Genomic DNA, 54875 nt, shown 5'->3' with positions numbered 1-54875 from the left:
GGCCGTAGGCCAGGAGATTGCCGGGGATCTGGAGCCCGTAGCGGGTGAGGTCGGCGGCGATCCGGGCCGGCGTCATCAGGGCGCGGGCGCCCTCGTATAGCGAGTAGGCCAGGAGCATCGTCACCTCACGGATCCCCATCCGGCCGCCGACGCTCCAGCGTCTGCCGGCATGGAACTCTCAACGCATCGCGTTGCCAGGATAATGGTCTACCCTGAACGATAATGGAACATCCCCCATTCAGGCGGACTTGCCTGTGACCACATCGCCCGCGACGATTCGGCCCGGACCGCTTGCCGGCCCCCCTGCCTCCGCGCCATCGCCGGGGCTCCGCGAACAGCCGCCCGGGCCGATCTCTCCGGCGGCCCAATGAAGCAGCGCATGCCCGATACCGACCTCAGCGGCCTCGGCCGCGACGCCCGACACCTGCGGCTCGACACCTTCGTGCGCCTGCGCTGGCTCGCGATCACCGGCCAGAGCGCCGCCGTGGTCGGGGCGCAGTTCGGCCTCGGCCTGCCCCTGCCCTTCGGCTGGTGCTTCCTGGTGATCGCCACCTCGTCCTGGCTGAACCTGGCGCTGCGCATCCGCTTCCCGGCGAGCTACCGGCTGAGCGACGATTCTGCCGCCCTGCTGCTCGCCTTCGACATCGTGCAGCTCGCCGCCCTGCTGTTCCTCACCGGCGGCCTCCAGAACCCGTTCTCGCTGCTGTTCCTCGCCCCCGTGCTGATCTCGGCCACCGCGCTGCCGCCCGAGCGGACGCTGGCGCTCGGGCTGCTGGCGGTGGGGCTCGCGACCCTGCTGGCCCTGGTCCACCGCCCCCTGCCCTGGTTCGCCGACGGGCGGATCGAACTGCCGTTCCTGTACGTCTCGGGGGTCTGGACCGCGATCCTGCTCGGCACCGCCTTCACGGGCGTCTACGCGTGGCGGGTGGCGGAGGAGACCCGGCTGCTCGCCCAGGCGCTCGCCGCCACCGAGCTGGTGCTCGCCCGGGAGCAGCACCTGTCGCAGCTCGACGGGCTCGCGGCCGCGGCGGCCCACGAATTGGGCACGCCCCTCGGCACCATCATGGTCGTCACCAAGGAGCTGATCCGCCAGCTCGGGCCCACCGCCTCCCCCGCCGTGGCGGAGGATCTCACCCTGCTGCGCGAGCAGGTCGACCGCTGCCGCGGCATCCTCGGCAAGCTCACCTCGCTGGACGGGGACGGCGCGGGCTTCCTGGAGACAGTGACGTTCAGCCACCTCGTCGAGGAGCTGGTGGCGCCGCAGCGGGCGCTGGGCACCGCCCTCGACATCAGCAGCCTCGGGGACGGCCCCGAACCGGCCTGCCGCCGCAACCCGGGGGTGATGTTCGGGCTCGCCAACATCCTCGACAACGCCGTCGACTTCGCCGAGGCGCGGGTCTCGATCGAGGGGCGCTGGAACCCGGAGCGGGTCTGGATCGAGATCCGCGACGACGGCCCGGGCTTTTCCAGCGAGGTGCTGCTGCGGGCCGGCGAGCCCTACGTGACCACCCGCAGCCAGGATCGGCCGCAATCGGGCGGGACCGTGGGGGCCGGGCTCGGCCTCGGCCTGTTCATCGCCAAGACCCTGATCGAGCGCTCGGGCGCCCAGCTCGTCCTGATGAACGTGCCCATCCCGGACTCCCACGGGGCGGTCGTGCGCGTCTCCTGGGCCCGGCACATCTTCGAACGGGGGGCGGTGCCGCGCCATTCGCCGGAATTCAATATCCGCCACCCCCTGCCGCCGCGCGATGTCGTCCCTATATGAAAGACAGATTAAGAACCCGACCCCGAAAACTCGAAAGGAAAGCCGGATGCTGACGCAGCCCGGGACCACGCCGGCGACCGACGCTGCCGTGATCAACGACGCCGATCCGCTCGCCGCCTTCTCCGACCGCAGCCTGCTGATCGTGGACGACGACAAGCCCTTCCAGACGCGCCTCGCCCGCGCCATGGAGAGCCGCGGCTACCACGTGCAGGTCGCAGACAGCGTCGCGGACGGTGTCTCCGCCGTCGAAGCGCGGGCTCCCGCCTTCGCGGTGATCGACATGCGCCTCGGCGATGGTAACGGCCTCGACGTGATCGCCCGCCTCAAGGAGCGCCGCCCCGAGGCCCGGGGCGTGATCCTGACCGGCTATGGCAACATTGCCACCGCGGTCACCGCGGTGAAGCTCGGCGCCTTCGACTACCTCGCCAAGCCCGCCGACGCCGACGAGATCCACGGCACGCTGATGGCCCAGCCCGGCGAGCGGGCCGACCCGCCGGAGAACCCGATGTCGGCGGACCGGGTCCGCTGGGAGCATATCCAGCGGGTCTACGAACTGTGCAGCCGCAACGTCAGCGAGACCGCCCGGCGCCTGAACATGCACCGGCGCACGCTGCAGCGGATCCTGGCCAAGCGCGCGCCGCGCTGAACCGTTTCCATGCGGTCGGTTGCCTAGGCCGGCCCCGGTGGGCTAGCAGCACGGGTCTCGGACGGTTCCGTCCGGGACCCGAATCGTTTCGAGGGTGGATCTCGTGAGCGGGCGCAACGCCATCACCATCGTGAGCATGATGGTCCTCGTCGGCACCGAGGTGTTCGCCGTGGCCATCGCGGCCGGCTGGGCCCTGGCGGGCCTGTTCGATCTCGGGGATCGGGTCGGCCACGTCCTGATGGGCCTCTTCAGCCTGTTCGCGGCCTGGATCATGCTCCAGTTGTGGCGCCGGGCGACCAGCATCGAGCCCCTGCGCGCCGGGTCCCCCGCCGCCCATCGGTGAACGGCGCGGCCTCCGCGCTTGCGCTCCGCGCGGGTCGGCCCGTACTCCGGGTTCCGGCGTTAGACAGGCCGGTTCCCCGCCTGCTAACAACGACCCGCGGCGTGCGTGACGACGCCGCAGGCGATATCCCCGATCCGGCCGCGCACGAGACCTGAAGATCCATGAAAGCCCGTATCATCGTCACCCTGAAACCCGGCGTGCTGGACCCGCAGGGCAAGGCGATCGAAGCCGCGCTCAAGTCGCTCGCCGTCGACGGGGTCGAGGGTGTCCGGCAGGGCAAGGTCTTCGACATCGAGATGGCGACCACCGACGGCGCCGTCGCCGAGGTGACGTTGCGCACGGCCTGCGAGAAGCTCCTGGCCAACACGGTGGTCGAGAACTACGCGATCGAGATCCTCTGATGCACGCCGCGGTCGTCGTCTTCCCCGGCTCCAACCGCGAGACCGACGTGGTGCGGGCCCTGCGCCGGTCCGGGGCGCGGGTCAGCCTCGTCTGGCACGCGGACCACGACCTCCCGGCCGGGACCGACCTCGCCGTCCTCCCGGGGGGCTTCTCCTACGGCGACTACCTCCGCTGCGGCGCGATCGCCGGGCGGGCGGCCGCCATGGACGCGGTGCGGGCCCATGCGGCGCGGGGCGGCCTCGTGCTCGGCATCTGCAACGGCTTCCAGATCCTGTGCGAATCCGGCCTGCTGCCCGGCGTGCTGATGCGCAACGTCGACCGGCGCTTCCTCTGCCACCGGCAGACGCTCCGGGTCGAGCGCACCGACACCCGCTTCACCAGCGCCTACAGGCCGGGTCAGGTCATCGACGTCTGCATCGCCCACGGGGAGGGCAACTACTTCGCCGATCCCGAGACCCTGGCGCGGATCGAGGCCGAGGGCCGGGTGGCCTTCCGCTACTGCGACGCGGACGGCGCCGTGACCGTGGAGGCCAACCGCAACGGCTCCCTCAACGCGATCGCGGGCATCCTGTCGGAGACCCGCACCGTGCTCGGCATGATGCCGCACCCGGAGAACTTCGTCGAGGATCTGATCGGCGGGACCGACGGGCGCGGGCTGTTCGACAGCCTGGCGGCGTGATCTTTTGCGAAGACTGTATTTACCGACCGTTAAGGTTCTTAAGTCACAAAGAGGCATCCAGAGATCTGGATGTGGAGTTGGATCTTCTCGTCCGCTCTGTTTGATGCCTCCCTGAAGACTCCTCGAAGCCGCTCCCTCCGGGGCGGCTTTTTTCTGTCGCGGCGCTGGGAAACGGATCCGCGCCCTCCCCCATAGAGGGGGGAGGGCGCGGATCCTTCTCTGTCTTGTGGGAGAAGCCGAAGCGCCCCTCAGTACAGCCCGCCGGCCTGCGCGGCCCGGTCGGCATCGGGCGGCACGGCCGCCGCCGCGGGGGCCGGCGCCTGGCCGCCGCCGGACGGCGCCACGTAGGAATCCGGCGGCGCGGTGCCGGGCTTGAACGCCTCCAGGATCGTTCCGGCGCCCTCCCCCGAACCGGCGCGGGTGCCGCTGGCCAGGTTGATGCGGATCAGCTTGATCCCCGGCGGCACCCGGAACGGGGTCGGCGGCTTGTCCTTGAGGGCGGTCTTCAGGAACTCCAGGGCGATCGGCGCCGCCAGCCCGCCGCCGGTGGCCCGGTCGCCGAGCGAGCGCGGCTTGTCGAAGCCCATATAGATCCCGACCGCCAGATCCGGCGAGAAGCCCACGAACCACGCGTCCTTGGCGTCGTTGGTCGTGCCGGTCTTGCCGGCCAGCGGCTTGCCGATCTGCTTGAGCAGGGTCGCGGTGCCGCGCTGGACCACGCCCTCCATGATCGAGACCATCTGGTAGGCGGTGAGCGGATCGAGCACCTGCTCGGAATCGTCCACCAGCTTCGGCTCGTCCTGGCCCGACCACTTCTCGGCGTCGCAGCCGATGCACTTGCGGTTGTCGTGGCGGTAGATCGTCTCGCCGGTGCGGTCCTGGATCCGGTCGATCAGGGTCGGCCGGATGCGCCGGCCGCCATTGGCCAGCATCGAGTAGGCGGTGACCATGCGCATCACCGTGGTCTCGCCGGCGCCGAGCGACATCGGCAGCACCGGCAGCATGTCGTCGTAGACGCCGAAGCGGCGGGCGTACTCGGCGATGAGCGGCATGCCGACATCCTTGGCGAGCCGGACCGTCATCAGGTTCTTCGAGTGCTCGATCCCGTAGCGCAGGGTGTGCGGGCCGCCGGACTTGCCGTCGTAGTTCGAGGGCGTCCAGGCCTCCTGGCCGGGGCCGGCCTCGATGGTGATCGGGGTATCCTGGATGATCGAGGCCGGGGTGTAGCCGTTGTCCAGCGCCGCCGAGTAGACGATCGGCTTGAACGACGAGCCGGGCTGGCGCATCGCCTGGGTGGCGCGGTTGAACTCGGATTCGTCGTAGGAGAAGCCGCCGACCATGGCGTGGACCCGGCCCGTATTCGGGTCCATGGCCACGATGGCGCCCGAGACCTCGGGCTTCTGGCGCAGGCGGAACTGACCCTTCCCGCCCTCGCTCGCCTCGACATAGACCATGTCGCCCGCCTGGAGGTTCGGGCGTCCGGCCCAGCGCATCCCGTCCGGGGTGATCACGCCGGTCTCGCGGTCCTTGCCCACCTGGCCCGAGGCCTCGCGCCTCGGCTGGAGGCCGACCTGCACGCCGCCGGCGCCGTTGCCCAGCACCACGGCGAGCCGCCAGGGCGCCACGTCGCCGAGCGCCGGAACCTCGGAGGCCGCCATGCCCCAGTCGCGGCCGGTCAGGTCGACCTTGGTGACGGGCCCGCGCCAGCCATGGGCCTGGTCGTAGCGCACGAGGCCGTCGACCAGCGCCTTGCGGGCCCAGCCCTGCATCTTCGGATCGAGGGTGGCGCGCACCGAGAGGCCGCCCTCGTAGAGCTTCTTCTCGCCGTAGCGCTCGGAGATCTCGCGCCGGACCTCCTCGGTGAAGTAGTTGGCGTTGGCGGCGTTCGGGAAGGCGACCCGCGGGTTGACCCCGAGCGGCATCTTCTTGGCGGCCTCCGCCTCCTCCTTGGTGATGTAGCCGTTCTCCGCCATCAGGCGGATGATCTCGTTGCGGCGGTCCAAAGCCGCCTGGGTCTTGCGGTAGGGGTGGTAGTTGTTCGGCCCCTTCGGCAGGGCGGCGAGATAGGCCGCCTCGTTGATGGTCAGTTCGTGGACCGACTTGCCGAAATAATCGAGCGCAGCCGCCGCGACCCCGTGCAGGTTGCGCCCGGGGACGATCGTGCCCAAGAAGATCTCGTTGAGATAGAGTTCGAGGATCTTGTCCTTGGAGTAGGCCGCCTCGATGCGCAGCGCCAGCAGCGCCTCCTTGATCTTGCGGTCATAGGTCTGCTCGGACGACAGCAGGAAGTTCTTGGCGACCTGCTGGGTGATGGTCGAGGCGCCCTGCCGCTTGCCCGACTTGGCGTTGGTCAGGAAGGCGCGCACGATCCCCTCGGGGTCGATGCCGCCGTGCTTGTAGAAGTTCTTGTCCTCGGCCGACAGGAAGGCCGCGACCACGATCTTGGGCATCGCCTGGATCGGCAGGTACAGCCGGCGCTCGCGGGCATATTCGGCGAGCAGCGAGCCGTCGGCCGCGTGGACGCGGGTCATCACCGGCGGCTCGTAGGTGGCGAGCGCCGCGTGGTCGGGCAGGTCCTGGCTGTACTTCCAGTAGAAGTAGCCGCCCGCCGCCGCCCCGATCACGAACAGCACCGCGGCGGCGCTGAACAGGATCCCGAAGAAACGAAGGATCAGACGCATCCGGTGTTCCGCTCGTCGCTGGCCCGGCCGATGCCGGAATCGGCTCACCCGGCGCGTGGGTCCGCTCTCGATGCGGTCGGCCCCCGGATGTTCCCGTGAGGCCCCCTCGGATTGCCGGTTTCGACGGCGGTGCGACGGGGCGTTCGGATGCCCCGTATCGACACGTACTCTATGGTAAAACTGGGGCGACGGCGGCCGAACGGCGCGTCGGGGCCGGTCGGCTCAGGGTCGCACGATTGGTAAAGAACAGATCGATGGCCTTGGCCATGGATCCGGTGACGCCGGCGCGCCACTCCGGCGATTGCAGCATCTCCAGGTCGTGCTTGCTCGACAGGTAACCCAGCTCGACCAGCACGCTCGGCACGTCGGGGGAGCGCAGCACCACGAAGCGGGCCTCGCGGTGCGGCTTCCCGCTCATCTCCATCACGGGGCTAAGCTGGCCCATCAGGGTCCGGGCGAAGCCCGAGGAGAAGCCGCGCGTCTCCCGCAGGGTCAGCTCCTGCAGGATGTCGGCGATGTCCGGGGGCGCCTCGGCGGCGTCGACCCCGGCGGCGGCATCGGCCCGGTTCTCGCGCTCGGCGAGCTTGGCAGATTCGACGTCGGTGGCCTTCTCGGAATTGGTGTAGATCGTGGCGCCGCGCACCTGGGGGGCGGCCGAGATCGAATCCGCGTGGATCGATACGAACAGGTCGGCCCTGGCCTCGCGGGCGAGGCGCACGCGGTCGGCCAGCGGCACGAACACGTCCCGGTCGCGGGTCATCCGGACCCGGTAGCGGCCGCCCGCTTCGAGCTTCTCCACCAGGGCCTGGGCGAAGCCGAACACGATGTCCTTCTCGAACACGCCGCCCACCGCGATGGCGCCGGGATCGGTCCCGCCATGGCCGGCATCGACCATGATCAGCGGGCGCTGGTCGGCGGGTTCGGGCGGGGTGCTGCGGGCCTGGGCCGGAGCGGGGTCCGCGGTGGCGGCGGCCTTGCGGAACGCCTCGCGGTCGGCGCGCTGGAGCGGGACCGTGAGCAGCACGGCACCGTCGCGGGGCCGCGTCACCGTCTCGATCCGCCCGATGGTCGCCGGCGCCCCGAGATCGATGACGATGCGGGAGCGGCCGGGGGCGAACAGGCCGTAGCGGAAGGATTGCACGAGGCCGTCCCGGCGGCTGCCGGTCCCGGATTCGAGCTGGAAGTTGACCTCGGGCAGGTCGATCACCGCCCGGTCGGGCCGCTCCATCACGAAGCCGCGGGCCTCCACCGGCCGGGACAGGGTCAGGGTGAGGCGGGTGGTGCCGCCCTGGCTGGCGAGGTCCGCCCCGATGGCGACAGCGGGCCCGACGGCGGGCTTGTCGCCGGTCTGCGCGGGCGCGGGCAGACCCGCCAGCGCCGGGACGAGCGCCACGGCGAGGCGAAGACAGGCGGAACGGATCAGGCGCGCACAGCTCGGCATCGGTCCGGTGTCGTTTCCCGTCCCCTCCGTCATGGGATGCCGCCGGCATGGTTAACGGAGCGTTGTCGCCGGTTCGTTCCGGCCGCCCGTCTTGTCAAGGGGCGACACCGGGTGCCCGGTGCCCCGCCGTCAGCGGAACGCGACGAGGCGGCTCGCCTTGCCGAGCACCGTGACCCAGCAGGAGAGGGAGGCGTCGGCGGCGCGCTGGACCTCGCCGACCTGCAGGCGGATCAGATCGGCCGGCGTGCGCGCATCCGTCAGGGCCCGGACATGGGCCAGGGCGGCCTCGCCCTCGCCGCGCATGTAGCGGGCGATGGTCGAGCCGATCTCGACCATGTCGAAGCGGTCGGGCGCGGACGCGACGGGATCCTGCATCGGCGCAGGGACGGCCTGGCGATCCGGCGCGACCGTCGCCGCCGGTGCGTGGATCTCGGCCGGCGCAGGGGCCGGATCGTCCGACGGCGCGGCGACGGACGCGTGCGATATGATGTCCGAGGCGATGGCTTCGACCCCCGCCGGCGCCGGGACGACGTCCGGCATTTCGGCCGGCACCTGGGCCGGAAGCGCGTTCGGGGTCTCGACCGACGGCGTCACGAGGGCGTCCGACAGGGCGGTCCCCTCCGGATCCAGCGGCGGTCTCGCTTCCCAGGCCGGGCGATCCCCGCGCGGTCGACGCTGCTTTCCCATGGCGCGCTCTCCTCCTGTCCGCGTCCACCGATCCCGGCGCGGTTCGCCCGCTTGCCGTATCGGGATCGGACCTGTGCGACGCCCGGGCGTCGGATCGTGGGGACCGGCCCGCCTGGTGCGGCCGGATCCCGGGGGCAGCGTCCCGCGATCCGCGCGGATCGGGGGACGGGCGGTCGACCTCAGCGGGCGACGGTCTGGGCGAAGGCGCCGTAATCCTTGGCCTGGGCCTGGAGCGCGGCGAACTGGCTGCGGACGAACTCGGACTGGAGCTCGAACGCCTCGCGCAGGTCCTTCGTGCGCACCAGCTTCTGGGCGAAGTCGAAGGTCGCGTTGGCGTTGGCCTGGGCGTGGTCGAACCCCTTCGCGATCACCGCGCTGAAGGTCGACTGGAAGGTCTGGCCGGAAGCCTGGGCCTGCTCGGCGGCCTTGACGGCGTTCGTCATCATGGTGCCGACGGCGGTCCGGGCCTGGTCGACGCTCTTCTCGGCGAAATCGCGCATCTCGGTCGGCATCTCGAAATTCGGGTTCTGCATGGCTGTCTCCAGGATGATCCTTCGCGCGGGACGCCGGCTGCGTCCGCCGTGACGCGGCTCTATATGTTGCACTGCAACAAGAAGTCAAGTGCAGAATCCGGTGCGAGGCCGGACCGGAAATCCTCGATAAAATGCCGATTCCATGATCTCGGACAGTCACCGCTCAGGGGCTATCGGATTCGGCAGGCTCGTTACCAAGCTAAGCCGTTTATCCAGGTCGCTTCGACCGCTACAGGCGATGGCCGGGGAGGTGACAAAATTTCTTTCCGTTGTCCAGGGGGCCCCGCGCGACGGATAAAATCTATTTTGCATCCTCAGGACGGCTCCAGCCCCGATCCGTGCGCCCCGCCCCTCGGATATTGCAACGCAACAGAGCCGGATCCGAGCAGCCCGGCATAGAGTGCCCGAAGCGCGGCCGCGTGGGCCGCAAGGCTCATGGGCCGGGCGTGGAACTCGGCCCGGGCCCGGGCCCCGAGCTGTCCGGCCACGGCGTCGTCCCGCAGGGCCGTGAAGGCCGCCGCCAGCGGCCCGACCTCCGGGGCGACCACGAAGCCGGTCTGCCCGTGGCGGACCTTCTCGGCGGCCCCGGACCGTTCGGAGGCCACCACCGGGATCCCGGCCGCCAGCGCCTCGTAGACGGTGAGCGGACCGGTCTCGTACCAGCGCGACGGCGCGGCCAGCGCCCGGGCCCGGGTCCGCAGCAGCGCCCAGACGGCCTCGGGCGCCTGCCAGCCGATCACCGTGACGCCGTCCCGGGCGCGCAGTTCCGCTTCCAGGGGGCCGGCGCCGATGAACAGGGCGGGCAGGCCGGCGGCGCGGGCGGCCTCGGCCACGAGGTCGGCGCCCTTCTCCCGGGTCAGGCGCCCGACATAGGCGATCGCGTCGCCGCGGGCGGGCTCCGCCGCGGGCCCGTCCGCCACCCGGACGGGGTTGTCGATCCGGTGGTGCTTGACGCCGGGGCCGCCGAGCCGGTCGCCCAGGCGCCGCCGGCTGGCGTCGCAGACGTGGACGAGGTGGAGCGGCCGCCCCCGCAGCGCCTGCCGCAGGGACAGGCTGCGGGCGACGCGCACGAGCTTGTGCGCACGGCTGCGGGGATCGCAGGGCGCCGCGATGCAGGCCGCCGACAGGGGCGCGAGCCCGCAGGGCTCGGCCCGGTCGAAGCGGTAGTAGACGCCGTTCGGGCAGGCCAGGGCGTAGTCGTGCAGGGTCACGACCAGGGGCACGCCGACCCTCGACAGGACCGGGAAGACCGAAGGCGACAGGGCGCGGGTCCATTGGTGCAGATGGAGGCAGTCCGGCGGCTCCGGGAGGGCGGCCAAGGCCGCCGCGAGCCGGCGCGCCGCGGCGGCGTGCCAGATCCCCGCCGCCGCCGCCCTGGCGCCCCCCAGGGTCCAGATGTCGGGCAGGCCGAGCACGACCCGCCGGATCCGGTCATGGTCGAGCAACGGATCGACCGGGCCCGGGACCGCCTGGATGTAGGTGACGGCGAGGCCGGCCTCGGCGAGGCCGCGGGCCGATTCCAGCGCGACCTTCTCGGCCCCGCCGCTGGCGGCCGCGAACTCGGCCAGGATAACGACATGCATGGACGGGATCTCGGGGCGCGCCTCACCCCGACGAGGATGACGGAAACCGGTTTACGCGGGATCAACCGGGGACGGGTACAGATCGCCGTCCCGGATCGGAGCGGCGGAGTTCCTGACGTGCACGTCGTCCTCGTCGCAGACCACGCCGCGATCAACGGCGGCCAGGCCAAGGTGGCGATCGAATCCGCCCTGGGCCTCGCCGCCCGCGGATTCCGCGTGAGCCTGTTCGCCGCCGTCGGCCCGGTGGATCCGCGGCTGGAGGCCGCCGGCATCCGCGTCGTCTGCCTGGGGCAGGACGACGTCTCCACGGCGCGCAGCAAGCTGGCCTTCGCCGCCCAGGCGATCTGGAACCGGACGGCGGCCCGGGCGCTCGCCCGGGAACTCGCCGCCTGCGATCCCCACGACACCCTGGTCCACGTCCACGCCTTCGCCAAGGCACTGTCGCCTTCGATCGGCCCGGCGCTCCGGGCCTCGGGCCTGCCCTGCCTCTACACGATGCACGAGTTCTTCCTGGTCTGCCCGACCGGCGGCTTCTACGCCTACCCGGAGCAGGCAATCTGCCACCGCACGCCGATGTCGGCCGCCTGCATCGTGGCGAACTGCGACGCGCGCAGCTACCCGCGCAAGGTCGCCCGGATGGTCCGCCATGTCGGGCTCGCGCAGGTGGCCCGGCTGCCGGACCTGTTCGCCCACGTCGTCACGATCAGCGACCTCCAGGAGGGCGTCGTGCGGCCGCTGATGCCCCAGGGAACCGTCTTTCACCGGGTCGACAACCCGATCGCGGTGGCGCAGGCGCCGCTGCACGACGGCGCGCCGGGCGACTTCCTGTTCGTCGGACGGATCTCCACCGAGAAGGGCGCGCCGATCTTCGCCGAGGCGGCCCGGCGGGCGGGGGCGCGGGCGGTCTTCGTCGGCGACGGGCCCGAGCGGGCCGAACTCGCGGCGCGCTACCCGGAGGCCGTCATGCTCGGCTGGCGCGAGGCCGCCGCCGTGCAGGCGCTGATGCGGCAGGCGCGCGCGCTGGTCTTCCCGAGCGTCTGGTACGAGGGCCAGCCGCTCACCGTCTACGAGGCGCTCGCCTGCGGCACCCCGGTGATCGTCAGCGACGCCTGCGCGGGGCGCGAGGCGGTGGTGGACGGCGCGACCGGGTTCTGGTTCCGCTCCGGCGATCCGGAGGCGCTCGCCGCGCATCTGCGCCGCCTGTCCGACGACGGGCTCGCCGCCCGGATGGGCCAGGCCGCCTACGACCGCTACTGGGCGGCACCGCTGAGCCTGGACGCGCATCTCGACCGCCTCGGAGGGGTCTACGAGACGGTCATGCGCGGGGCCGATGCCCGCGGGCTGGTCGCCGCGGCGGCCGGGCACCCGGTCGCGACCGCCGGGTGACGCGGGGGCCGCGCGCGGAAAGATCGGAAACACCCGCCCTCCCTCGCGTTGATCCGCATCGGCACCTTCAGCGTGCCTCCGTCACGGACGAGCGAGCGACATGGCCGACGAGCAGAAGCAGAACGCGACCAAGCCGGGCTTCCAGCAGGGCAGCGCCAAGCCAGGCGATGACAAGCACCCCGAGAACAAGCAGGAAAAGCTCAGCGAGCGCCTGGACGACGCCCTGGAGGAGACTTTTCCGTCGAGCGATCCGGTCTCGGTGAAGATCACCAAGTAGATATCCGGTCGGGAAAACCCGCGGGGCGGTGTCCGTGCTTAGGAACCGCGCCCTCCCTCCCCCCTCTGCGGGGGAGGGAGGGCGTGTGGGAGTTCTGGACTGCTAAACCGATCGACCGGACAACGATCCCGAACCCGATTGTCAACCCGCAAGCCTCTGCAGGCGGCCTTCAGCCGCCCAACCGATCACGCGGCTTCGAGCAGCCGCCGGGCGATCACCTGGGCCTGGATCTCGGCCGCGCCCTCGAAGATCGACAGGATGCGGGCGTCGCACAGGATCCGGCTCACCGGGTATTCCAGCGCGAAGCCGTTGCCGCCGTGGATCTGGAGGGCGTTGTCGGCGGCCGACCAGGCGACGCGGGCGCCCAGCAGCTTGGCCATCCCGGCCTCCAAATCGCAGCGCTTGCCGGCATCCTTCTCGCGGGCCGAGAAGTAGGTGAGCTGGCGGGCGATGTTGATCTCCACCGCCATCATGGCGAGCTTGTCGGCGACCCGGGGGAAGCTGACCAGCGGCTTGCCGAACTGGACCCGCTCCTCGGCGTAGCGCAGGCCGACATCGAGGGCCGACTGGGTGACACCGATGGCCCGCGCGGCGGTCTGAATGCGGGCCGATTCGAAGGTCTGCATGAGCTGGGCGAAGCCTTTGCCCTCGACTTCACCGAGGAGGTTCGCGGCCGGCACCTCGAACCCCTCGAAGGCGAGCTCGTATTCCTTCATGCCCCGGTAGCCGAGCACCTCGATCTCGCCGCCCGACAGGCCCTGGACCGGGAACGGCTCTTCATCGGTGCCGCGGGGCTTCTCGGCGATCAGCATCGAGAGGCCGCGATGGCCCTTCTCCTCGGGCTTGGTCCGGACCAGCACGGTCATGATGTCGGCCCGGACCGGATGGGTGATCCAGGTCTTGTTGCCGGTTATTTTCCACACATCGCCGTCCTTGACGGCCTTTGTGCGCAGGCTCGCGAGGTCGGACCCGGTGTTCGGCTCGGTGAAGACGGCGGTCGGCAAAATGTCGCCGCTGGCGATCTTGGGCAGGAAGCGGTGCTTCTGCTCCTCGGTGCCGCCGCACAGGATCAGCTCCGCGGCGATCTCCGAGCGGGTGCCGAGCGAGCCGACGCCGATATAGGCCCGGGACAATTCCTCCGAGACCACGCACATGGCGGTCTTGGGCAGGCCCATGCCGCCGTATTCCTCGGGGATCGTCAGGCCGAAGACGCCGAGCTCGGCCATCTTGGTGACGATCTCCATCGGGATGTAGGCGTTCTGCAGGTGCCATTCGTGCGCCTGCTCGACCACCTCGGCCTTGCCGAAGCGGCGCATCTCGGAGCGGATCGCCTCCATGTCCTCGTCGAGGCCCGAGGCGCCGACCGTGGCCGAGCCGCCGCCGTCGCGCATCAGCGCCACCAGGGCGGCGCGGTTCTCGGGGGTGTTGCCCTCGGCGATCAGGGTCTCGACCGCATCGGTGCGGTATTGTGCCACCTCCTTGGCGGTGAGGCCGAGGGAGCCGGTGAGGCGGACCATCTCGCCCTGGCTCATCGGGATGCCGGAGAACAGCTGGTCGAGATACTCGCCGGCGCCGATCCGGACGAGGAGCGCCTCGGTCTCGCCGAACCGGCCCTCGGCCTGGAGGCGCTCGGCATAGCCGCCGAGTTCGCTGACCGCCTCGGCGTAGGTGGCGAGCCAGGCAAGCCCGTGGGCGGCGTGCTGCTGGCGTTCGAGCTTGGCCGCATCGATCCGCCCGTCCGTCCCAAGGATCCGTGTGCGGACCCGGCGCGTGGCCTCGGCGACCAGCGCCTTGGCGCTCTCACCGGCGCTCTTAGTCAGGGACACGAGGTCCTGCGGCTCGGTCTGGATGGCGGGGGATGCGGACATGGCTTTTGGCTCGCCTGGCGTTTTATTGGATCGTGTCTTTTAACCTGTCCGGGGCGCAAGCCGAAGCAGATTTCGTTTGGCCCGTCTTGAACTGAAGTTGAAGGCCGGGGATGCGGCAGACATCCGCTCGACTTGGAATGCCGGATCACATCTGGATTCCGGCTTCCGTTCTCGGGCAACGACATCTGCCAGACCCGCGCGTATCCCTCCCCCCTCTGCGGGGGAGGGTGGCCCCTGCGTCAGCAGGGGTCGGGAGAGGGGAGCGACGGTGCCGAACAGGGCGTAGGCCTTCATGGAGCCTGAGACCAATCCGGAAGCCGGGTTCCCCTCTCCCGACCCCCTTCGGGGGCCACCCTCCCCCGCAGAGGGGGGAGGGAGAGAAGCGGCGCCGTTTGCGACGGTTGCTTACGACCTCAGTGCTTCTGCTCGCAGCGGGTCTTCACGTAGGCGCCGTCCTCGCCCCGGAAGCCGGAATTGGCCGCGAGGACCGGCCCCTGGATCAGGCATTCCTGCAAGGTGTGGGCGGGGCCGGTGACCACGTCGATGGCGGTGTCGCGGGAGCAGTCCGGGGCCTGGACCGAGGCGGCGCAGATGAGGGCGACGACGAGGATCTGGTTCATGGGGCCTCCCGGAGCGGCCCGGCTTCTCGGAGGGCGGGCACCAGCAAGCGAAAGGCGCCGGTGCCTGTCAGGGTTCCATCACGCCAGTGCGGCAAGGTCGGCACCGCCCTCGATCGCCTCCGGGCTCGGCACCCGGCCCTCGCCGAGGAGGTGCAGGAACGCCGTGAACGGCGCGTTGCGGCCGATGCTGCAGGCCGCCACGGCGCGGCCCTCCCGGACGTAATAGGCGATGAAGTCCAGCGCCTCCGGATCGCCCTGCAGGATGATCCGCTCGAAATCTGGGGCGTAGCCGCCGTAGTCGAGGCGCTTGTCGCCCTGGTTGCTCCAGAAGAACGGCGCGCCCGAGAAATCGCCCGGTGCCCCCAGGATCGCCCGGGCCGCGTGGGTGCCGTGCTGCTGGGCGAGCCGCCAGTGCTCGATCCGGGCGGTGACCCCGCTGCCGTGCTCCGGGAAGGCCGCGATGTCGCCGGCGATCCAGACGCGGTCGGCGAGCCGCAGGTCGGCCCCCACGGGGATCCCGCCGGTCTCGTCCGGCTCCACGCCGGCGACGATCCCGGTCTCCGGCGCAGCCCCGGCGCCGATCAGGACGAGATCGGCCGGCAGGCTCCCGCCCGCCTCGGTCTCGACGGCGGCGACCCGGCCGGTCCCGGCGATCCGGGCGACGCTCCCGGTCACGAAGGTCACGCCGTTGCCGGCATGGTAGCGCTTCAGGGCCGCCCCCACGGCCTCGCCGAAGCGCTTGGCGAAGGGGATGTCCTCCCGGGACAGGACCGTCACGGCGAGGCCGCGCTTGGTCAGGAAGGCCGCGGCCTCCAGGCCGATGAAACCCGCCCCGATCACCACCACGCGCTTGGCGGACTCGGCGACCGCGCTGAGCCGCACGGCGTCGTCGAGGCTGCGGAGGGTCATCACGCCGTCGAGGTCCTTGCCCTCGAAATCCGGCACCACGGCGCGGCTGCCGGTGGCGATCAGCAGGGCATCGCCCGTGATCGTGCGCCCGTCCGCCAGGGTGACGCGGCGGGCGTCCGGCTCGATCCGGGTGGCCTCGGCCTCGATCCGCTCCACCCCGTGGGCCGCGGAAAAGTCCGGCTCCAGCAGGGTCTTCTCCGCCGGGGTGGGCTTGGCCAGGAACTGCTTGGACAGCTTGGTCCGGTCGTAGGGCGGGTGGGCCTCGCGGCCGACCATGGTGATCGCCCCGGAAAACCCCTCGCGCCGCAGCGTGGTGACGCAGGCGACCGCGGCCGCGCCGGTGCCGACGATGAGGACGCGGGCGACGGGCGTCTCGGCGCGCTTGGCCGGCGCGGGCTCCGGGGTCAGGGTCGCCACGGCCTCGCCGCCCTCGATCCGGACGGGATAGCGCGTGAGCCCGTCCAGCGCCGGCGGCTCCTCCAGGCTGCCGTCGGCGACCGCGAAGGCCGCCTTGTGCCAGGGGCAGTAGAGCCGGCCGCCGCAGATCTCGCCCTTGGCAAGCGGCGCCCCCAGATGCGGGCACTTGGCCTGGAAGGCGCGCACGCCGTCGGCGTCGCGCACGAACAGGACCGCGTCCTCGCCCGCCTTGCCCTCGGCCTTGCCGCCGAGGGGGATGGCATCGAGGGCGATCCGGATCTCGCGGGGCTTGTCCTGGTCCATGCTCGCCTCGCTCGATGCCCGCCCGGGCCGCCGCGGCCCCGCGCACCAAACCGCGAGGCCGCCCGGGGTTTCCGGGGCGCGGGGTCGCAGGCCGGCGCGGGCTCAGCCCTGGTTGGCCACCGCGACCCCGAGGGCGGCCAGCGCCATCCCGGCGCCCTGGAGCGGCGTCAGCACCTCGCCGAACAGCAGGTAGCCGAGCACGGCCGCCACCGGCGGCACCAGGAAGAACAGGGCCGCCACCCCCGCCACCGCGCCCCGCCGGATCAGCGCCAGCAGCAGCAGGATGCCGGCCACCGAATTGACCAGGACCGCCCAGGCGAGCCCCAGCCACAGGGGCGCCACCGGCTCGAACGACGCGCGGCCGAAGGCAAGCGCCAGGGGAATCGCGCAGGCCATGCCGCCGACGAACTGGAGCGTCGCCCCGGCGAGCAGATCGATCCGGCCGCCGGTACGCTTCTGCCAGAGGGTGCCGAGCGTCAGCGCCAGGACCGCCAGGAGGCTGACGGCGAGGGCCCAGGGCGGGATCCCGGACGGGTCGGTGGCGCCGAGTTTCGGGGCGAGCACCAGCCCGGCCCCGGCGAAGCCCATCAGGATGCCGAGGGCCCGCCGGCCGCTGACCCGCTCGCCGAGCAGCGGCCGCGCCAGCAGCGCGGTCAGGAGCGGCTGGAGGCTGCCGACCAGCGCGGCGATCCCGGCGGGCAGCCCGTGGCTCACCGCCCAGAACACCCCCGATAGGTAGATCCCCTGCATCAGGAAGCCCGCCACGACGGGATCGCGCCAGCCGGCCCAATCCCCCGGCCAGCGCACCCGGGACGCCGCGGCGATCCCGGCCAGCACCAGGGCGACGGCGGTGAACCGGAATGCCGTGAAGGCCAGCGGATCAGCGTGCGGCACCACCGCCCGGGCGGAGACGAAACCCGTCGCCCAGATCGGCACGAACAGGGCCGGGAGGGCGCCGGCGGCGCGCGTCGAGGGTCGCGGAGCGTTAAGCATGGCCGTATCTTAAGGCGCCTCCGGGCCGCGAGTCGCAACGGCGATCCGATGCGCCGGTCCGGCGTGGCGCGGGCGCGTCACCGCTTCGTGTTCGGGACCGGATCGCGTCGTCCGCGTTGACGGGCCGGCCCCGGCGCCGTTCATCGGCGTGCCGCGCCGTTCCCGAGGATCGTTGGACACCCGTGAAACCTCTCCGCAGCGGATTACAGGTCATGGGCGTCGCCGCGCAGCGCTTCGTCTCCCATGACGGCTGGGCGATCGCCAGCCACATCGCGCTCTCGACCCTGACCTCCCTGTTCCCGTTCCTGATCCTGCTCGCGGCGCTCGCCGGCCTGTTCGGCACGCAGTCGCTCGCCGACGAGGCCGGGGTGCTGATCTTCGACGCCTGGCCCCGGGAGATCGCCAAGCCGATCGTCGGCGAGGTCCACCGGGTGCTCACCGAGCAGCGCAGCGGCGTGCTGACGCTGGGCGCCCTGTTCGCCCTGTACTTCTCGTCCTCGGGGGTCGAGAGCCTGCGGGTCGGGCTGAACCGGGCCTACGGGCTGCGCGAGAGCCGGCCCTGGTGGCTGACCCGGCTCGAATCGATCGGCTACGTGGTCTGCGGCGCCTTCGCCATGCTGGCCTTCGCGCTGCTCGTGGTGCTGGGCCCGCTGATCTGGCGCAACGTCGTGCTGGTGGCGCCGGGGCTGGAACCCCTGAGCCTGACGGTGGCGATCGGGCGGATCGCCGTCACGGCCCTGCTGCTGAGCGTGATCCTGGTCATCGCCCACAAGTTCGTGGCCGCCGGGCGCCGCTCGATCCTGTCGGTGCTGCCGGGGATCGGGGTGACGCTGGTCCTGTGGTTCTTCGCGGGCCTCGGCTTCGGCTTCTACCTCGACCGGTTCTCGAACGCCTACGCGTCGACCTACGGGGGCTTGGCCACCGCGATGGTGTTCCTGGTGTTCCTGTACTGGCTCGCCGCCATGTTCCTGTTCGGCGGCGAGATCAACGGCACGGTGATCGCCGCCCGCCGCAGCCGTCTTCAGGCGAAGATGCTGGCGCGGCGCGCCGAGATGGAGGGACGATGGACGGGATCGAGCACCTGAGGATCCGCGCGAACGGCGCGGACCTGCACGTCGCGCGCTGCGGCACGGGGGCGCCGCTGCTGCTGCTCCACGGCTGGCCGGAATTCTGGCTGACCTGGGAGCCCGTGATGGAACGGCTCGCGGCCCGACACACCCTGATCGCCCCGGACCTGCGCGGCTTCGGCGACAGCGACAAGCCCGAAGGCCCGTTCGGGGCGGCCGATCAGGCCGCCGACATGGTCGCCCTGCTCGACGCCCTCGGGATCGCGCGCGCCGGCATCGTCGGCCACGATGTCGGCGGGGCGGTGATCCAGGCGCTCGCCCGGGCGCACCCGGAGCGCTGCGCCGGCCTGGTCCTGTTCGACTTCGTCTATCCGGGCATCGGCCCCCGCCTCGGGGCACCCGACCGCCTGAACGAGATCTGGTACCAGTCCTTCAACCAGATGGACCTGGCGGTGCAGCTGGTCGACGCCAGCCGGGCGAGTTGCGCCGCCTATATCGGCCATTTCCTGCGGCATTGGTCGCACCACAAGGATGCGTTCGACGGGGTGCTCGACGCCTTCGTGGACAATTTCCGGAAGCCCGGAAACCTCGCGGGCGGCTTCGCGCATTACCGGGCGGCCCATGCCGGGCGGGTGGCGATGCTCAAGGGCGAGGCCCCGCCCCTGCCGCCGATCGCGGTGCCGACCTGCGTGCGCTGGGCCGAGCACGACCCGATCTTCCCCTCCGCCTGGACCGACCGGCTGGGCGAGACCTTCTCGGATCTCGACCTGGCGCTGTTCCCCGGCGTCGGCCACTTCCCCCACCGGGAGGATCCCGACCGGGCGGCGGAGGCGATCGCGGGGTTCTTCGCGCGGATCGGGTGGGTGTGAGGCATCGCCCGTCCCGGCCGCGCCCCGACGACCCCAAAACATTTCCGATCGCCGCGGAACCCGGCCGCGATCGGGACGTTACGCGCGGGCGAGGCCCGGAAACGGGCTCGCGGGAGGGCGCCGGGCACGGTGTCCGGCGTCGCTTGTAGTCACGTTGCTCATCGGAGGATGTGGTTATGAGGACTTACGACGTTTCGCCCCTGTTCCGGTCGTCCGTCGGGTTCGACCGGCTGTTCGAGTTGCTCAACCAGGCCGAGCGGGTCGAGCCTTCGGCCGCCTGGCCGCCCTACAACATCGAGAAGGTCGCCGAGGACCAGTACCGCATCACCATGGCGGTGGCGGGCTTCACCCCCGACGAGATCGAGCTGACGCAGCAGGACACCACGCTCCTGGTTACCGGCCAGAAGGCGGCCCCGGAGGGCGAGAAGCACTATCTCCACCGCGGGATCGCGGCGCGCGGCTTCCGGCAAACGTTCAACCTGGCCGAGCACGTGAAGGTCGTGGGCGCGACCCTGGAGAACGGGCTGCTCACCGTCGCGCTGCGGCGCGCGGTGCCGGAGGCCCTGAAGCCCCGGCGCATCGCCATCGGCGGCGTCTCGACGCCCTCCGGGCAGGACAATGCCCCGGCGCAGATCGCACCCGAGCGGCCGGTTCACGGCGAAACCCGGCGCGACGCCAAGGCGGCCTGATCCCGGTCACCTCCTGGACCGGGAGACGACACCTCCGCGCGGGTCCCCGGACCCCGGGGCCCGCTTCCGCAACGGCACCCCTTGCGATGGCGTGACAACCATGAGCGTGAGAGATCTGATTCCCTGGACCCGCAGCACCGGCGCCCCGGCAGCGGGCGGGTTGGCAGCGGGCGGCTTGGCAGCGGGCGGGTTGGCGACCGAGCCGGCGAGCCCGTTCCTGACGCTGCACCGCGAGATGAACCGCCTGTTCGACGACGTGTTCGGCGGGTTCGGCGGCACCCCGAGCCTGCCCGGCCGGAGCTTCGGCTGGCCGAATCTGACGGAGGCGGAGGGCGCGCTGCGCGTCTCCGCCGAGCGCCGGGCCTCGACGAGGCCGACGTCGAGCTCCTCATTGCGGACGGCGTGCTCACCCTGAGGGGCGAGAAGCGCGCCGAGACCACCGACACGGCGCGCGGCTGCTCGGAGCGCAGCGACGGCCGCTTCGAGCGGTCGATCGCCCTGCCCGTCGCGGTGCAGGAGGACAAAGCCGAGGCGACCTTCCGCGACGGCGTCCTCACCGTGACGCTGCCCCGCGCGGCCGCGGCGCCGGAGCGCCGGCGCCGCATCCCGATCAACGGCACCGGCGGCGCGACGGCGACGCACTGAGCGCCACCGCTCCGGCCGGCTTCGGGCCGAACGCAGGACGCGGCGGCCGGCGCGGACCGTGCCGGCCGCCCCAGCCTTTGCCCGAATGCGGAGGATTCCATGCAGCAGAGCGACACCACTTCCACCCGGTCCGGCCGGGTCCGGACCGGGATCGAGCGCCTCGGCCCGATGGCGGCGGCCCATCTCCGGGCGGCCGCGGTCGACCCCTTCGCGGCCTTCGTGGCGCCGGGCGACGTCTTCCGGCACCCCCGCGAGGTGCTGGCCTATCCCGGCCTGTCGCCCGGCGAAAAGCGGGCGATCCTGGCCTCCTGGGCCTCCGACGCCCGGGCGGTCGAGGCCTGCCCGACCCTGCGCTGCCTGCCGGGCTGCCGGGCCGAGCCCGTCCCGGTCGACGCGGTCCTGGCGGCGCTCCAGGCCCTGGACCAGGGCCCGGCCGCGCCGGCCCCGCGCCGGCCATCAATCCGGGCGGCCGTCACCCGCCGCGGGCGGACGGCGCCCGAACCCGTCCTGAACTGAACCCGGAGGGCCTTCGATGACGACATTCGACCTGAAGGATCGGCACCCCGTCCCGGGGCGCCTGTGGCGGGCCTGGGCCCGCGCCCCGGCGGGCGAGACGAACCGGACCGTCCTGGGCGGCTGGCTCCTGTCCGCCCTGCTGTGCGTGGCCCTGGCGGCGCCCTGCCCGCCGCCGGCCCTGCCCTGGGTCGCGGCCGGATTGCTGAGCCTGTCGGGCTTGGCGTGGCTCGCCGTCGCCCTCGTCCGGGGCGGGCCGCCGGCGGCGTCCCCGAACCTGACCGCCTGGGACGCCGCCCTGCTGTCCGTCGCGGCGAGCTTCGGCGTGCAGGCGGCCGCGCGGCTCGGGCTCCTCGGCGCCTGACCCGCGCCGGCAAATCCCCAAGACACACCGCGCCCCGGAACGCGCGCACCGGCTCCCGGGACGAGGCGGAGCCGGGGCTCGGGCGCACCGGCCCGGCTCCGGTTTCCGATACGAGGCCGAGATCGGTTTGGGAGGTCCCCATGGAGGAACGGACAATCGGATTGGACCACAACACCCGGCACCCGGTCCCCCGGATGGCCGGAACCGGATGGCCGGGGCGGGCGGGCGCGCCGGATCTGCCGGACCTGGAGCGGGCCCTGGTCAACCCGGCGGCGGTGTTCGCCTCCCCCGCGGAGGTGCTCGCCCATCCGCGGCTGCTGCGCGCCTGCAAGCGGGAAATCCTGCGGCGCCGGGCCTGGGACGAGTACCTCAAGGAGGTGGCCGCCGCCGAGGGCATGGCGGAGGGCGAGCCGTCGCAGCTCGACGCCGTGAAGGCCGCCCTCCTGGCGCTCGGCGAGACCGGACACCCCCACCCCGCGGCCCCGGCCGCGGCGATCCCCGCATCCTGGGCGGCCGCGCGCGCCGCCGCGTGAGGGATGGTGAAAGGTCTGGGCCCGCGCCCGGGCCGTCAGCCCCCGGTTCCGGGCTCCGGGGCGGGGCACGAGAACCGGAACTCCGTGGCCGCCGTGAAGGTCTCCCCCGGCCGGAGCACCGCCGAGGGGAAGTCCGGCTGGTTCGGGGCGTCGGGAAACGCCTGCGTCTCGAAGCAGACCCCGTCGCCGGAGCGGTAGAGGCGTCCGGACGGGCCGGTCAGCGTGCCGTCGAGGTTGTTGCCGCTGTAGAGCTGCAGCGCCGGCTGCGTGGTCCACACGTCGAGCCGGCGCCCGCTGCCGGGATCCAGGCAGGTGGCGGCCGGCCGCAGGGTCCCGGCGGGGCCGCGCAGGGCGAAGGTGTGGTCGTAGCCCTTGGCGTAGGCGAGCTGCGGATCCCCGTCGCGGATCCGCGCCTCCAGGGGGCGCGGCGTGCGGAAATCGAACGGGGTGCCGTCCACCGGCCAGAGCGCGCCGGTGGGGATTTGGGTCGCGTCCGTGGGCGCGAACGCATCCGCCTCGACCTGCACGACGTGGCCGAGGACGCTGCCCGCCCCCTCCCCGGCGAGGTTGAAATAGCTGTGGTTGGTGAGGTTCAGGACCGTCGGCCGGTCGGTCACGGCGGCGTAATCGATCCGCAGCACGCCGTCCGCCGGCAGGCTGTAGGTCACGCGGACGTCGAGGGTGCCCGGAAACCCCGCCTCCCCGTCCGGGGAGCGGCGGCTCAGGACGAGGCGCGTCGCATCGGACGATTCCACCCGCCACAGGCGCCGGCCGAAATTCTCCGGGCCGCCGTGCAGGGTGTTGGGGCCCTCGTTGATTGGGAGCTGGTAGCTGTGCCCGTCGAGGCTGAAGCGCCCGCCGGCGATGCGGTTGGCGTAGCGGCCGACGATCGCGCCGAAGCTCGGGCTCACGGTCTCATAGCCCGCCAGGGTGTCGAGGCCGAGGACGACGTTGGCCGAACGGCCGGCCCGGTCGGGCACCTCGATCGCCGTGACGACCGCGCCGAACGCGATCACGGCGACGCGCAGGCTTCCCCGCACCAGCACGTGCCGGTCGACCGCCTGCCCGTCCGCTGTGCGCCCGAAACATTCACCCGCCATGCGGTCTCCTCCACGCTCCACCCGCGCTGAACGACCCGCCGCCGCGGCGCAGACCGGTCCGGCGTGACGGCTGTATCAAGGATTTGCAGCCGTTGCCGAATGCATCGGGATCGGCGACGCGCCGAAGATGTAGACCTGGATAACCCAGTGCCTCCGTCGAGAGGCGGCTCGCGACCCGTTGCGGGCCCCGGGAATGTCGGCTGAAAGACAATGGCAAATCGGCTGCGCCTGACTCGGAAGCTGATGCTGAGCAATCCAGTTCTTATCGAAGCTCGGCCTGCGCTGGTCGAGATGCTTCGGTTTTTTCGATGTCTACGAGTCATACGCCAAACATACGGGATAATTTTTAGATCACCTGTTTAGCGGTGTTGGCTAATGGCGCAGTCACCCTCGAGCCTCGCAGGTGAGACCGCTGCGCCTCTCCTGCCTTTGATGCGGCGCCATTGTCTCCATTGCTGATTTTTAATCAAATAGTCATGAGATAAAAAGACCCAAACTATATTATAGGCGCATGGGATTGATCGTACCAATAAGGTCAAAGATCCCACTTCTAGCTCAAATGGAACAATCCCGATGGCTCACCAGAGATCACTCGCCGCAGCACTCGTGCTCACGACCCTCCTCGGTGGCACCGCATTCGCGGCCGAGCAAGCGGCCCAGGCGAACGCCGCGCAGACCAGTATGGTCGGCAAGGATGTCGGCAAGCTCTCGAAGGACGGCGCGCAGGGCTTCAGAGACCTCCAGCTCACGCGCCTCGCCATCTTCGAGGCGAACCCCGCCCAGGCCAAGGACTTGATCGGCAAGACGCAGGCGGCCTTCGCCAAAGCGAAGACCGACGATGCGCAGTTCAACAAGGCGGAGGCCGATCTCAGGACACAAGCCGACCTCGCGGGCCACAAGGCCACGACCCCGGCCACGACGACCGAGGCCAAGCCGGCCTCTCAGGAACAGATCGCCTGGGTGCCGGTCGATGCGCAGTTGACCCTGGGTGACGACTTCGTTGCCACGCCCGAGAAGGCCTCCGCGGTGACCGAAGCGAATAAGAACCTCGCCCAGGGCGACCAGAAGGGCGCACTGGAGAAGCTCAAGCTCGCCCATGTCGACGTGAACTTCACGATGGCCGTCCTACCGCTGAACAAGACCATCTCCGATGTCGATCAGGCGGCCACGCTGATCGGCCAGGGCAAGTATTACGAAGCCAACGCAGTCCTGAAGACGGCCCAGGACAGAGTCCGCTTCGATATGATCGATGCCATCGCGCTCCCGCAGACGGGTAACGCCGCCGCGAACACCGACGCGTCGCAGGCGCATGGCTCCGCCGCGGGCGCTAAAGCCGGCAAGTAGCAGCATTCTGGTCGTCCGGCGCATCGCAGGGTGCGCCGGTCGGTCCGCCTACGGGGCGCTGCCAACCTGCCTGCACCTTCGCGGCGCCGACCTTCCGATCCACCCCTCTGCCGGGCCTCAGAGCAGCGGCGGGCGCGAGGCTGTATGTCGGTTTCCGAGCAGCCACTCAGGACGGCTTTCGGGAAGTGCTGAGAGCGGCCGGGGTGTCCGACAGGGTTCGGATCCGGAACGCCCGCATCAGGGCGATGGATCAGAGTCCGCTCTCCACCCCGACCCGCCCCCGCGCGTGCGCCCTCACGCGCCGTCGTGCGACAGCTACCGCTTCCACACGCCGAGCCGCTCGCTCCGGGCGTGGTCCTCGGCCGCGACCAGTTCGGGGCTCGCCTCCGGGGAGGCGCGGCCGCCGCCGTTGAACAGCACCACCTCGGAGATGTCGCGCCCGTCCACGAGGCAGTTCAGGGTCGCGCTGCCCGGCGCCGGCTGACAGGTCACCGGCCGGGTGCCGATGTAGCGGGCCAGCTCGTCCGCCTGGCCGCCCCGCACCCACTCGACGCCGAACAGGTGCACGACCTTGCCGCCGACCTTGAGGGTCGCGGTGTCGATCACCTGGGCCTGCCCGGTCACGGCGTTCGGCGGCAGCGGCGCGTCGGGCTCGGGATCGCCGGCGGTCTCGGGGGGCGGCGTCACGGTATCGGGGGCGGCAGGGGCAGGCGAGGCAGGGGCAGGCGAGGCGGTGGGCGGCACGCTCGGGGCGGCGCCGTTCGCCGTGTCCGTCCGGGCCGGAGCCGCGGGGCGCGCGGAGTCGGGGGTTTGGCCCTCCAGGACGAGCCCCGCGGCGATCACCGCCGCCAGGGTACCCGCGCCCGCACCCAGAAGCCAGCGGCGCTGCCGGCGCGCGCCGTCGTCCATCGGGGCCCCGCCGAAGCCGAGCCGATCGCGCAGGTGGTCCAGGCCGTCGCGGACCGTCTCCCCGAACCGGCCGGGCCCGGCATTCCAGGCCGCCGCCGGATCCGGCTCTCGGGGGGCTCCTTGGGGACTTTCCTGGGGCGCGCCGCCGGCCGCGTCGGCGCTGGCGGGGGGGCGGCCGAACCGGCCGCGCAGGCGCGTCCCCAGGGTCGCGAACCGGCCGGCGGCGCTCTGGGCCAGCACCCGGCCCTGCTCGGAGGAGCGCTCCGCGAGGGAGCGGGCCCGCTCGGACTGGGTCCCGACGAAGCGCGCGGTGGCGGCCGTCATCTCGTAGGCGCCGCTCAGCAGGACCGAATCCCGGACCTCCTCGGCGGTGGCCGGAGCCGGCTCCGCCTCGGGGGGCAGGAACAGGGCGGGATGCCGCTCGCGCAGCTCCGCGACCAGATCGGCCAGGGTCATCGGCTCGGCGGTGTCACCCCGCAGGCGCACGGCGCCCTGCCGGTCGAGCACGCGGATACCGGTGCCCGCCGCGTCGGGGACGCTCGCGGCCTCGGCCAGGAGTTCGAGGGTCCGGATGGCCACGGGGCGCGGACGGGCATGGGCAACCGCGGCCCGGATCGCCGCGCGCAGGGCGCTCCGGTCGGGACCGTCGAGCACCGGACGGGCCGGGTCCGCCTCCTGTTTCGCCACAACCGTTGAAGACGTCATGCACCCGATCCCGGCCTCACCGGCGCGCGGCCCGGAGCCCGCCCGATGGGGCCCAACCGGGAGCGCCTCACGCAACGTCCGAGCGCCGGGATCTATCCCTTAGCGCATCGTCCCGGACGCCGGAACCGGGGGCGGCTCCGGCCCGTCCCGCGGCGGCGGGATGGTGCCGGGGGACTCTCACGCCTTGCCGGGGGAGGCGGCCAGGGTCCCGGCCTGGATGCTCCGCCGCAGGACGCGCCCGGTCTCGCCCAGGATGTAGGGCCGCGTCCCCGCGAAGCCCACCTCCAGGATCAGCTCGGCCTCGCCGCTGGAGACGGCACCGCGCCCCGGATTGGCCGTGCGGAAGGCGACGAGGGTGCGGATCGTGCAGGTCTCGGCATCGCAGGCGGTGCGCATCGCCCGCGGCTCGTAGCGCCGCTCGGGCCAGCGCTGGACGAAGCTGCGCTTCTCGGCCACGAGCGCCGCCGTCGTGACCGGCCGGCCGTAGAAGCGCACGCGGGTCGCGTAGAACTGGGTCGCGGCGCCGACCATGGTGTCGTTGGAGCCCGAGACGGTGGCGAGGTAGCTCGCCGTCAGCGCCCGGGCCGCGGCGGCGCGCTCGGCGGACGCCCCCGGCGCCGGGGCGAAGGCGGCCGGCGTCTCCGCGAGCCGGTGCGGATGACCGGCATGGCGGCGCAGGGTCTCCCGGACCGGCGGACGCTCCAGGGCGGCGGCCCGCCTCGGACCCGGCGCCCGCGTCGCCGCGGCCTTCGGCAGGACGTCCTCGGACGGTTCCGGCGTGGCGGCCTGACGGACCGGACCCTCGGTCTGGGCCTTCACCGGCGCCCGGCCGGAATCCGGCGGATTGGCCGCCGCCTTCATCGGCTCCCGTGCGGGTTCCTGCGCGGGCCCCTGCGCGGCACCGGGCGCGGGCGCGGCGGCCCGGGGCGGCGGGTCGACCCAGGCCGCCCGGGGCGCCGTGCCCTGCTGGGCCGCGGCGGCGCCGGCGAAGGCGAGCGGCAGGACCAGGCCGAGGGCCAGGGCCGGGGTTCGGGCGGGGCGTGTGGCGGACATCGGTGTCTTCCTGGCGGCCGGGGCGGGCCTCATCGGGAACGCGCCCGTGTGGGGGAGGGGTTCCACGATCGTCCCGGGCGCGCCACACATCCTGCCAGATTGCGCGGCGGCGACCAGCCCTGGATTGCGGGGATGATGGGGTTGCGTTCGCGCGTTTGGGTACCAAGTCGGGGACAATTCCGGCCTTGGCCGTCTGGCCCGGGCCGCACCCAGGTTCCCATCCCGCCCGCCCCCGCCGCCGCGCCCCGAGGATCCTGTGGCCCGATCCGAACTCCAGGCCCGCCCGACCCCGCGATCCGGGGCCCCCCGATGAGCGCCGCACCGCGCCGGGCCCTGCTGATCTGCAACGCCAAGGCCCGCAACGGCGGCCTCGACCTCGAGGCCGTGCGCGCGATCCTGCGCGCGGGCGGAATCGAGCCGGAGGAGCCGCCGCCGGACGCCGATTGCCGCGACACGATCCGCAACCGGGCCGGTTCGATCGATCTGGTCATCCTCGGCGGCGGCGACGGCACCATGAATTTCGCCGCCCCGGCCCTGGTGGAGAGCGGCCTGCCGCTGGCCATCCTGCCGCTCGGCACGGCCAACGATCTCGCCCGCTCCCTCGACCTGCCCCTCGATCCCCTGGCAGCGGCCCGCTTCATCCCGACCGCCGCGGCGCGGCCGGTGGATCTCGGCTGGGTCAACGGCCATTATTATTTCAACGTGGCGAGCGTCGGCTTCTCGGCCGAGCTCGCGGGGGAGCTCACGGCCAAATCGAAGAAGACCTGGGGGGTGCTCGGCTACGCGGTGGCGGCGGTGCGGGTGCTGCGCCGGGTCCGGCCCTTCACGGTGACGATCGAGCACGACGGCACGGTGGAGAAGGTCACGACCATCCAGGTCTCGGTGGGCAACGGCCGGCACTACGGCGGCGGCATGACCGTGGCCGAGACCGCGGCGGTGGATGACGGCAAGCTCGACTTCTACAGCCTGGAGATCGACCATTGGTGGCGGCTGATCGCCCTGCTGCCGGCCCTCCGGCGCGGCACCCATGGCCGGGCCGCCGACGTGCGCGCCTTCCACGCCCAGGAGATCCGGATCTCGACCCGCAGGCCCCGGCCGGTGAACACCGACGGCGAATTGACCACCCACACGCCGGCCCATTTCAAGGTCGTCCCGAAGATCCTGCAGGTCTTCGCACCGGAGCCCGTGCGCCGCGCCCCCGGCTTCGACCTCGCCGCCCTCGGCGACCGCCTGTTCCCGACCAGCGAGGCCCCCAAGCCGTGACCGACCTGATCCACCTCGCCAGTCAGCCCGCGATCTGGGCTGCCCTCGCGACCCTCGTGGTGATGGAGGTGGTGCTCGGCATCGACAACCTGATCTTCATCTCGATCCTGACCAACAGGCTGCCGCCCGAACAGCAGACCCGGGCGCGGCGGATCGGGATCGGCCTGGCGCTGGTGCTGCGGCTGGGACTCCTCGGCACCGTGGCGTTCATCGTGCACCTGACCGAGCCGGTCGTCTCGGTCCTCGGCCAGGACTTCTCCTGGCGCGACCTGATCCTGATCGGCGGCGGCCTGTTCCTGCTGTGGAAGGCCACCAAGGAGATCCACCACAGCGTCGATCCCGAGCCCGAGGCGGAGGAATCCGGCGGCGGCCTCGGCTTCGGCGCGGCGATCGGCCAGATCCTGCTCCTCGACCTGGTCTTCTCGATCGACTCGATCATCACGGCGGTGGGCATGACCGCGCACGTGCCGGTGATGATGGTGGCGGTGATCGTCGCCGTGACGGTGATGCTGGTCGCCGCCGAGCCGCTCTCGGCCTTCATCGCCCGGAACCCCACGGTGGTGATGCTGGCGCTGGGATTCCTGATCATGATCGGCATGGTGCTGATCGCCGAGGGGTTCGGGGCGCACGTGCCGAAGGGCTACATCTACACGGCCATGGCGTTCTCGGCCGGCGTCGAGGGGCTCAACATGCTGGCCCGGCGGCGGCGGCGGGGCGCCAGGGGCGAGGCTCGGGCGCCGGCCGGTCAGGTCGGGCGCGCCTGATGCGGATCCGCGCGGCGCTCTGCCTGCTCGTCCTGTCCGCCCCGGCGCGCGCGGAGCCGCAACCGATGCCCCCCGATTCCGCGATCCTGCACGACCTCGCCCCCACCGGCACGCTCCGGGCGGCGATCAATCTCGGCAACCCGGTCCTGGCGCAGGGCGGCGCGGAGGCTCCGGCGGGCGTGTCGGTCGACCTGGCCCGGGCGCTGGCGCAGAAACTCGGCGTGCCGGTGGCGTTCGTGACCTTCCCGGGGGCGGGGGCGGTCTCGGGCTCGGCAGCGTCCGGCACCTGGGACATCTGCTTCCTGGCGATCGACCCGAAACGGGCCGAGGGCATCGCCTTCACGGACCCCTACGTGCTGATCACCGGCCGCTACCTCGTGCCGGCCGCCTCGCCGATCCGGACCCTGGAGGCGGTCGACCGCCCGGGCGTGCGGGTCTCGGTGGGCCGCGGCAGCGCCTACGACCTGTTCCTGAGCCGGAGCCTGCAACACGCGACCCTGGTGCGGGCGCCGACTTCCGCCGAGGCGGTCACGGCCTTCGCGCGGGACGGGCTGGAGGTGGCGGCCGGGGTCGCGCAGCCGCTTGCCGCCTACGCCGCCAGCCATCCGGAGGTGCGGCTGCTGCCGGGGCATTTCATGGAGATCCCGCAGGCGACGGGCCTGCCGGTCGGGCGCCCGGCGGGGGCGGCCTACCTCGCGGACTTCATCGCGCGGGCAAAGCGCGAGGGGCTCGTGCGCCGCGGCCTCGAGGCCAGCGGGCAGGATCCGAGGCTGGCGGCGCCGTAACGGATCAGGCCGCCTCGACGACCTGAATGCGAAGTGCGAGGCCTGTCGCGCTGGCGATATTGACCAGCGCATCCAGGGAGAACTTGTCGACTTTGCCACGCATCAGGTCGTTGAGACGGGGACGCGTCAGGCCGAGCCGCGCCGCTGCCTTCTCCTGCGGCAGGTTCCACGTTCGGATGCGTTCCCGGATGGCCAGCAACAGGTCGGCACGGGCCGTCATGTTGGCAGCCTCAATGGGCGTATCGGTCAAAGCTTCGAACACGCTGACGAAGGTTTGTGCGGTCATGTCCGAGCGTTCCAATGCCTGCGGGCTTCAGGCGGCGGCCAAATGTGCCAAATCCGCGCCCGCCGAGAGACACTCCTTGGTATCGAGAATCTCGATGGCAACAACGCGGCCCTCTACGTCGAAATCTAGAATGATGCCGGGTCGGACCTCCTCACTATCACGCACCACAGTATCGGCGAAGCGGAGATACAGGGCGTCAGCCTCTAGATCGTATCAACCTTTCACATCTGCGCCTTCAGCCGCGATCGAGGAAGAGCGAGCGCGTGCGAGACGTCAACGCCGGTTTTTCCAACATGCGCCCTGCGCTGAGCCCTCACCACCGAGGCACCCCTGCCATTTCCAATCCTCCACCTCATCCTGAGGTGCCGAAGCGCAGCGGAGGCCTCAAAGGAGCCCTCCAGGGATCGCAGCGCCTTCTGGAGCCCTCCTTCGAGGCCCGCTTCGCGGGCACCTCAGGATGAGGCCGAGGATTGGAGAAACGCTTTCTGAACGGCTCTCTGAGTCGGCACGGAGCGGACTCCTGCATCGAACCTCGGCCGGGGTAGAATCTTCAAACCACCAGATTCACGATCCGCCCCGGCACCACGATCACCTTCCGCGGCGCCTTGCCCTCCAGCACCCGCTGGACCGCCTCCAGGGCCAGCGTCGCCGCCTCGACCGCCTTGGCGTCGGCGTCGCGCGGCACGGTCACGTCCGCCCGCTTCTTGCCGTTGATCTGGACCGGCAGGGTGATCTCGTCCTCGACGAGCAGCCCGGCCTCCGCCTCCGGCCAGGGCGCCTGCGCGGCGAGGCCGGAGCGCCCCAGAACCAGCCAGCACTCCTCTGCCAGATGCGGCATCATCGGTGCGATGAGCTGGACCAGGATGCCAGCCGCCTCCGTGGCGGCCGCGGGCGTGACCGGACCGCGCAGGCCATCCTCCAGGGCGTTGGCCAGGGTGTAGATGTGGGCGACGCACCGGTTGAAGCGCAGGCGCTCGATATCGTCCTGCACGGAGGCCAGGGCCCGGTGGGCGGCCTTGCGCAGGGGCAGATCGGCGGCGCCGTCTCCCGTCGCCTGTCCGGCGGCGTTGACCAGCCGCCAGACCTTCTGGACGAACCGGGCGGCGCCCTGCACCCCCTCCTCGGTCCAGATCACGTCGCGCTCCGGCGGCGAATCGGACAGCATGAACCAGCGCGCCGTGTCGGCCCCGTAGCTCGCGATGATGTCGTCCGGGTCGACCACGTTCTTCTTGGACTTCGACATCTTCTCGATCGGGCCGATCGCGATCGGCGCCTGAGTTTTCACGTGAAACGCGCGGCGCTCGCCCTCCTCGGTGGTGAAGCGGATCTCGGCCGGGGTCACCCAGGCGCCGGCGGCGTCCTTGTAGGTCTCGTGGACGACCATCCCTTGCGTGAACAGCCCGGCGAAGGGCTCGGACACCCCGGACCAGCCGGTCTCGCGCATCGCCCGCATGAAGAACCGGGCGTAGAGCAGGTGCAGGATCGCGTGCTCGATGCCGCCGATATACTGGTCCACCGCCAGCCAATGGTCGACCACGGCCCGGTCGGTGGGGGCGTCGGTGAGCCAGGGCGCGGTGAAGCGGGCATAGTACCAGGACGAATCGACGAACGTGTCCATCGTGTCGGTCTCGCGCCGGGCCGGGGCGCCGCAGCGCGGGCAGGGCACGTCGCGCCAGGCCCGGTCGCGCTCCAGCGGGTTGCCGGGCTGGTCGAAGGAGACTTCGTCCGGCAGCTTCACCGGCAGGTCGGAGACCGGCACCGGGACCGGGCCGCAGGACTCGCAATGGATGATCGGGATCGGGCAGCCCCAGTAGCGCTGGCGCGAGACGCCCCAGTCGCGCAGGCGGAACTGGACCTTGCGGGTCGCGACCCCCTCCCCTTCGAGCCGCCGGGCCACGGCCTCGAAGGCCGCGTCGGTGGTCATGCCATCGAGGAAGCGCGAATGGATCATCCGCCCATCCTCGACATAGGCGGTGTCGGTGATGACGAACGTCGCCGGGTCCTGGCCCTCGGGGCAGACCACCGGGGTGTTGCCGAGCCCGTACTTGTTGGCGAAGTCGAGGTCGCGCTGGTCGTGGGCCGGGCAGCCGAACACCGCGCCGGTGCCGTATTCCATCAGCACGAAATTCGCCACGTAGACCGGCAGCTCCCAGGACGGGTCGAGGGGGTGGCGCACGGTCAGGCCGGTGTCGAAGCCGTGCTTCTCGGCGGTGTCGATCGCGGCCTGCGCGGTGCCGGTGCGGCGGCATTCCTCGATGAAGGCCTGGAGGCCGGGCCTGTCTGCGGCCAGCGCCGCGGCGAGCGGGTGATCGGCGGCGATCGCCAGGAACTTGGCGCCGAACAGCGTGTCGGGCCGGGTCGTGTAGACGGTGACCGAATCGGAGGCGCCGGCCACCGGACGGGCCAGGGCGAACCGGACTTCCAGCCCCTCGGAGCGGCCGATCCAGTTCTTCTGCATCAGCCGGACCTTTTCCGGCCAGCGGTCCAGCCCGTCGAGGGCAATCAGCAGATCCTCGGCGAAGTCGGTGATCTTGAAGAACCACTGGGTCAGCTCGCGCTGCTCGACCAGGGCGCCAGAGCGCCAGCCGCGCCCGTCGATCACCTGCTCGTTGGCCAGCACCGTGTGGTCCACCGGGTCCCAGTTCACCTTGGCGGTGCGGCGGGTGACGAGGCCCTTGTCCAGGAAGTCCAGGAACATGCGCTGCTGGTGCTTGTAATAATCGGGGTCGCAGGTGGCGATCTCCCGGCTCCAGTCCAGCGACAGGCCCATGGCCTTCAGCTGGTCGCGCATCGACGCGATGTTGGCGTAGGTCCAGTCCCGCGGGTTGACCTTGCGCTCCATGGCGGCGTTCTCGGCCGGCAGGCCGAAGGCGTCCCAGCCCATCGGGTGGAGCACGTTGAAGCCCCGGGCGCGCTTGTAGCGGGCGACCACGTCGCCCATGGCGTAGTTGCGGACATGGCCCATGTGGATGCGCCCCGACGGGTAGGGGAACATCTCCAGCACGTAGTATTTCGGCCGGCCGTCGGCATTGTCGGTCTCGAACAGGCGCCGCTCGGCCCAGGCCTCCTGCCAGCGCGGCTCGGCATCCTTGGCGTTGTAACGCTCGACGGGCTGGGGGGCGGTGCTGGTCATGGATCCGGCGGAATGAGGGGCTCGTCGGCCGTTCCGGGGAACACCGACGGCACGGTGGATCCGCGATAGCATATCTGCGCCGGAGCCGGTCAACGCAGGGCGCGATTCGGGCTTGCGCGGGGCGCGCCAGCACATAGGTCGATGAATAACACGATACACGAGGGCGGCCGTCTCCGGCCTGTTCCAACCCAACCCCCCTCATCCTGAGGTGCCCGCGAAGCGGGCCTCGAAGGAGCCCTCCAGGGATCGCGCGGCTGGCTGGAGGGCTCCTTCGAGGCCTCCGCTACGCTCCGGCACCTCAGGATGAGGGGATGGGTTGGACAGCTGGTCGCGGGAGGGCGCCGCATCGTCATCGTGTCGGCTTCCGGCAGCGTTAGGACAAACCCATCATGGACGACGCGATCACCGCCCCGAACGCCCTGCCCACGGACGGGATGGGTCACCCGACCGCGAAGCTGCCGGTCGGACAGGCCGACGTGGCGGCCGGGCTCGCCGAGGTGCGGGCCGCCATCGCCCAGGCGGCCGAGGATTCGGAGCGCGACCCGGCGACGGTGCAGCTGGTCGCCGTCTCCAAGACCGTGCCGGCCGCGGGCATCCTGCCGGCGCTCGAGGCGGGGCAGCGGGTCTTCGGGGAGAATTACGTCCAGGAATCCACCGCGAAATGGCCCGACCTGCGGGCCCGCTACCCGGATGTCGAGCTGCATCTCGTCGGCCCCTTGCAATCCAACAAGGCCCGGGAGGCGGTCGCCCTGTTCGACGTGATCCACGCCCTCGACCGCCCGTCGCTGGCCGCCGCCCTCGCCAAGGAGATCGCCCGGTCCGGCCGCACGCCGAAGCTGCTGATCCAGGTCAATACCGGTGCCGAGCCGCAGAAGGGCGGCGTCCTGCCCGACCAGCTCGCCACCCTGCTGTCCGAATGCCGCGAGACCCATGGGCTGGCCATCCAGGGGCTGATGTGCATCCCCCCGGCGGAGGATCCGCCCTCGGCCCATTTCGCCCTGCTGGCCCGGCTGGCGCAGGCGCACGGCCTGCCGATCCTCTCGATGGGCATGAGCGCGGATTTCCCGGCGGCGATCCAGCTCGGCGCGACCCATGTCCGGGTCGGCACCGCGATCTTCGGCGCGCGGACCCGGAAGGCCTGAGGTGCGCATGACGATTCCCTTCAAGGCCGTCCGGGACCGCTGAAACGCGGATTCCGCCTATCGCGCGGCGCACGCGGCGATCGGGCTCGAAATGGACCTCGCTTTCGCCAGGGCCGAGGCGCGCGCGAAGCGGATCCGGACAGGGGGTGCCCGATCCAGCGCGACCCCGCGGAGACCTGACGGCCGCGCTCACCCGATCCGCAGATAGGTCCGCGGCCCGAGCCGCCGGAGCAGGCGCAGCAGGTCGGCCCGGGCCAGGGCGACGCAGCCCTCCGTGGGGCGGTAGCCGTCCCGGGCGACGTGCAGGAAGATCGCCGAGCCCCGCCCCTTCCGGATCGGCGCGCGGTTGTAGTCGAGGTCGATCACGACGTCGTAGAGCCCGTCGCCCCGCCACAGCGCCTCGGCGCTCACGCCGGGGGCCGGGAGGCGGATCGGCCGGTTGTAGCGGCGGTCCCGGCGATCGTCGCACCAGCCGTCGTCGGGCCGGGTCGGGCGCAGGGGCAGCGCGGTGCGCGGACGGATGCCGAGATGGTCGGGCCGGTAGGCGCCGCCGCGCAGCCGGAACCGCCCGCGCGGCGAGCCGCCGTCGCCCTCGCGCTTGTCGCTGACGATGCCCCCGGCCCCGAGGGCGCAGGGGATGACCGCCGGCCCGACCAGCAGCTGGCCCCGGCATCGGTCGCCGACCACCGCCCGTACCCGGATCTCCCGGACCGACTGCCGGACACCATCAGCCTGCCCGCTCGGCCGTCGCCCCATCGTCGCCCTCCCCCTTCGCCGCCGACCGGACGGGCCGGCGCGGCGCGATTTATGCCCGATCTCCGCACCCGGTCCGGTAAAAATTGCGCACAAGGCAATTTCCGGCCACAAAGGCCGCCCTATCCTTGGCCGGAACCCGGGCAGCCAAGCCGGGATTCGGGGGGATCGGCCCGGCGCCCGCGCCGTGGCGACGGAGGCCTTTGAATTCCAGCGCGTCCCGCCCCGCAGCAACCCCCTTCGCCGGGGCGGTCCCCGCTCCGGCGGGGACAATGATGTGGAAACGAAAGCCTCCGCAGAATCGCCGCGCGATCCTGCCAACAACCGCGAGTCATCGCACGCCGCCGCCCGGGAGGATCACCCTCCCCGCCGGCAGCCTGCCCTGGGACCTGGACGATGCCGAATGCCTACCGCCTGCTGATCTGCGACGACGACGCGATCCTGCGCGACACCCTCACCGAGCAGCTCGATCACGACGAGGAATTCTCGGTGCTCACCGAGGCGAACGCCGCCGACGCGATCCGGCGGGTGGCCGCCGAGCGCATCGACCTCGCGGTGATGGATGTCGGCCTGCCCGATATCGACGGGCGCGAGGCCGTGCGCCGGATGCGGGCCGGGGGGTTCCGCGGGCCGGTGATCATGCTCACCGCCCAGGATTCCGAGGCGGACCACGTCGAGGGCCTGGAGGCCGGCGCAAACGACTACGTCACCAAGCCGTTCAAATTCGGCATCCTGCTGGCCCGGATCCGCGCGCACCTGCGCAGCCACGAGGCCTCCGAGGACGCGGTGTTCCAGATCGGCCCCTACACGTTCCGGCCCGGCGCCAAGCTGCTGGTCGGCGAGCGCGGCTCGAAGCTCAAGCTCACCGAGAAAGAGACCGCGATCCTGCGCTTCCTCTACCGGGCGGGCCGGGCGGTGGTGAACCGGGACACGCTGCTGGCCGAGGTCTGGGGCTACAACGCCCACGTCACCACCCACACCCTGGAGACGCATATCTACCGGCTGCGCCAGAAGATCGAGCCGAACCCCGCCACCGCCGCGATCCTCGTCACGGAGGGCGGCGGATACAAGTTGCTGCCCTGACGAAAAGAAGTTTTACGTATAGGCGAACTGGTCGGTTCGCGTATGCGCAGGGTGGTGAGGCGTTCTTGGGGCTCGACGACGATATCGCGATCCTCGCGGCCGCGCCGCTGTTCGGCTTCCTCGACCGGGACGCCCTGCGCCTGCTGACCTTCGCGGCCGAGCGGCGGGACCTCGCGGAGGGCGACCTGCTGTTCGACCGCGGCGATCCGGCCGATGGCGGCTTCGTCGTGATGGCCGGGACGATCCGGCTCGAACCCCGGGACGCCAGGACCGAGCCGGTGCGGGCCGGCCGCTCCGCCCTGATCGGACAGCTCGCCCTGTTCGTGCGCGGCACCCGGCCGACCGCGGCCCGGGCCGTGGAGGATGCCGCGGTCATGCGGATCACCCCGACGCTGATGCGCCGGGTGCTGGAGGAGTTCCCCGAGGCCGCCCAGGCGGTCCACGACACCCTGGCCGACGACCTCGCCGGCCTGGTGGCCGATCTCGATCACGTGCGCGGGCTTCTCGACGTCATCGACGGCATCTCCTCAGGTGACAGCCCCGGTGGCCGCTTGTAAGCACGGGCCTCCCGCCACGAGAGTTCCGATCCTTCATGTCCCAGGCCGGCACGCCTCCTTCCGATCCCGCCCAGTCCGATCTTGCCCGTACCATCGAGGCCGCCTGGGAGGACCGCGCCGGCATCTCGACCGCCACACGGGGTGCCGTGCGCGAGGCGGTGGAGGCGGCCCTGGAGCTGCTCGATTCCGGCAAGGCCCGGGTCGCCGAGAAGAGCGGCAACCACGATTGGGTGGTCAACCAGTGGCTCAAGAAGGCGGTGCTGCTGTCCTTCCGCCTCAACGACATGGCGGCGATCGAGGGCGGCCCCGGCGGCGCGCCCTGGTGGGACAAGGTCGCATCGAAATTCGCCGGTTGGGGCGAAGCCGAGTTCCGGGCTGCCGGCCTGCGCGCCGTGCCGGGCTGCTTCGTCCGCCGCGGCGCCTACATCGCGCCGGGCGCCGTGCTGATGCCGAGCTTCGTCAATCTCGGCGCCCATGTGGGCGCGGGCACGATGGTCGACACCTGGGTGACGATCGGCTCCTGCGCGCAGGTGGGCAAGAACTGCCACATCTCCGGCGGCGCCGGCATCGCGGGCGTGCTGGAGCCGCTCCAGGCCAACCCGGTGATCATCGAGGACGATTGCTTTATCGGCGCCCGCGCCGAGGTGGCCGAGGGTGTCATCGTCGGCCAGGGCAGCGTCCTGTCGATGGGCGTCTATATCGGCGCCTCCACCAAGATCGTCGACCGCACCACCGGCGAGGTGATGTACGGCCGCGTGCCGCCCTACTCGGTGGTGGTCTCCGGCACGATGCCCGGCAAGGCCCTGCCGGACGGCTCCCCCGGCCCGGGCCTGTACTGCGCGGTGATCGTCAAGCGCGTCGATGCCGGCACCCGCTCCAAGACCGCCATCAACGAGCTGCTGCGCACCTGAAGCGCCGTCTGCTGCGCGCCAGGGCTTTGCCCTGGCAACCCACCAAAGGGCATGGCCCTTTGGGATCCCCGATCGGGTGGACCGCCGGATGGACACGCAGGCGCTGAACCTCACGGTGGCGGGCCGGCCGGTGCCGACCCCGTGTGACCTGATCGGGCACGGGCCGGAGGCGCTGCTGCTCCCGGCCCTGTCGACCATCTCGGCGCGGGCCGAGATGCAGGCCCTCGCCCGCGCCCTCGGGTCCGACTATCGCTGCCGCATCCCCGACTGGCCGGGCTTCGGCGCCCGGCCGCGGGCGCGGATGCCGCTGGAACCCGCGACCTTCCACGCCTTCCTCGACGCGCTGCTCGACGCCGCCCCCGGCCCCTACGCCCTCGGGGTCGCGGCCGGCCACGCCGCCGGCTATCTGGTCGCGGCGGCGCGGCGCCACCCCAAAACCTTCGCCCGGCTGGTGCTGGTGGCGCCGACCTGGCGGGGGCCGCTGCCCACCGCGATGCCGGGCCGCGCCCACTGGTTCCCGCGCATCCGCCGGGCCGTGGAGGCGCCGCTCCTCGGCGAGGCGCTCTACCGGATCAACATCAGCCCGCCGATCATCGGCCGGATGATGCGCGCCCATGTCTATGCCGATGCCGGCCGGGTGACCCCGGCCCTGATCCGCGACAAGCACGCGATCACCCGCCAGCGCAACGGCCGGTTCGGCACCGCCGCCTTCGTCACCGGCGGCCTCGACCCGGTGGCGAGCCGGGCGGCGTTCCTGGCCCTGTTCGACGACGGCCTGCCGCCGACCCTGGTGCTGCGGCCCGGGAATGCCCCGCGCCGCTCCGGCGCCGAGATGGACGCGCTGATCGCCGGCGGCCGGGTGACGGGCGCCGCGATCCCCGGGGCGCTCAGCCCGCACGAGGAATTCCCCGCCGCGGTCGCGGCGGCGATCCAGGGAGGTTAGCCGGCGAAGTTATGGTTTCACGAGGTCCGTGACCGTTTGCGGGTGCGGGGCGAGCCTTGCTGCCGCGCGGCGCCGTCCGCTCCGTCAGGGTCAGCCCTTGGGACGCCCGGGTTCAACGCGCCGGGGCGGGGCGCTGCGGGCATCGTGATCACGCCGCGGTGGTCGGGGAAGCGGGCGCGCTGGAGGGGATCCGGCCCGGTGACGAGCAGCCGCGTCCGGAACGACACCGGGCTGACGCAGAGCAGGTCGCCCCGCTGGGCCCTGTCGTCGGGCACGAGCAGGGCGGTGGCGAGATAGCGGCTCTCGGCCCGGACCCAGAGGGGGATCGGCAGGCCCCAGCGCCGGGCCAGATGCGCCCCGGCATCAGCGCACCGCCGCCGTAGGGGGCGAGTTCGACGAATCACCCGTGCTCGGCGCGGTCGGCACCGAGCGCATCGAGGGCCTCGCGGAGGCGGTCGTGGTCGAGCGGCTGAGCCATGCCCGGTTGGGCGGGACGCGGACACGCGGCGTTCGCGCGATTGGCCCCCCGGGTCAACGCCACCGCACCGGCAAGGGCGCCCCCTGGACAGCGCGGAGGGCCTGTGCACGGACTGAACCGGCCGGCCGTGCCGTTCGTCTTCGGAGGCGGGGCCCGTCTCTCCGTTCGAAACCGCCACGGATCCGATGCTGCGCACCCTGTCCCTGTCGGCCCTCGCCGTCCTGCTCGCCGCCGCGCCGGTGCGCGCCGAGGATCCGCCCCCCGCCGCGCCGTCCCTCGGGGCCGACACGCTCAAGCCCGGCAGGCCGGCGGTCAAGCCCTATCTAGCGGACACGGCGCTCCCCGACGCCGTCCGGATCCTGCCGCCGCCGCCGGCCCACAACGCCCCCCTCGACATGGCCGACCGGGCGGCCTTCGCCAACACCCGCGCCCTCAAGGGCAGCCCGCGCTGGGAGATCGCCGCCAACGACGTGGCCGAGGGGGCGGCCGCGGTGCTGGAGAACTTCGCCTGCGTGCTCGGCACCCGGATCGACCAAGCCCGGGTGCCGGCGGTGATCACCCTGCTGGAGCGCGCCCGGCTCGACCTCGCCCATGCGACCCGGGGCCCGAAGGTCCATTACCGCCGGCTGCGCCCGTTCGTGGGCAACGAGGCGCCGATCTGCGTCCAGCGGACCCAGGCGCTCGCCGACAGCTTCAGCTACCCGTCCGGCCACGCGACCCAGGGCTGGGCCTACGCGCTGATCCTGGCGTCCCTGGTCCCCGAGAAGGCGACCGCGATCCTGGCGCGGGGCCGGGCCTATGGCGAGAGCCGGGTCGTGTGCGGGGTCCATTGGCTCAGCGACGTGGCGGCCGGGCGCCTCACCGGCACGACGGTCTTCGCCGCGCTGATGGGCGATCCGGGCTTTCGGGCCGATCTCGACAGGGCGCGGGCCGAGCTCCGGGGGGCCCTGTCGGGGGGCGGCTCAGCCCCCGACCAGGCCGTCTGCACCCGGGAGTCCGAGGCCCTGCGGGAGCCGCCGCTGGAGTTCTGAATCTCGAACAATTCCAGGTTTGAACACTTCTAAGTGTGTGATTTGCAACACTTTTTCGGCTTGATCAAGACCCCGTGAACGGACGATCCTGAGGTTGCGCGCCACCGTCGCGATGCATCCGAGGATTCGACATGTCCCCACGTTCCACCCCCCTCGGGCCGCTTCTCGCTGCCGCGGCCCTGTCTGCCGCCGCCGCGCCGCACGCCGCCGCGCAGGGCGCGCGCGTGCAGCTCGACCAGATCTCCGTGGAGGCCGCCGGCCCCGGACCCGCGATCCCGGCCGGTTCCGGCCTGGGGGGCGCCAATGTCAGCGGCGGCGACGGCGGCACGTCGGCCACCAGCGGCGGCGGCGGCGGCCCCTCGGGGATCACCGGCTACGTCGCCCGCGTCAGCCCCACCGCCACCAAGACCAACACGGCGCTGATCGAGGCGCCGCAATCGATCTCCGTGGTCACCCGGGAGCAGCTCAACGACCGCAACGTCCAGAGCCTCAACGAGGCGCTGGCCTACACGCCGGGGGTCTCCAACAACGTGTTCGGCTTCGACCCGCGCTTCGATTCGTTCTACATCCGCGGCTTCGACGAGACCTACACGGGGGTGTTCCGCGACGGTCTGCGTCAATCCGGCGTCGGCTTCTCGGCCCCCCGGATCGAGCCCTACGGGGCCGAAGCGGTCACCATCCTGCGGGGCCCGGCCTCGGGCCTCTACGGGCTCGGCTCGCCGGGCGGCATCGTCGACGTCACGTCGAAACGGCCGGTCTTCGTGCCCTTCGGCGAGGTCTGGTTCCAGGGCGGCAATTTCGATCGCTATCAGGGCAATTTCGATCTCGGCAGCCCGGTCGAAGGGTCCGACGGCACCCTGGCCTACCGGCTGACCGGCGCCTTCCGCGACGCCAACACGTTCCTGCCGAGCGGCACGGACAACCGCTTCACGATCGCCCCGGCCGTGACCTGGAAGCCCTCGGCCGACACGACGTTCACGCTGCTCACGGAGTACCAGCGCTCGAAGACCCCCGGCGTTTCGACCTTCTACAACGCCCCGGGCTTCGTGGTGACGCGCCTGTACCAGGGCGATGCCAGCTTCAACGCCATCACCCAGGAATCCTATCGGATCGGCTACGCCTTCGAGCACACCTTCACGCCCGACCTGATCTTCCGACAGAATGTCCGCTATCAGAATGTCAACACGACGCTGGCCTACACCCAGATCGACAGCGTCACAGGGCTGTCGGCCCAGCGCGAGAACGGGCTGATCCAGGACCGGCTCGGCTCGGTGGCGCTGGACAATCAGCTCGAAGCCCGTCTGGTCACCGGCCCGGTGCGCCACACCCTGATCGGCGGCTTGGATTATCTCCACTACGATTACCGACGCCAGGCCGGTTTCGGGCTGATCCCGGACCTCGACCTCACGGGTGTCACCGACTTCTCGACCTTCCGCGCCCGCACCTTCGTGCCACGCCCGGCCCTCACCTCCGCGTCGGACCAGACGCAGGACCAGGTCGGCCTCTACATCCAGGAGCAGGCCAAGTTCGACCGCTTCGTCCTGACCCTCACGGGCCGCCAGGACTTCGTGAGCCAATCCACCCGCAGCGGCACGCCGGACAGCCTCGGCGCGGCGCAGAGCCGGAACGATGCGGTGTTCACCGGCCGCGTCGGCCTGAACTACCTGCTGGCGCCGGGCCTCGTGCCCTACGCGAGCTACGCGACCACCTTCACGCCGCAACTCGGCGTCGACATCAACGGCCGCTCGTTCAAGCCCGCCACGGGCGACCAGATCGAGGCCGGCGTCAAATACGCCATCCCCGGCACCGCCATCACCGGCGCGTTCGCGGGCTTCGACATCGTGCAGTCGAGCGTCCTGCAGACCGACCCGACCAACGTCGCCAACACGGTGGCGAGCGGATCCGTGGAATCCAAGGGCTTCGAGGCGGAGCTGACGGCCAACTTCGCGCCGGGCACGAACCTGACCTTCGCCTATACCCACCTCGACCTGCGCTACCTCACCGCGACCTATCCCGGTTCGACGCGATCGATCAGCGGGAACGCGGTCTCGGGTATCCCGGGGGATACCCTGGCGGTCTTCGGGACCTACCAGTTCCCGCCCGCCTCGCCGCTGCGCGGCCTGCAGGTCGGCGGCGGCGTCCGTTTCTCAGGCACCAGCTTCACCGACGACCTCAACACCGTGCGCAACCCGACCGTGACGCAGTTCGACGCGCTGGTGGCCTACGACTTCGCGGCGCTGGATCCGAAGTACAAAGGCGTCCGGGCGCAGATCAACGCGTTCAACATCTTCGACCGGGATTACGCCACCTGCCAGGCGGGCTTCTGCTACCGCGGCGCCCCGGCGACCGTGATCGGCAGCCTGATCTACCGCTGGTAGCGGGCCCCCGGGGTCGGGGGAGCATGGCAGGCCCCCGCCCCCGGCACTGGAGGTCGGCGCGCAATCCGTCCTAAGGCCGGGGCCTCCTCGTCCGACCCGAGCCGCCCATGCTCTCGACCCTCCCGGTCGTGCTGCCGATCTTCGCGCTGATCCTCGCGGGCTGGCTGGCCCGGCGGATCGGCGTGCTCGGCGCCGCCGCCACCACGGAACTCAACCGCTTCGTGGTCTTCCTGGCCCTGCCGGCCCTGCTGTTCGACGTCACCGCCCACGCCCATTGGAGCGCCCTCTGGAAGCCCGGCTTCATCGGCGCCTTCGGGTTGAGCAGCCTCGCGGTCTTCGCACTCACCGTCCTGCTCCGGTGCGGCGCCGGGCGCCCCCTGGCCGACGCCGCCGTGGACGGGCTCAATGCCGGCTACGCCAATACCGGCTTCATGGGCTTCCCCCTGGCGCTCGCCGCCTTCGGGCCGGAGGCGCTCGCCCCCACCACGGTGGCGGTGATCCTCACGGTCTGCGCGGTGTTCGCGGTGGCGATCGTGCTGATCGAGACCGGGCTCCGGCGGGGGGCGGCGGCGGGCGGGCCGGACGGCCCGCGCGTGCCCGTCTGGCTCGCGGTCGGCCGCTCGCTGGTGCGCAACCCGCTCCTGGTGGCGCCCGCCCTGGGAGCCCTGGTGCCGAGCCTCGGCCTCACCCTGCCGGCGCCCGTGGAGACGTTCCTCAAGCTCCTCGGGGGCGCGGCCTCGCCCTGCGCCCTGGTGGCGCTCGGCCTGTTCCTGGCGCAGACGCGCCGGCGCCGGGAGGCTCAGGGGCGGATCGCCGCGCTGCTGGTCGGGCTGAAGCTCGCCGCCCATCCCCTGCTCGCCTACGGGCTCGGCCGCTACGTGTTCGCCCTGCCGCCGCTCCTGCTCCACCTCGCCGTGCTGATGGCCGCGCTGCCCACCGGCACCGGCCCGTTCATGCTGGCGGAGTTCTACCGGCGCGAGGCCGATCTCACCGCCACGGTGGTCCTGGTCTCCACCGTGCTGGCGGTGCTGACGGTCTCGGGCTACCTGGCGACACTCTGAGAAACCGGGCGACCATGCTCCCGCCGCAGACACCATGTTAACCGGAAATCGGAACACGCGGCCTCACGCGTCGTGGCGCCGCACGCCATGTCCGCGCTAGAACAGGTCGGTGAAGCGGGGCGGAACGACGGCTGATGGTGGGTTCGGGCGTATCGGTTGTGGGGCGGATCGCACGCCTCGCCTGCGTGGGCGGTCTGGGCTTGAGCCTGTCGGCCTGTTTCCGTCCGCTCTACGGGCCGACCGCCTCCGGCGTTCCGGTCCAGGCGCTGCTGGCCTCCGTGCAGGTCGACGACGTAGCGATGGCCCAGGGTCAGGAACGGCTCGGGCATTACCTGCGCAGCGAATTGGTCTTCGACCTCGACGGGTCGGGCCAGCCGGCGACCAAGACCTACCGGCTGAAGCTCTCGGGCTCCGAGATCGTGCAGACCCCGATCGTGTCCTCGACCACGGGCCGGGCCGAGGCGGGCACGCTGGTGGCCAACATCAAGTACAGCCTGGAGGACATGGCGGGCACCAAGGTCTACAGCGAGGGGGTCGCCACCTCGACCGCGACCTACGACCGCTCGGTCCAGCGCTTCGCCAGCCAGCGGGCGGCGCGGGACGCCGAGATCCGGCTCGCCAGCGTGCTCTCCGACCAGATCAAGGGCCGCCTCGCCGCCGTCCTCTCGACCAAGCCGTGAGCCGGCCTTGACGGCCGTCAAGGCGGGCGAGATCGAGGGGCTGATCCGGCGCGGGCCCGATCCGCGCATCCCGGTGATCCTGGTCTATGGCCCCGATACCGGACTCGTGACCGAGCGGGCCCGCAAGCTCGCCGAGGATTTCGTCGCAGACCCGGCCGATCCCTTCGCCCTGGTGCGGATCGATGGCGACGCCCTGGCGTCCGATCCGGGCCGCCTCTGCGACGAGGCCGGGACGATGGGCCTGTTCGGCGGGCGCCGGTCGATCTGGGTCCGGCCCGGGACGCGCAACTACGCGCCGGCCGTCGAGGCGGTGCTCGGCGCCGCGATCGCCGATGCGCGCATCGTCGTGGAGGGCGGCGACCTCGCCAAGAACAATCCGCTGCGCACCCTGTGCGAGCGCTCGACCCGGGCGCTGGCGATCCCGTGCTACGCGGACGACGAGCGGACGCTCGCCGAGCTGATCGACCGCACCCTCCAGGAGCGGGGCCTGCGGATCGACCGCGCCGCCCGGGAGGTCCTGGCCCGCAGCCTCGGCGGCGACCGCCGGGCGAGCCTGATGGAGATCGAAAAGCTCGCCCTCTACGCGGCCGGGGCGGGGCAGGGGGACACGGTCGTGACGCTGGATCACGTGGAGGCCATCACCAGCGATGTGGCCGCGAGCGTGCTCAACACCCTGATCGACGCCGCTTTCGACGGCCGCCGCGATGCGGTGGAGCGGGAGTACCGGCGCTTCCGGCACGAGGGGCTGGACCCGGGCGTGGTGCTGGGCTCGGCCCTGCGGCACGCCCTGACCCTGCTGACGACCCGCCTGGACAATCCGGAGAAGACGCCGGCCCTGATGGTGGCGACGTGGCGGGGCTTGCATTTCAAGCGCAGGGCGAGCCTGGAGGGGCAGCTCGGCACCTGGGGGCCCGGCACCCTGCGTCAGGCCGTGGCGGCCCTCCAGGCGGCGATCCTCGCCTGTCGGCGGGCCGAGCCGGACCTGGCCCACGCGCTGGCCTCCGCGGCTTTGCTGCGGGTCGCGGAGGCGGGGGCGCGCCGACGGCGGTAAGAGGTCCGGATCCGCGCGTCCCCCTCCCCCCTCTGCGGGGGAGGGAGAGACTCGGAACGGGCTTCCTACTTTCCTTTGGGAACCCCGCCTTCGCTCAGCCGTCCGAGACCTTGAACCGGTTCAGAAGCCCCTGCAGCTCGTCCGGGGTCTCGTAGCGGATCCGGATCTCGCCGGAGGCCTCGTCCTTGGGCCGGTAGGACACCTCGACGCCCAGGGCGCGGCGGATCCGCAATTCCAGGTCGCGGACCGGCGCGGCGCGCTCGGCCGAGAGGCGCGGGCGGCCGGGGCGGGGGGTGTCGGCGGGCTCGGCCTCCGCCGACGCGATCGCCTCCACCTGCCGCACCGACAGGCCCTCGACCACCACCCGGCGGGCCAAGGCCTCCGGATCCTTCACCGGCAGCAGCGCCCGGGCGTGGCCGGCGGTGAGTTCGCCCGCCGACAGCCGGTCCTGCACGGAGGGCGGCAGGTTGAGCAGGCGCAGGGTGTTGGCGAGATGGCTGCGGCTCTTGCCCAGGATCTCGGCCAGGTCCTTCTGGGTGTAGGCGAAATCCTGCATCAGGCGCTCGTAGCCCGTCGCCTCCTCGATCGGGTTGAGGTCGCTGCGCTGGACATTCTCCAGGATGGCGAATTCCAGGGAGGCCCGGTCGTCGATCTCGACCACCACCACCGGCACCTCGTCGAGCCCGGCCCGCTGGGCCGCCCGCCAGCGGCGCTCGCCGGCGACGATCTCGAACGTCCCCGGCACGTCGCCGATCGGGCGGACCACGATCGGCTGGATCAGGCCGCGCTGGGTGATCGAGGTCGCCAGTTCCGCCAGTTCCACCTCGCCAAAGCTGCGCCGCGGGTTGCGCGGGTTCGGCCGCAGGAACTCGATGGCGACCTTGCGCTGTCCCTCGACCTTGGCCGGAGCCGGCCCGGCATCGCCGAAATCGCCGATCAGCGCGGCGAGACCGCGCCCCAGCCGGGGTCTTGCCCCCTCCTCCGCCATGCTTGCCACCCGTGTCACGCTCCACACTCACCCCCCGCTCCGGGGGGGCTCACCGGGGACCGCCGAACCGCGTTCGGCGCCCCATTCAGGCTCAGGCCGCCGCCGGCACCCGGCCCTCGCGCTGGATCACCTCGGAGGCCAGGCGCAGATAGGCCTGGCTGCCGGCGCATTTCAGGTCGTACAGCAGGGCCGGCTTGCCGTGCGAGGGCGCCTCGGAGATCCGGACGTTGCGCGGAATCACCGTCTCGTAGACCTTGTCGCCCATGAAGCCGCGGACATCCGCCACCACCTGGGCGGAGAGGTTGTTGCGCGGATCGTACATGGTCAGCACGATCCCCTGGATCGTCAGCTTCGGGTTGAGCGCCCCGCGGACCTGCTCGACGGTGCGCAGGAGCTGGCTCAAGCCCTCCAGGGCGAAGAACTCGCATTGCAGCGGCACCAGCACCGCGTCGGCTGCCGCCAGGGCGTTGATGGTCAGCAGGTTGAGCGAGGGCGGGCAGTCGATCAGCACGTAGCTGATCCGGCTCAGGCTCGGGGCCTGGGTCAGGCTCTTGAGCATGCTGCGCAGCCGGTGCGCCCGGTCGGGCAGGGTGGCCAGCTCCAGCTCCAGCCCGAGGAGATCCATGGTCGAGGGCGCGATCGACAGCCGCGGCACCGCCGTGGGGATCACCGCCTGGGCGAGGGACGCCTCCCCGGCCATGACCTCGTAGGTGGAGACCCGCCGGTTCGCCCGGTCGATCCCCAGCCCCGTGGAGGCGTTGCCCTGCGGATCGAGGTCGATGACCAGAACGTCCTCGCCGATCGCCGCGAGCGCGGTGCCGAGGTTGATCGCCGTCGTGGTCTTGCCGACGCCGCCCTTCTGGTTGGCGAGCGCCAGCACGCGCAGGGGACGACGCACGGACGAGTCCAGGGACCGGTCGGCAGGCTCGCCGAGGAGGGCTTCGCTCATCGATGACTCGGGGCGGCGAGGGCGGTGACGCGCACGATTCGGGCTTCGGAATCGGTCCGGCTCGGCACGAGGTCGTTAACGACTCTCCACTGCGCGGCCGCCTGGGTCAATTCGGCTTGCGCGTCCCTGCCCTTCGGAAACAAGCCGGTGGTGCCCGTTTTCAACAGCGGCTCGGTCCAGGCGAGGAGCTGGGCGAGGGGCGCCAGGGCCCGGGCGCAGACGATCTCGGTCCCCGCATAGTCGCCGATCACCGCCTCGATCCGGGCGTTGCGCACCCGGACCGGGGCACCGGTGAGCCGGGCGGTCTCGGTGAGGAAGGCGCATTTGCGCGCGTTGCTCTCCACCAGATCGACCCGGATGCCCCGCTCCGCCCCGGCGATGGCGAGGATCAGCCCCGGGATCCCCGCTCCGGAGCCGAGATCGAGCCAGGTCCGGGCCTCCGGCGCCAGATCGAGGAGCTGGAGGGCGTCGTCGACGTGCCGGCTCCAGACCTCCGCCAGGGTGGCCGGGCCGACGAGGTTCTTGATCGGCTGCCAGCGCCGGAGCTGGGCCACGTAGAGGTCGAGGCGCTCGGCTGTTTCACGTGAAACATTCGCGGCCGCGAGGACACGCGCGCGGTCGGGGTCGGTCATGGGCGGGTTGAGACCTTCGCCATGCCGACTATCGTCCCGGGCGATCCCATCCTCGACCTCATCCTGAGGTGCGGCGAAGCCGCCTCGAAGGAGGGCTCCAGGGATCGCAGTGGTTTCTGGAGGGCTCCTTCGAGGCCTCCGCTCCGCTCCGGCACCTCAGGATGAGGTAGAGGGTGGGATGACGCGGACCTAGTTCCGGGGTCGGCGGGTATCCCCGCCCTGCTCAACCGCATCACCGGCCCACCGTGGCAACGCGCTCGCCCCGCCTTGCATGCGCAGCCAGCAGCGTCAGCGCGGCAGGCGTCACGCCCTCGATCCGCGCCGCCTGCCCCAGGGTGCCGGGACGCACGGTCTCCAGCTTCGTGCGCATCTCGTTCGACAGGCCGCTGATCGCCGCGTAGTCCAGGCCCGCCGGCAGGCGCACGGCCTCGTCCCGGCGGAAGGCCGCGATGTCGGCGTTCTGCCGGTCGAGATAGACCGCGTAGGTCGCGTCGGTCTTGAGCCGGTCGGCGATGCGCGGCGCCACGGATGCGAGATCCGGCCAGATCGCCGCGAGGTCCCGCCATTCGATCTCCGGATAGGCGAGCAGCTGGAACGCCGTCCGGCGGATGCCGTCGCGGTTCAGGCTGATCCCGTGCCCGGCCGCCTGGCTCGGCGTCAGGGTCAGGGCGTCCAGCCGGGCGCGGGCCCCGGCGAGCGCCCCGTGGGACGCGGCGAAATGGGCCGCGCGGGCCGAGCCGACACAGCCCAGATCAATCCCGCGCGGGGTCAGCCGGGCATCGGCGTTGTCGACCCGCAGGGACAGCCGGTACTCCGAGCGCGAGGTGAACATCCGGTAGGGCTCGCTGACCCCGTGGGTCACGAGGTCGTCGATCATGACGCCGAGATAGGATTCGGCCCGGTCGAAGGTCGCGACGTCGAGGCCGCCGGCGTGGCGCGCGGCGTTCAGGCCCGCCACCAGCCCCTGCCCCGCCGCCTCCTCGTAGCCGGTGGTGCCGTTGATCTGCCCGGCCAGGAACAGGCCGGGCCGGCGCTTCACCTGGAGGCCCGTGTCGAGTTCCCGGGGGTCGACGTAATCGTACTCGATGGCGTAGCCCGGCCGCAGGATCTCGACCCGTTCCAGGCCCGGGATCAGCCGGACGAGGTCGTGCTGCACCGCCTCGGGCAAGGCGGTGGAGATGCCGTTCGGGTAGATGGTGGGATCCTCGAGTCCTTCCGGTTCCAAGAAGATCTGGTGGCCCTCCCGGTCGCCGAAACGCACCACCTTGTCCTCGATCGACGGGCAGTAGCGCGGCCCCCGGCTGGCGATGCCGCCGGAATACATCGGCGAGCGGTGCAGGTTGGCGCGGATCAGGTCGTGGACCGCCCGGGTGGTCCGGGTGATGCCGCAGCGGATCTGCGGATTGGTGATCGCCTCGGTGAGCGTCGAGAACGGCACCGGCTCGGCATCGGCCTCCTGCATCTCCAGCCCGGCCCAGTCGATGGTCCGGCCGTCGAGGCGCGGCGGCGTCCCGGTCTTCAGGCGCCCGAGGCGCAGGTCGAGGCGGTCGAGGGTCCGGGCCAGCCCGAGGGCGGGCGCCTCGCCGACCCGGCCGGCCGGGATCTGGCGCTCGCCGATATGGATCAGGCCGCGCAGGAAGGTGCCGGTGGTCAGCACCACCGCGCCGCAGGCGAGGCTGCGCCCATCCGCCAGGACGAGGCCCCGGATGTGTCCCTCCGCATCCAGGGCGAGATCCTCGCAGGCGCCCGCCACCACGGTCAGGCCCGCGGTCCCGGTGACGGCCGCCTGCATGGCGGCGGCGTAGAGCTTCCGGTCCGCCTGGGTCCGGGGTCCGCGCACGGCCGGGCCCTTCCGGCGGTTGAGCAGGCGGAACTGGATGCCGGCGGCGTCCGCGACCCGGCCCATCAGCCCGTCCAGGGCATCGACCTCGCGCACCACGTGGCCCTTGCCGAGGCCGCCGATGGCGGGGTTGCACGACATCGCCCCGATCGTCGCCGGATCGTGCGTGACCAGCACGGTGCGGGCGCCGCAGCGCGCCGCGGCGGCGGCGGCCTCGACGCCGGCATGGCCGCCACCGACGACCGCGACGTCGAACCGGTCGAGGGAGGGAATGGGCATCGGGTGACGAACAGCCTCGGGCAGGGGGTGCCGCGCCGAGCCGGCGGGCGGGGGCGGGGTGCCGGCCGGTCTAGCGCATCGCCCCGGAAACCGGAACCGGGCCGATGCGCGGGCGCCACGGCATCTCCGGCCGCCCCGCCCCGCCTCGTCGGCGAAGACAGTCTTTTCCGCGATCGAGACCTGCGGCCGGGTCATGCGCCGCCGCTATACTGTCCTCGGGCGGGTGACGACTTGCGGGACCGCGCTTGCCAGCCGGTTCGGCCCGTGCAAATCTTGCGCTGTCCCCGATTCCTGCGCGGACGCCGGTGTTCGGCAGGCACCCGGGAGACCTCGCTTCGCGGCGTCGCAGGGCGGCGCGCGAGGGGGAGACCACGATGTCGTCGCTCGCCATCGGCCTGGGCGCCACCTGTTGCGCGGCCGGCGCCGCCGCCCATTTCCTCGACACCACCCGGCGCCAGGAGGGCCTGTTCGGCCTCGCGGGTTTCGGCCTGCTGCTGACCGGGATGTACCTGACCCGCGCCTAGGGCCGGGCGCCCGTATCAGCCGGTCATGGCCGTGGCCGTGTAGCCCGCCCTGGTCAGGGCCTCGGCGACGACAAGCGCCTGCGCGTCCGTGCGGATCGCCACGCGCCCCGCATCCCGATCCACCTGAATCTCGGCCCCGGGATCGAGGCGCTTCACCGTGCGGGTCACCGCGGCGGCACAGCCGTCGCAGGTCATGCCCTCGACCCGCATCAGCAGATCGGCGCGCGTCGTATCCATTCGAGCCTCCGTGAACCATGTGGCCGGAATGTCGGGGCCCGGTGCGACCCGCGCAAGTCGCGGCTCAGAACAGGGCCGGCATCCGGAACGCGTAGTCGATCCGCAGGCCGAACTGATACTGGTTCGGATCGCCGAACGGCCGGCGCACCAGCGGGCTGTTGCCGGAGGCGCCGAGGATCCGGTTGTAGCCGGCATAGGCCGTGTAGGCCCAGGTCTCGCTCTGCGTGTAGGTCACGGCGCCGAGCACGCCCGCCGAATAGAAGCTGCGCGGATCGTAGGCGGTGACACGCCCGTTCAGCGTCGCCTCGACCGGGGAGACGCCGAAATACTTCCGGGCGTAGCTGCCGTCGCCGATGTTGAACCGCGGCCCCAGGGAGAACAGGAACTTCTCCGTCGGGATCAGGTAATCGGCCGCCAGGGAGCTCACCGTGCCGTGATGCCCGTAGACGCCCTGCCGGACCTCCACGCGGGTGCGGATGAAGGAGACCGGGTAGAACTCCACGAACACCCCGGGCTCGACCGCGAAGCGCGCGTCGCGGAAGCCGAACAGGTGGCGCCGGTCGTCGCTGTAGTAGCGCCCCGGCACGAAGCGCGCGGTCGGTCCGATCCGGAACATCTCGTTGTCGTAGAGGGCCAGGCTGAAGCCGTCATCCGGCGTCGAGAAGCGGCGCGGCTCGCCGACCTTGCGGATGTCGATCGAGGGATAGCCCACCGCCGTGTAGTCGCTGGCCCCGGGATAGCGCGGGATCGCCTGGATCGAGGCGCCCAGCGTGACGATCCAGGTGGTGGGATCGACCATCGCGAAGGTTGGGGTCTGGCGGGGAAGATCAGGGGCGAGATCCGCCGCCCGGGATGCGGTCGTGCCGCCGGCGGCGAGGAGCGCACCTGCGGCGAGAACGGCGCGGAGACGGAGATTACGCGGGGGTACGGGCGTCATGGCCCCGCTTTATGGCGCCTTTTGCTTGCCGGCGCATTTGCAAGACGCGCAACCCGCCCCGGACCAGCGCGCAAACGGGCGGGCCGTGACGATTCAGCAACGTTTCGGGCGGCGGCGGCGTCACACTCCGCGGAATTCACACGGGTCGGGCCGCCATCGCCTTTCCTCAGCCTTGCCGCGCCGGTCGCACCGGGCCAATGATCCGATGATTCGGATCGCGCCCGGCGGGGCTTCGCCCGGGACCTCCCCGGCGACCGGTGCGTGACCCCGGCAGGTGTTCAGACGATGGTCCCGGTCCTCGGCCGGTACGCGGGGCTGTTGACGGTCGCCCTCCTCGGGCTCGTCGTGTTCGGGCCGCTCGCCGTGTTCCTGCCGCTCTGGAGCGCCCTGACCCTCGGCGCCGTGGCGGCCGGGGTGTCCGGCCTCGCCCTCACGCGCATCGCCACCCTGAAGGCACGCTGCGAGAAGCTGTCGGGCGAGGTCGATCTCCTGTCCCGGCGCCTGCTCAAGGTCGAGACCACCGCCCTGCCCGCGCCGTCGCTTTCCGAGCCGGGCGAGACGGCGGCGCTCCGGGCCCAGATCGAGGAGCTGAGCGTCGAGCTCGGCCTCCTCAGCGGTATCGTGCGCGACCTCACCGGGGTGGTGAGCACGCAGGATGCCGAGATCGCGGGCCTGAAAGCCCGGCCTGCGCCGGCCCCCCCGGCGGTACCGGTCGCAGCGGCGCCGGAGCCGGTTCCGCCGCGGGTGGCGGCGGCGCCCCCGCCCGTCCCCGGGCCGCCGGCGGCCGCGCCGATCCCGCCGCGCCCGATCCCCCCGGTCCCAAGTCAGCCCCGGCCGATCCCGCCCGTGCCGCCCAGATGGGACCCGGAGAGCGAGGCCGCGATCCTCCGGGCGTTCGAGGGGGAGGGGCTGGAGATCCACCTGCAGCCGGTCGTCAGCCTGCCCCAGCGCAAGGTCGTGGCCTACGAGGCGCTGGCCCGGTTGCGGATCGGTGACCCCGGCGCTCCGGCGGTGGAGCCCGAGGCGTTCCTCCCGGTGCTGGAGCGGTACGGCCGCACCACCGAACTCGACCGCCGCATGCTCCAGCGGGCCGCCCTCGTGGTCCGCCACCTCGCCCGCCGGGGCAGCGACACCATGCTCACCTACGGCCTCTCGCCGCTGTCGCTGTTCGAGCCCGGCCTGCTGCGCGAGCTGGCCCGCACGGCCGCGGACGATCCGGCGCTGGCCGGGCTGGTGATCGCCCTGCCCCAGGCGAGCTGGCGGAGCCTCGACGCCGGCCAGCGCGGCCTCCTGGCGCCGCTGCGCGGCCGGATCGGGTTCAGCCTCGACCGCCCGGACGATCTGCGCTTCGACCCAGCGGACTGCGCCGCCCTCGGCATCGGCCAGGTCAAGGTGCCGGTCGAGATGCTGCTGCGGCCGGACGCCGCCGGGGGCAGCCTCTCGGATATCGCCGTGGAGGACACGGCACCGGCCCTGGCGCGGGCCGGGATCCGCCTCGTCGCCACCGGCGTCTCGGACGAGGCGGACGTCCCCGACCTGATCGACCTCGACGTGCCCTTCGCCCAGGGCGGGGCCTTCGCGACGCCGCGCCCCGTGCGGGCCGAGGTCCTGGCCGCCCTGCCGCCCGACACGCCCGCGCCCCCCACCGAGCCGGCCCCCGAGCGGCGCCCGTTCCGCTCCGTCCTGCGCCGGGCCGTCTGACCGCCCGGGCCGGCCTCCGTTCACCAGTAGATCTGCAGGCGCCCCACGACGGTGTCGACCGAGAACGGCGCCGTGCCGAAGGCCGCGACCTGGGACTCGCCCGGCCGGACCCGCCCGTGGACGTAGTTCGCGATGAGCCGGAGATTCGGCTCCGGGTACCAGCTCAGGCCGAGGGTCGCGTCCTGCTCGGTGCCGCCGCGGAAGCCCCGGGCGTTCAGGTCGATGGCACTGTAGCGGGCGGCCAGCTCGAACACGCCGGCGCCCCCCCGGGAGACGCGCTGCCCCTCCGCCACCTGCACCCCCTTGAAGGTCGCGTAGGTGGTGCCGCCCTGGGGCGTCAGCGCGTAGGCGCGGCCCGCCCCGTTCAGCACCCAGGCGGCCTCCACGTAGCCGCCCTGGAAGCCGAGGCCGGCGGCGGGCACGCCGGGCCCGCCGAACGGCTGGAGCTCGGTGCGGAGATATTCCGCCTGGAGCAGGAACGGGCCGGTCCGGTAGGCGAATTCGGCCCCGATCCGGGTGACGCTCGCCGCGTCGGGGAGATCGCCGGTATCGACCAGGGGCCGCGCGAACAGGGCCGTGCCCGCCGGGCTGGAGAAGCTGAACGGGCCGTCGTCCCGGGACCGGCGGCGATAGATCGCCGCGAGCCCCAGATGCAGGGTCTCGCGCTCCTCCAGGAATGGCGCCAGGGTGGCGCGGGCCGCCACTGCCACGCCGTCCCCCGCGATGCCGTTGCTGGCGGCGTTGCCGAACACCCCGGCCACGGCGGTCCAGGCCTGCCCGTGCCGCCCGATCGCGGCGCCGAACCGGCGCTCCGGCACGAGGGCGTTGGCCACCGAGCGCTCGACGAACAGGGTGTTGTTGTTGCTCTGCAGCCATTCCAGGCTGAACGGCACCTTCATGTTGCCGAGCGTTACGATCGTGTCCGGCCCCCCCTTCCAGGCGACGAAGGCGTCGTTGATCGGCAGCATGGGATCGCTGAAATCGTACTGGAAGGCGATCACCCAGTCCCGGCCGATCGTCAGCGTCGGCTCGATCCAGGCACGGCGCACCGCGACGGTGTCGGGAAACGCCCGGGACAGGTCGAGCCCGCCGGCCGAGGCCCCGCCGGCATCGATGTGGAGCCGCCCCCCGATCTGCAGGGTCACGTCGGGCTCGGGAAAGGTCA

General features: G+C 71.9%; 53 protein-coding genes and 2 pseudogenes (2 of these 55 running past the window's edge). 30 read left to right on the top strand and 25 right to left on the bottom strand.

Annotation, left to right across the window (positions count from 1 at the left end):
• On the bottom strand, positions 1-118 hold the 5' portion of the coding sequence (locus AC3IF3_RS10970) for a polyhydroxyalkanoate depolymerase (protein WP_489231279.1). 1160 nt of this gene lie to the left of the window's left edge; 118 of the gene's 1278 nt are visible here — the first part of the coding sequence; the start codon lies at positions 116-118; its stop codon lies off the left edge, out of view.
• 261 nt (positions 119-379) lie between these two features.
• Here AC3IF3_RS10970 and AC3IF3_RS10965 point away from each other — a divergent pair, with 261 nt between their 5' ends.
• The 5 genes from AC3IF3_RS10965 to purQ all read left to right on the top strand — a co-directional run bounded on the left by AC3IF3_RS10965 (position 380) and on the right by purQ (position 3835).
• Positions 380-1765 (top strand): ActS/PrrB/RegB family redox-sensitive histidine kinase, encoded by a 1386-nt coding sequence (locus AC3IF3_RS10965; RefSeq protein WP_243972849.1) that lies wholly within the window; start codon positions 380-382, stop codon positions 1763-1765.
• Positions 1766-1811: 46 nt separating this feature from the next.
• Positions 1812-2411 (top strand): ActR/PrrA/RegA family redox response regulator transcription factor, encoded by a 600-nt coding sequence (locus AC3IF3_RS10960; protein WP_243972847.1) that lies wholly within the window; start codon positions 1812-1814, stop codon positions 2409-2411.
• 103 nt (positions 2412-2514) lie between these two features.
• Complete coding sequence (locus AC3IF3_RS10955) at positions 2515-2754, top strand: hypothetical protein (RefSeq protein WP_489231278.1); 240 nt, start codon at positions 2515-2517, stop codon at positions 2752-2754.
• A 161-nt stretch (positions 2755-2915) separates the two neighbouring features.
• Positions 2916-3155 carry a phosphoribosylformylglycinamidine synthase subunit PurS gene (gene purS / locus AC3IF3_RS10950; RefSeq protein WP_243972845.1) on the top strand — a complete coding sequence of 80 codons (240 nt, stop codon included), beginning with the start codon at positions 2916-2918 and terminating at the stop codon, positions 3153-3155.
• On the top strand, positions 3155-3835 hold the full coding sequence (gene purQ / locus AC3IF3_RS10945) for a phosphoribosylformylglycinamidine synthase subunit PurQ (RefSeq protein WP_489215879.1): 681 nt from the start codon (positions 3155-3157) through the stop codon (positions 3833-3835). Before purS ends, purQ begins: the two co-directional genes overlap by 1 nt.
• Before the next feature lie 248 nt (positions 3836-4083).
• On the opposite strand, the gene AC3IF3_RS10940 is transcribed toward purQ, so the two are convergent.
• The 5 genes from AC3IF3_RS10940 to AC3IF3_RS10920 form a co-directional block, all read right to left on the bottom strand.
• Complete coding sequence (locus tag AC3IF3_RS10940) at positions 4084-6516, bottom strand: penicillin-binding protein 1A (RefSeq protein ID WP_243972841.1); 2433 nt, start codon at positions 6514-6516, stop codon at positions 4084-4086.
• Between the two features lie 169 nt (positions 6517-6685).
• Positions 6686-7957, bottom strand: a complete 1272-nt coding sequence (locus AC3IF3_RS10935) for an N-acetylmuramoyl-L-alanine amidase (protein WP_489228736.1) — start codon at positions 7955-7957, stop codon at positions 6686-6688.
• Positions 7958-8086: 129 nt separating this feature from the next.
• Positions 8087-8644, bottom strand: a complete 558-nt coding sequence (locus tag AC3IF3_RS10930) for a hypothetical protein (protein WP_489228734.1) — start codon at positions 8642-8644, stop codon at positions 8087-8089.
• Positions 8645-8823: 179 nt separating this feature from the next.
• Complete coding sequence (locus AC3IF3_RS10925; RefSeq protein ID WP_243972837.1) at positions 8824-9177, bottom strand: phasin; 354 nt, start codon at positions 9175-9177, stop codon at positions 8824-8826.
• A 314-nt stretch (positions 9178-9491) separates the two neighbouring features.
• The gene (locus tag AC3IF3_RS10920; RefSeq protein WP_243972836.1) at positions 9492-10760 is read right to left on the bottom strand and encodes a glycosyltransferase; all 1269 of its coding nucleotides are present in this window, start codon (positions 10758-10760) and stop codon (positions 9492-9494) included.
• A gap of 117 nt (positions 10761-10877) precedes the next feature.
• Here AC3IF3_RS10920 and AC3IF3_RS10915 point away from each other — a divergent pair, with 117 nt between their 5' ends.
• Positions 10878-12146 carry a glycosyltransferase family 4 protein gene (locus tag AC3IF3_RS10915; RefSeq protein WP_489228732.1) on the top strand — a complete coding sequence of 423 codons (1269 nt, stop codon included), beginning with the start codon at positions 10878-10880 and terminating at the stop codon, positions 12144-12146.
• Between the two features lie 100 nt (positions 12147-12246).
• Positions 12247-12423, top strand: coding sequence for a hypothetical protein (locus tag AC3IF3_RS10910; RefSeq protein WP_243972834.1), 177 nt, complete (start codon positions 12247-12249; stop codon positions 12421-12423).
• Between the two features lie 185 nt (positions 12424-12608).
• Here the strand turns inward: AC3IF3_RS10910 and AC3IF3_RS10905 are convergent, their stop codons facing one another.
• From AC3IF3_RS10905 to AC3IF3_RS10890, 4 genes are all read right to left on the bottom strand, one after another.
• The gene (locus tag AC3IF3_RS10905; RefSeq protein ID WP_489228730.1) at positions 12609-14291 is read right to left on the bottom strand and encodes an acyl-CoA dehydrogenase family protein; all 1683 of its coding nucleotides are present in this window, start codon (positions 14289-14291) and stop codon (positions 12609-12611) included.
• A gap of 413 nt (positions 14292-14704) precedes the next feature.
• Complete coding sequence (locus tag AC3IF3_RS10900; RefSeq protein ID WP_243972396.1) at positions 14705-14911, bottom strand: hypothetical protein; 207 nt, start codon at positions 14909-14911, stop codon at positions 14705-14707.
• A 78-nt stretch (positions 14912-14989) separates the two neighbouring features.
• The gene (locus tag AC3IF3_RS10895; protein WP_489228728.1) at positions 14990-16540 is read right to left on the bottom strand and encodes an FAD-dependent oxidoreductase; all 1551 of its coding nucleotides are present in this window, start codon (positions 16538-16540) and stop codon (positions 14990-14992) included.
• Between the two features lie 102 nt (positions 16541-16642).
• On the bottom strand, positions 16643-17533 hold the full coding sequence (locus tag AC3IF3_RS10890) for a DMT family transporter (protein WP_489228726.1): 891 nt from the start codon (positions 17531-17533) through the stop codon (positions 16643-16645).
• Between the two features lie 212 nt (positions 17534-17745).
• On the opposite strand from AC3IF3_RS10890, the gene AC3IF3_RS10885 reads away from it, so the two are divergent.
• The 7 genes and pseudogenes from AC3IF3_RS10885 to AC3IF3_RS10855 all read left to right on the top strand — a co-directional run bounded on the left by AC3IF3_RS10885 (position 17746) and on the right by AC3IF3_RS10855 (position 22213).
• The gene (locus AC3IF3_RS10885; protein WP_243972392.1) at positions 17746-18618 is read left to right on the top strand and encodes a YihY/virulence factor BrkB family protein; all 873 of its coding nucleotides are present in this window, start codon (positions 17746-17748) and stop codon (positions 18616-18618) included.
• Complete coding sequence (locus AC3IF3_RS10880; RefSeq protein WP_489228724.1) at positions 18597-19469, top strand: alpha/beta fold hydrolase; 873 nt, start codon at positions 18597-18599, stop codon at positions 19467-19469. Before AC3IF3_RS10885 ends, AC3IF3_RS10880 begins: the two co-directional genes overlap by 22 nt.
• 176 nt (positions 19470-19645) lie before the next feature.
• Positions 19646-20158, top strand: a complete 513-nt coding sequence (locus AC3IF3_RS10875) for an Hsp20 family protein (RefSeq protein WP_489228722.1) — start codon at positions 19646-19648, stop codon at positions 20156-20158.
• A 100-nt stretch (positions 20159-20258) separates the two neighbouring features.
• Positions 20259-20803: pseudogene (locus AC3IF3_RS10870) on the top strand (Hsp20/alpha crystallin family protein).
• A 99-nt stretch (positions 20804-20902) separates the two neighbouring features.
• A complete protein-coding gene (locus AC3IF3_RS10865) occupies positions 20903-21319 on the top strand; it encodes a hypothetical protein (protein WP_313900883.1) in 417 nt (138 codons plus the stop codon).
• Between the two features lie 16 nt (positions 21320-21335).
• Entirely contained in the window at positions 21336-21680 is a 345-nt protein-coding gene (locus AC3IF3_RS10860; protein WP_489228720.1) for a hypothetical protein, read from the top strand.
• Positions 21681-21820: 140 nt separating this feature from the next.
• Positions 21821-22213 carry a hypothetical protein gene (locus tag AC3IF3_RS10855; protein WP_489228719.1) on the top strand — a complete coding sequence of 131 codons (393 nt, stop codon included), beginning with the start codon at positions 21821-21823 and terminating at the stop codon, positions 22211-22213.
• 35 nt (positions 22214-22248) lie between these two features.
• Here AC3IF3_RS10855 and AC3IF3_RS10850 read toward each other — a convergent pair whose 3' ends face one another.
• A complete protein-coding gene (locus AC3IF3_RS10850; RefSeq protein WP_489228717.1) occupies positions 22249-23313 on the bottom strand; it encodes an aldose epimerase family protein in 1065 nt (354 codons plus the stop codon).
• 606 nt (positions 23314-23919) lie between these two features.
• Between AC3IF3_RS10850 and AC3IF3_RS10845 the strand changes: the two genes are divergently transcribed.
• Positions 23920-24657: a YfdX family protein gene (locus tag AC3IF3_RS10845; protein ID WP_489228715.1), complete on the top strand. Its 738-nt coding sequence runs from the start codon at positions 23920-23922 to the stop codon at positions 24655-24657.
• A gap of 315 nt (positions 24658-24972) precedes the next feature.
• Here AC3IF3_RS10845 and AC3IF3_RS10840 read toward each other — a convergent pair whose 3' ends face one another.
• A complete protein-coding gene (locus AC3IF3_RS10840; RefSeq protein WP_489228713.1) occupies positions 24973-26271 on the bottom strand; it encodes a nuclease in 1299 nt (432 codons plus the stop codon).
• 177 nt (positions 26272-26448) lie between these two features.
• A complete protein-coding gene (locus AC3IF3_RS10835) occupies positions 26449-27324 on the bottom strand; it encodes a hypothetical protein (protein ID WP_489228712.1) in 876 nt (291 codons plus the stop codon).
• A gap of 309 nt (positions 27325-27633) precedes the next feature.
• Between AC3IF3_RS10835 and AC3IF3_RS10830 the strand changes: the two genes are divergently transcribed.
• The 3 genes from AC3IF3_RS10830 to AC3IF3_RS10820 are packed head-to-tail and all read left to right on the top strand — an operon-like array spanning position 27634 to position 30136.
• Entirely contained in the window at positions 27634-28587 is a 954-nt protein-coding gene (locus tag AC3IF3_RS10830; protein WP_489228711.1) for a lipid kinase, read from the top strand.
• Positions 28584-29351, top strand: a complete 768-nt coding sequence (locus AC3IF3_RS10825; RefSeq protein WP_243972372.1) for a TerC family protein — start codon at positions 28584-28586, stop codon at positions 29349-29351. Before AC3IF3_RS10830 ends, AC3IF3_RS10825 begins: the two co-directional genes overlap by 4 nt.
• Complete coding sequence (locus AC3IF3_RS10820) at positions 29351-30136, top strand: ABC transporter substrate-binding protein (protein WP_489228709.1); 786 nt, start codon at positions 29351-29353, stop codon at positions 30134-30136. The genes AC3IF3_RS10825 and AC3IF3_RS10820 overlap by 1 nt, the downstream gene beginning before the upstream one ends.
• A 4-nt stretch (positions 30137-30140) precedes the next feature.
• On the opposite strand, the gene AC3IF3_RS10815 is transcribed toward AC3IF3_RS10820, so the two are convergent.
• The 3 genes and pseudogenes from AC3IF3_RS10815 to leuS all read right to left on the bottom strand — a co-directional run bounded on the left by AC3IF3_RS10815 (position 30141) and on the right by leuS (position 33555).
• On the bottom strand, positions 30141-30422 hold the full coding sequence (locus AC3IF3_RS10815) for a helix-turn-helix domain-containing protein (RefSeq protein ID WP_489228707.1): 282 nt from the start codon (positions 30420-30422) through the stop codon (positions 30141-30143).
• A 27-nt stretch (positions 30423-30449) separates the two neighbouring features.
• Positions 30450-30623: pseudogene (locus tag AC3IF3_RS10810) on the bottom strand (DUF2283 domain-containing protein); the annotation flags it as partial.
• Positions 30624-30972: 349 nt separating this feature from the next.
• Complete coding sequence (leuS, locus tag AC3IF3_RS10805; protein WP_489228706.1) at positions 30973-33555, bottom strand: leucine--tRNA ligase; 2583 nt, start codon at positions 33553-33555, stop codon at positions 30973-30975.
• Between the two features lie 389 nt (positions 33556-33944).
• On the opposite strand from leuS, the gene AC3IF3_RS10800 reads away from it, so the two are divergent.
• A complete protein-coding gene (locus AC3IF3_RS10800) occupies positions 33945-34697 on the top strand; it encodes a YggS family pyridoxal phosphate-dependent enzyme (RefSeq protein WP_489228705.1) in 753 nt (250 codons plus the stop codon).
• A gap of 189 nt (positions 34698-34886) precedes the next feature.
• Here AC3IF3_RS10800 and AC3IF3_RS10795 read toward each other — a convergent pair whose 3' ends face one another.
• Complete coding sequence (locus tag AC3IF3_RS10795; protein WP_489215835.1) at positions 34887-35453, bottom strand: L,D-transpeptidase family protein; 567 nt, start codon at positions 35451-35453, stop codon at positions 34887-34889.
• A 393-nt stretch (positions 35454-35846) separates the two neighbouring features.
• Here AC3IF3_RS10795 and AC3IF3_RS10790 point away from each other — a divergent pair, with 393 nt between their 5' ends.
• The 4 genes from AC3IF3_RS10790 (at position 35847) to AC3IF3_RS10775 (ending at position 38944) form a co-directional block, all read left to right on the top strand.
• Entirely contained in the window at positions 35847-36533 is a 687-nt protein-coding gene (locus tag AC3IF3_RS10790) for a response regulator transcription factor (RefSeq protein ID WP_489228704.1), read from the top strand.
• 65 nt (positions 36534-36598) lie between these two features.
• Positions 36599-37090: a cyclic nucleotide-binding domain-containing protein gene (locus AC3IF3_RS10785; protein ID WP_243965258.1), complete on the top strand. Its 492-nt coding sequence runs from the start codon at positions 36599-36601 to the stop codon at positions 37088-37090.
• A 35-nt stretch (positions 37091-37125) separates the two neighbouring features.
• The gene (gene dapD / locus AC3IF3_RS10780; RefSeq protein ID WP_489215832.1) at positions 37126-38001 is read left to right on the top strand and encodes a 2,3,4,5-tetrahydropyridine-2,6-dicarboxylate N-succinyltransferase; all 876 of its coding nucleotides are present in this window, start codon (positions 37126-37128) and stop codon (positions 37999-38001) included.
• Positions 38002-38089: 88 nt separating this feature from the next.
• Complete coding sequence (locus AC3IF3_RS10775) at positions 38090-38944, top strand: alpha/beta fold hydrolase (protein ID WP_489231277.1); 855 nt, start codon at positions 38090-38092, stop codon at positions 38942-38944.
• Positions 38945-38961: 17 nt separating this feature from the next.
• Here AC3IF3_RS10775 and AC3IF3_RS10770 read toward each other — a convergent pair whose 3' ends face one another.
• Positions 38962-39348, bottom strand: a complete 387-nt coding sequence (locus AC3IF3_RS10770; RefSeq protein WP_489228702.1) for a hypothetical protein — start codon at positions 39346-39348, stop codon at positions 38962-38964.
• Between the two features lie 259 nt (positions 39349-39607).
• Here AC3IF3_RS10770 and AC3IF3_RS10765 point away from each other — a divergent pair, with 259 nt between their 5' ends.
• From AC3IF3_RS10765 to holA, 5 genes are all read left to right on the top strand, one after another.
• Entirely contained in the window at positions 39608-40453 is an 846-nt protein-coding gene (locus AC3IF3_RS10765; protein ID WP_489228700.1) for an acid phosphatase, read from the top strand.
• Positions 40454-40584: 131 nt separating this feature from the next.
• Complete coding sequence (locus AC3IF3_RS10760; protein WP_489228698.1) at positions 40585-42831, top strand: TonB-dependent siderophore receptor; 2247 nt, start codon at positions 40585-40587, stop codon at positions 42829-42831.
• 107 nt (positions 42832-42938) lie between these two features.
• Positions 42939-43892: an AEC family transporter gene (locus AC3IF3_RS10755; protein ID WP_489215824.1), complete on the top strand. Its 954-nt coding sequence runs from the start codon at positions 42939-42941 to the stop codon at positions 43890-43892.
• A 134-nt stretch (positions 43893-44026) separates the two neighbouring features.
• Positions 44027-44572 (top strand): LPS assembly lipoprotein LptE, encoded by a 546-nt coding sequence (locus AC3IF3_RS10750; RefSeq protein ID WP_243965251.1) that lies wholly within the window; start codon positions 44027-44029, stop codon positions 44570-44572.
• 7 nt (positions 44573-44579) lie between these two features.
• Entirely contained in the window at positions 44580-45623 is a 1044-nt protein-coding gene (gene holA, locus AC3IF3_RS10745; protein ID WP_243965249.1) for a DNA polymerase III subunit delta, read from the top strand.
• Positions 45624-45717: 94 nt separating this feature from the next.
• On the opposite strand, the gene AC3IF3_RS10740 is transcribed toward holA, so the two are convergent.
• The 4 genes from AC3IF3_RS10740 to mnmG all read right to left on the bottom strand — a co-directional run bounded on the left by AC3IF3_RS10740 (position 45718) and on the right by mnmG (position 50311).
• The gene (locus AC3IF3_RS10740; RefSeq protein ID WP_243965272.1) at positions 45718-46611 is read right to left on the bottom strand and encodes a ParB/RepB/Spo0J family partition protein; all 894 of its coding nucleotides are present in this window, start codon (positions 46609-46611) and stop codon (positions 45718-45720) included.
• 91 nt (positions 46612-46702) lie between these two features.
• A complete protein-coding gene (locus tag AC3IF3_RS10735) occupies positions 46703-47560 on the bottom strand; it encodes a ParA family protein (protein ID WP_243965247.1) in 858 nt (285 codons plus the stop codon).
• Positions 47557-48192, bottom strand: coding sequence for a 16S rRNA (guanine(527)-N(7))-methyltransferase RsmG (gene rsmG / locus AC3IF3_RS10730; protein WP_243965243.1), 636 nt, complete (start codon positions 48190-48192; stop codon positions 47557-47559). The genes AC3IF3_RS10735 and rsmG overlap by 4 nt, the downstream gene beginning before the upstream one ends.
• Before the next feature lie 232 nt (positions 48193-48424).
• Complete coding sequence (mnmG, locus tag AC3IF3_RS10725; protein WP_489228696.1) at positions 48425-50311, bottom strand: tRNA uridine-5-carboxymethylaminomethyl(34) synthesis enzyme MnmG; 1887 nt, start codon at positions 50309-50311, stop codon at positions 48425-48427.
• 374 nt (positions 50312-50685) lie between these two features.
• Between mnmG and AC3IF3_RS10720 the strand changes: the two genes are divergently transcribed.
• A complete protein-coding gene (locus AC3IF3_RS10720) occupies positions 50686-50835 on the top strand; it encodes a hypothetical protein (protein WP_243965237.1) in 150 nt (49 codons plus the stop codon).
• A 15-nt stretch (positions 50836-50850) separates the two neighbouring features.
• Here AC3IF3_RS10720 and AC3IF3_RS10715 read toward each other — a convergent pair whose 3' ends face one another.
• Positions 50851-51072: a heavy-metal-associated domain-containing protein gene (locus AC3IF3_RS10715; protein WP_243965235.1), complete on the bottom strand. Its 222-nt coding sequence runs from the start codon at positions 51070-51072 to the stop codon at positions 50851-50853.
• Positions 51073-51136: 64 nt separating this feature from the next.
• Positions 51137-52009 carry a MipA/OmpV family protein gene (locus tag AC3IF3_RS10710; protein WP_489228695.1) on the bottom strand — a complete coding sequence of 291 codons (873 nt, stop codon included), beginning with the start codon at positions 52007-52009 and terminating at the stop codon, positions 51137-51139.
• 285 nt (positions 52010-52294) lie between these two features.
• Here AC3IF3_RS10710 and AC3IF3_RS10705 point away from each other — a divergent pair, with 285 nt between their 5' ends.
• Positions 52295-53710, top strand: coding sequence for an EAL domain-containing protein (locus AC3IF3_RS10705; protein WP_489228693.1), 1416 nt, complete (start codon positions 52295-52297; stop codon positions 53708-53710).
• A 20-nt stretch (positions 53711-53730) separates the two neighbouring features.
• On the opposite strand, the gene AC3IF3_RS10700 is transcribed toward AC3IF3_RS10705, so the two are convergent.
• Positions 53731-54875 carry the 3' portion of an OprO/OprP family phosphate-selective porin gene (locus AC3IF3_RS10700; protein WP_489228692.1) on the bottom strand. 139 nt of this gene lie beyond the right edge of the window, so only the last 1145 of its 1284 coding nucleotides appear in the window; the start codon falls outside the window, past its right edge — the gene reads right to left on this strand; its stop codon occupies positions 53731-53733.

This window comes from Methylobacterium sp. J-118 (assembly GCF_057836565.1).
Note: the sequence above shows the minus strand (reverse complement) of the source record. Positions and strands in the feature narration are given on the sequence as shown.

What these genes read in the sequence shown, in the direction of transcription:
- AC3IF3_RS10965 (WP_243972849.1), top strand. Translation starts at nt 380, where the DNA reads ATGCCCGATACCGACCTCAGCGGCCTCGGCCGCGACGCCCGACACCTG.
- AC3IF3_RS10960 (WP_243972847.1), top strand. Translation starts at nt 1,812, where the DNA reads ATGCTGACGCAGCCCGGGACCACGCCGGCGACCGACGCTGCCGTGATC.
- purS (WP_243972845.1), top strand. Translation starts at nt 2,916, where the DNA reads ATGAAAGCCCGTATCATCGTCACCCTGAAACCCGGCGTGCTGGACCCG.
- purQ (WP_489215879.1), top strand. Translation starts at nt 3,155, where the DNA reads ATGCACGCCGCGGTCGTCGTCTTCCCCGGCTCCAACCGCGAGACCGAC.
- AC3IF3_RS10940 (WP_243972841.1), bottom strand. Translation starts at nt 6,516, where the DNA reads ATGCGTCTGATCCTTCGTTTCTTCGGGATCCTGTTCAGCGCCGCCGCG.
- AC3IF3_RS10935 (WP_489228736.1), bottom strand. Translation starts at nt 7,957, where the DNA reads ATGCCGAGCTGTGCGCGCCTGATCCGTTCCGCCTGTCTTCGCCTCGCC.
- AC3IF3_RS10930 (WP_489228734.1), bottom strand. Translation starts at nt 8,644, where the DNA reads ATGGGAAAGCAGCGTCGACCGCGCGGGGATCGCCCGGCCTGGGAAGCG.
- AC3IF3_RS10925 (WP_243972837.1), bottom strand. Translation starts at nt 9,177, where the DNA reads ATGCAGAACCCGAATTTCGAGATGCCGACCGAGATGCGCGATTTCGCC.
- AC3IF3_RS10920 (WP_243972836.1), bottom strand. Translation starts at nt 10,760, where the DNA reads ATGCATGTCGTTATCCTGGCCGAGTTCGCGGCCGCCAGCGGCGGGGCC.
- AC3IF3_RS10910 (WP_243972834.1), top strand. Translation starts at nt 12,247, where the DNA reads ATGGCCGACGAGCAGAAGCAGAACGCGACCAAGCCGGGCTTCCAGCAG.
- AC3IF3_RS10905 (WP_489228730.1), bottom strand. Translation starts at nt 14,291, where the DNA reads ATGTCCGCATCCCCCGCCATCCAGACCGAGCCGCAGGACCTCGTGTCC.
- AC3IF3_RS10900 (WP_243972396.1), bottom strand. Translation starts at nt 14,911, where the DNA reads ATGAACCAGATCCTCGTCGTCGCCCTCATCTGCGCCGCCTCGGTCCAG.
- AC3IF3_RS10895 (WP_489228728.1), bottom strand. Translation starts at nt 16,540, where the DNA reads ATGGACCAGGACAAGCCCCGCGAGATCCGGATCGCCCTCGATGCCATC.
- AC3IF3_RS10890 (WP_489228726.1), bottom strand. Translation starts at nt 17,533, where the DNA reads ATGCTTAACGCTCCGCGACCCTCGACGCGCGCCGCCGGCGCCCTCCCG.
- AC3IF3_RS10885 (WP_243972392.1), top strand. Translation starts at nt 17,746, where the DNA reads ATGGGCGTCGCCGCGCAGCGCTTCGTCTCCCATGACGGCTGGGCGATC.
- AC3IF3_RS10880 (WP_489228724.1), top strand. Translation starts at nt 18,597, where the DNA reads ATGGACGGGATCGAGCACCTGAGGATCCGCGCGAACGGCGCGGACCTG.
- AC3IF3_RS10875 (WP_489228722.1), top strand. Translation starts at nt 19,646, where the DNA reads ATGAGGACTTACGACGTTTCGCCCCTGTTCCGGTCGTCCGTCGGGTTC.
- AC3IF3_RS10865 (WP_313900883.1), top strand. Translation starts at nt 20,903, where the DNA reads ATGCAGCAGAGCGACACCACTTCCACCCGGTCCGGCCGGGTCCGGACC.
- AC3IF3_RS10860 (WP_489228720.1), top strand. Translation starts at nt 21,336, where the DNA reads ATGACGACATTCGACCTGAAGGATCGGCACCCCGTCCCGGGGCGCCTG.
- AC3IF3_RS10855 (WP_489228719.1), top strand. Translation starts at nt 21,821, where the DNA reads ATGGAGGAACGGACAATCGGATTGGACCACAACACCCGGCACCCGGTC.
- AC3IF3_RS10850 (WP_489228717.1), bottom strand. Translation starts at nt 23,313, where the DNA reads ATGGCGGGTGAATGTTTCGGGCGCACAGCGGACGGGCAGGCGGTCGAC.
- AC3IF3_RS10840 (WP_489228713.1), bottom strand. Translation starts at nt 26,271, where the DNA reads ATGACGTCTTCAACGGTTGTGGCGAAACAGGAGGCGGACCCGGCCCGT.
- AC3IF3_RS10835 (WP_489228712.1), bottom strand. Translation starts at nt 27,324, where the DNA reads ATGTCCGCCACACGCCCCGCCCGAACCCCGGCCCTGGCCCTCGGCCTG.
- AC3IF3_RS10830 (WP_489228711.1), top strand. Translation starts at nt 27,634, where the DNA reads ATGAGCGCCGCACCGCGCCGGGCCCTGCTGATCTGCAACGCCAAGGCC.
- AC3IF3_RS10820 (WP_489228709.1), top strand. Translation starts at nt 29,351, where the DNA reads ATGCGGATCCGCGCGGCGCTCTGCCTGCTCGTCCTGTCCGCCCCGGCG.
- AC3IF3_RS10815 (WP_489228707.1), bottom strand. Translation starts at nt 30,422, where the DNA reads ATGACCGCACAAACCTTCGTCAGCGTGTTCGAAGCTTTGACCGATACG.
- leuS (WP_489228706.1), bottom strand. Translation starts at nt 33,555, where the DNA reads ATGACCAGCACCGCCCCCCAGCCCGTCGAGCGTTACAACGCCAAGGAT.
- AC3IF3_RS10800 (WP_489228705.1), top strand. Translation starts at nt 33,945, where the DNA reads ATGGACGACGCGATCACCGCCCCGAACGCCCTGCCCACGGACGGGATG.
- AC3IF3_RS10795 (WP_489215835.1), bottom strand. Translation starts at nt 35,453, where the DNA reads ATGGGGCGACGGCCGAGCGGGCAGGCTGATGGTGTCCGGCAGTCGGTC.
- AC3IF3_RS10790 (WP_489228704.1), top strand. Translation starts at nt 35,847, where the DNA reads ATGCCGAATGCCTACCGCCTGCTGATCTGCGACGACGACGCGATCCTG.
- dapD (WP_489215832.1), top strand. Translation starts at nt 37,126, where the DNA reads ATGTCCCAGGCCGGCACGCCTCCTTCCGATCCCGCCCAGTCCGATCTT.
- AC3IF3_RS10775 (WP_489231277.1), top strand. Translation starts at nt 38,090, where the DNA reads ATGGACACGCAGGCGCTGAACCTCACGGTGGCGGGCCGGCCGGTGCCG.
- AC3IF3_RS10765 (WP_489228700.1), top strand. Translation starts at nt 39,608, where the DNA reads ATGCTGCGCACCCTGTCCCTGTCGGCCCTCGCCGTCCTGCTCGCCGCC.
- AC3IF3_RS10760 (WP_489228698.1), top strand. Translation starts at nt 40,585, where the DNA reads ATGTCCCCACGTTCCACCCCCCTCGGGCCGCTTCTCGCTGCCGCGGCC.
- AC3IF3_RS10755 (WP_489215824.1), top strand. Translation starts at nt 42,939, where the DNA reads ATGCTCTCGACCCTCCCGGTCGTGCTGCCGATCTTCGCGCTGATCCTC.
- AC3IF3_RS10750 (WP_243965251.1), top strand. Translation starts at nt 44,027, where the DNA reads ATGGTGGGTTCGGGCGTATCGGTTGTGGGGCGGATCGCACGCCTCGCC.
- AC3IF3_RS10740 (WP_243965272.1), bottom strand. Translation starts at nt 46,611, where the DNA reads ATGGCGGAGGAGGGGGCAAGACCCCGGCTGGGGCGCGGTCTCGCCGCG.
- AC3IF3_RS10735 (WP_243965247.1), bottom strand. Translation starts at nt 47,560, where the DNA reads ATGAGCGAAGCCCTCCTCGGCGAGCCTGCCGACCGGTCCCTGGACTCG.
- rsmG (WP_243965243.1), bottom strand. Translation starts at nt 48,192, where the DNA reads ATGACCGACCCCGACCGCGCGCGTGTCCTCGCGGCCGCGAATGTTTCA.
- mnmG (WP_489228696.1), bottom strand. Translation starts at nt 50,311, where the DNA reads ATGCCCATTCCCTCCCTCGACCGGTTCGACGTCGCGGTCGTCGGTGGC.
- AC3IF3_RS10720 (WP_243965237.1), top strand. Translation starts at nt 50,686, where the DNA reads ATGTCGTCGCTCGCCATCGGCCTGGGCGCCACCTGTTGCGCGGCCGGC.
- AC3IF3_RS10715 (WP_243965235.1), bottom strand. Translation starts at nt 51,072, where the DNA reads ATGGATACGACGCGCGCCGATCTGCTGATGCGGGTCGAGGGCATGACC.
- AC3IF3_RS10710 (WP_489228695.1), bottom strand. Translation starts at nt 52,009, where the DNA reads ATGACGCCCGTACCCCCGCGTAATCTCCGTCTCCGCGCCGTTCTCGCC.
- AC3IF3_RS10705 (WP_489228693.1), top strand. Translation starts at nt 52,295, where the DNA reads ATGGTCCCGGTCCTCGGCCGGTACGCGGGGCTGTTGACGGTCGCCCTC.